Annotated in this window: 25 protein-coding genes (2 of these 25 running past the window's edge); 7 read left to right on the top strand and 18 right to left on the bottom strand. The window is 62.8% G+C overall.

Annotated elements, in window-relative coordinates:
• Together CVE23_RS07810 and CVE23_RS07805 are read left to right on the top strand one after the other, a co-directional pair.
• Positions 1–1,073 carry the 3' portion of a LutB/LldF family L-lactate oxidation iron-sulfur protein gene (locus CVE23_RS07810; protein ID WP_100849238.1) on the top strand. Its footprint begins 355 nt before the window's first position, so only the last 1,073 of its 1,428 coding nucleotides appear in the window; the start codon falls outside the window, past its left edge; its stop codon occupies positions 1,071–1,073.
• Positions 1,073–1,768 carry a LutC/YkgG family protein gene (locus CVE23_RS07805; RefSeq protein WP_100849237.1) on the top strand — a complete coding sequence of 232 codons (696 nt, stop codon included), beginning with the start codon at positions 1,073–1,075 and terminating at the stop codon, positions 1,766–1,768. Before CVE23_RS07810 ends, CVE23_RS07805 begins: the two co-directional genes overlap by 1 nt.
• 96 nt (positions 1,769–1,864) lie before the next feature.
• On the opposite strand, the gene CVE23_RS07800 is transcribed toward CVE23_RS07805, so the two are convergent.
• The 3 genes from CVE23_RS07800 to CVE23_RS07790 form a co-directional block, all read right to left on the bottom strand.
• Positions 1,865–3,589, bottom strand: a complete 1,725-nt coding sequence (locus CVE23_RS07800; protein ID WP_100849236.1) for an ABC-F family ATP-binding cassette domain-containing protein — start codon at positions 3,587–3,589, stop codon at positions 1,865–1,867.
• A gap of 289 nt (positions 3,590–3,878) precedes the next feature.
• The gene (locus tag CVE23_RS07795) at positions 3,879–4,643 is read right to left on the bottom strand and encodes a sulfite exporter TauE/SafE family protein (protein WP_038668700.1); all 765 of its coding nucleotides are present in this window, start codon (positions 4,641–4,643) and stop codon (positions 3,879–3,881) included.
• Positions 4,644–4,711: 68 nt separating this feature from the next.
• Positions 4,712–5,104, bottom strand: coding sequence for a VOC family protein (locus CVE23_RS07790; RefSeq protein WP_049855028.1), 393 nt, complete (start codon positions 5,102–5,104; stop codon positions 4,712–4,714).
• 156 nt (positions 5,105–5,260) lie between these two features.
• Here CVE23_RS07790 and CVE23_RS07785 point away from each other — a divergent pair, with 156 nt between their 5' ends.
• Positions 5,261–6,160: a LysR family transcriptional regulator gene (locus CVE23_RS07785; RefSeq protein WP_038918441.1), complete on the top strand. Its 900-nt coding sequence runs from the start codon at positions 5,261–5,263 to the stop codon at positions 6,158–6,160.
• A 13-nt stretch (positions 6,161–6,173) separates the two neighbouring features.
• Here CVE23_RS07785 and CVE23_RS22935 read toward each other — a convergent pair whose 3' ends face one another.
• The 3 genes from CVE23_RS22935 to CVE23_RS07770 are packed head-to-tail and all read right to left on the bottom strand — an operon-like array spanning position 6,174 to position 8,330.
• Positions 6,174–6,404 carry a hypothetical protein gene (locus CVE23_RS22935; protein WP_208622097.1) on the bottom strand — a complete coding sequence of 77 codons (231 nt, stop codon included), beginning with the start codon at positions 6,402–6,404 and terminating at the stop codon, positions 6,174–6,176.
• On the bottom strand, positions 6,352–7,596 hold the full coding sequence (locus CVE23_RS07775) for an ATP-binding protein (protein ID WP_225622652.1): 1,245 nt from the start codon (positions 7,594–7,596) through the stop codon (positions 6,352–6,354). The genes CVE23_RS22935 and CVE23_RS07775 overlap by 53 nt, the downstream gene beginning before the upstream one ends.
• On the bottom strand, positions 7,593–8,330 hold the full coding sequence (locus tag CVE23_RS07770) for a response regulator (RefSeq protein ID WP_049842686.1): 738 nt from the start codon (positions 8,328–8,330) through the stop codon (positions 7,593–7,595). The genes CVE23_RS07775 and CVE23_RS07770 overlap by 4 nt, the downstream gene beginning before the upstream one ends.
• 134 nt (positions 8,331–8,464) lie before the next feature.
• On the opposite strand from CVE23_RS07770, the gene CVE23_RS07765 reads away from it, so the two are divergent.
• The 4 genes from CVE23_RS07765 (at position 8,465) to CVE23_RS07755 (ending at position 14,369) form a co-directional block, all read left to right on the top strand.
• Complete coding sequence (locus CVE23_RS07765; RefSeq protein WP_100849235.1) at positions 8,465–9,727, top strand: efflux RND transporter periplasmic adaptor subunit; 1,263 nt, start codon at positions 8,465–8,467, stop codon at positions 9,725–9,727.
• Between the two features lie 20 nt (positions 9,728–9,747).
• Positions 9,748–12,891, top strand: a complete 3,144-nt coding sequence (locus CVE23_RS07760; RefSeq protein ID WP_100849234.1) for an efflux RND transporter permease subunit — start codon at positions 9,748–9,750, stop codon at positions 12,889–12,891.
• A gap of 132 nt (positions 12,892–13,023) precedes the next feature.
• A complete protein-coding gene (locus tag CVE23_RS22695; protein WP_145958412.1) occupies positions 13,024–13,215 on the top strand; it encodes a hypothetical protein in 192 nt (63 codons plus the stop codon).
• A gap of 122 nt (positions 13,216–13,337) precedes the next feature.
• Positions 13,338–14,369: an alpha/beta hydrolase family protein gene (locus tag CVE23_RS07755; RefSeq protein ID WP_100849233.1), complete on the top strand. Its 1,032-nt coding sequence runs from the start codon at positions 13,338–13,340 to the stop codon at positions 14,367–14,369.
• 96 nt (positions 14,370–14,465) lie between these two features.
• Here the strand turns inward: CVE23_RS07755 and CVE23_RS07750 are convergent, their stop codons facing one another.
• The 12 genes from CVE23_RS07750 to CVE23_RS07695 form a co-directional block, all read right to left on the bottom strand.
• Entirely contained in the window at positions 14,466–15,578 is a 1,113-nt protein-coding gene (locus CVE23_RS07750; RefSeq protein ID WP_038918437.1) for an ABC transporter permease, read from the bottom strand.
• Entirely contained in the window at positions 15,571–16,515 is a 945-nt protein-coding gene (locus CVE23_RS07745; RefSeq protein ID WP_038918436.1) for an ABC transporter ATP-binding protein, read from the bottom strand. The genes CVE23_RS07750 and CVE23_RS07745 overlap by 8 nt, the downstream gene beginning before the upstream one ends.
• Before the next feature lie 16 nt (positions 16,516–16,531).
• Positions 16,532–18,043, bottom strand: a complete 1,512-nt coding sequence (locus CVE23_RS07740) for a condensation domain-containing protein (protein WP_100849232.1) — start codon at positions 18,041–18,043, stop codon at positions 16,532–16,534.
• Positions 18,040–22,593 (bottom strand): type I polyketide synthase, encoded by a 4,554-nt coding sequence (locus CVE23_RS07735; RefSeq protein WP_100849231.1) that lies wholly within the window; start codon positions 22,591–22,593, stop codon positions 18,040–18,042. The genes CVE23_RS07740 and CVE23_RS07735 overlap by 4 nt, the downstream gene beginning before the upstream one ends.
• The gene (locus tag CVE23_RS07730; protein WP_100849230.1) at positions 22,594–29,115 is read right to left on the bottom strand and encodes a non-ribosomal peptide synthetase; all 6,522 of its coding nucleotides are present in this window, start codon (positions 29,113–29,115) and stop codon (positions 22,594–22,596) included. It lies immediately after the preceding gene.
• A gap of 23 nt (positions 29,116–29,138) precedes the next feature.
• On the bottom strand, positions 29,139–41,642 hold the full coding sequence (locus CVE23_RS07725) for a non-ribosomal peptide synthetase (RefSeq protein ID WP_100849229.1): 12,504 nt from the start codon (positions 41,640–41,642) through the stop codon (positions 29,139–29,141).
• Between the two features lie 35 nt (positions 41,643–41,677).
• Entirely contained in the window at positions 41,678–42,451 is a 774-nt protein-coding gene (locus CVE23_RS07720; RefSeq protein WP_038918432.1) for an amidohydrolase, read from the bottom strand.
• A 36-nt stretch (positions 42,452–42,487) separates the two neighbouring features.
• Complete coding sequence (locus CVE23_RS07715; RefSeq protein WP_100849228.1) at positions 42,488–43,738, bottom strand: SDR family oxidoreductase; 1,251 nt, start codon at positions 43,736–43,738, stop codon at positions 42,488–42,490.
• Positions 43,739–43,829: 91 nt separating this feature from the next.
• On the bottom strand, positions 43,830–44,597 hold the full coding sequence (locus CVE23_RS07710) for an SDR family NAD(P)-dependent oxidoreductase (protein WP_038660411.1): 768 nt from the start codon (positions 44,595–44,597) through the stop codon (positions 43,830–43,832).
• Positions 44,594–47,602: a PfaD family polyunsaturated fatty acid/polyketide biosynthesis protein gene (locus tag CVE23_RS07705; RefSeq protein ID WP_100849227.1), complete on the bottom strand. Its 3,009-nt coding sequence runs from the start codon at positions 47,600–47,602 to the stop codon at positions 44,594–44,596. The genes CVE23_RS07710 and CVE23_RS07705 overlap by 4 nt, the downstream gene beginning before the upstream one ends.
• 2 nt (positions 47,603–47,604) lie before the next feature.
• The gene (locus CVE23_RS07700) at positions 47,605–51,921 is read right to left on the bottom strand and encodes a hotdog fold thioesterase (protein ID WP_100849226.1); all 4,317 of its coding nucleotides are present in this window, start codon (positions 51,919–51,921) and stop codon (positions 47,605–47,607) included.
• Between the two features lie 145 nt (positions 51,922–52,066).
• On the bottom strand, positions 52,067–57,671 hold the 3' portion of the coding sequence (locus CVE23_RS07695; protein ID WP_225623144.1) for a type I polyketide synthase. 1,286 nt of this gene lie beyond the right edge of the window; 5,605 of the gene's 6,891 nt are visible here — the last part of the coding sequence; the start codon falls outside the window, past its right edge; it ends in the stop codon at positions 52,067–52,069.

Raw genomic sequence — 57,671 nt, 5'->3', positions numbered from 1 at the left:
AAATCGGCATGAACGCCGTGCTGCAGGACGCCGGGATCGAGGTGGTGGAAACCGATCTGGGCGAGTACATCCTGCAACTGGACAAAGACGCGCCCTCCCACGTAGTGGTGCCCGCCATCCACAAGGATCGCCATCAAATTCAGCGCGTACTGCAACAGCGGCTGGGCTACGACGGCCCGGAAACGCCGGAAGCGATGACGCGCGTTATTCGCCAGAAAATCCGTGCAGACTTCCTCAGCGCCGAGGTAGGGATCACCGGCTGCAACTTCGCCGTAGCGGAAACCGGCACCGTCAGTCTGGTGAGCAACGAAGGCAACGCCCGGCTATGCACCACCCTGCCCCGCACCCACATCGCCGTCATGGGGATGGAGCGCATTGTGCCCACCTTTGACGAGCTGGACGTGATCCTCACCATGCTGGCGCGCAGCGCGGTCGGCGCCCGGCTGACCGGCTACAACACCTGGCTGACCGGCCCCAAAGGCAGCGGCGACGTTGACGGCCCGGAGGAGTTTCATCTGGTGATCGTCGACAACGGCCGCTCGCAGGTGCTGGGCTCGCCGTTCCACGACATTCTGCGTTGCATCCGCTGCGGCGCCTGCATCAACACCTGTCCCGCCTACCGCCATATCGGCGGCCACGGCTACGGCTCTATCTATCCCGGCCCGGTCGGCGCGGTGCTGTCGCCATTGCTGGGCGGGTATGAGGATTTCAAACACCTGCCTTACGCCTGCTCGCTGTGCACCGCCTGCGACGACGTCTGCCCGGTGCGTATTCCGCTGTCCTCGCTGATCCTGCAACACCGGCGCGTACTGGCGGAACAGGGCATGACGCCCGCCGCCGAGCGCCGCACCGTTCGGTTGTTCAACTACGCCAACCGCCATCCGGGGATGTGGAAAGTCGGCATGGTGGCGGGCGCGCACGCCGCGCGCTGGCTTATTCGCGACGGCAAGATGCCGTTTAACATCGGCGCCATCAGCGAATGGACCGCCGCCCGCGACCTGCCGAACGCCGACGGCGAAAGCTTCCGCAGTTGGTTCAAACAGCATCAGCGCCAGACCAAGGAGAAACGTTAATGGAAAACCGCGACGCCTTTCTATCTACCCTGGCCCGCCGGCTCGGCCACGAGCCACGCCAAACGCCGCCGCCGTTGCCGCCGCTGGACAACGACCCGGCCCGTACCCGCCTGACCGAGCTGACGCCGCAACAACGCTGCGATGCCTTTATCGACTACGCCGGCAACGTGATGCAGGCCCATTGTGAGCTGACCCCGCAGGCAGAAGTGGCGCAGGCCGCCGGGCGGCTGTGCCAGCGTTATGGCGGCGCGCCGGTGCTGGTCAGCGGCGATGCGCGTCTGGCGGAGCTGGGCGTAACCGACCACCTGCGGCAGCTGTATCAGGCGCAGTGTTGGGACCCGACGGCCGGCGAGGAAAATCTACGGCTGGCGACGCAGGCCCGCGTCGGGGTGGTGTACGCCGAGTACGGGCTGACCGAATCCGGCGGCGTAGTGTTATTCTCCACACCGCAACAAGGGCGCGCCATCAGCCTGCTGCCGGAGTCCACGCTGTTTATTGTGCGCAAAAGCTGCCTGCTGCCACGCGTGGCGCAACTGGCGCAGCACCTGCGCCGGCGGGCGCAACAGGGCGAACCGCTGCCGTCGTGCATCAACCTGATCGCCGGCCCCAGTTCTACCGCCGATATCGAACTGATCAAGGTAGTGGGGGTACACGGGCCGCTGAATGCGGCGTACCTGATTATTGAAGACTGCTGATAACCGCGCTGCGTGACTGATCAGGCTGACCGCGAAGGCATATGCGAGATTCACCTCCCCATTATTGCCCCCTCTAACGAGGGGGCAAGGTCAGATTTACTCCAGCCCCAGCCGCGCGTTAAGCCGGTCGATCTGCTCACGCCATTGCGCCTGCAGCGCCGGTTTCTGGTGTTTTGCCTTACGCGCCAGATCCTCGGCCAGCCGGTTTTCCAACTCAACCAGTTGCGCCAGCAGCACGTCTGCCGCATCGCCATGCTCCGGCTGCGCCGCTAACGGTTGCGCCGAACGTACCGCCGCGTCTTCGGGCTGCACGCCCAGACGCTGATAGACCTGATCCAGGTCGTGCCACTCGCTCAACTCACCCTGCTCAACCAGCCAGAAACGGTTGCAACTTTGGCTAATCAGCGCCCGGTCGTGCGTCACCAGCAGCACGCCGCCGCCAAAGGTTTGCAGCGTGTCGGCCAACGCTTCTTTGCCCTCCATGTCCAGATGGTTGGTCGGCTCGTCCAGCATCAGCAACCCGTAGCGCGCCAGCGACAGCCCGACGAACAGTAGCCGGGCGCGTTCGCCGCCGCTCAGGGTCGCGACCGTTTGCTGATGGCGCGACCACGGAAAGCCGGCGCTAATCAGCGCCATCTTGCGGTCCTGCGCCAGCGGAGCGAACGGCGCCAGCGCATCAAACAGCGTATCGTCGTCACGCAGTTGATGCAGCGTCTGGTCGTAATACCCCAGCCGAACGCGCGGGTGCAGGCGAATCGCCTCGTCCGTCGTCGGCTGCTGGTACTGCCGCCACAGCAGACGCAGCAACGATGACTTACCACAACCGTTGCGGCCGATAATCGCCACCCGGTCGCCGCTTTTCACCCGCTGCAACGGCAGGGTAAACAGCGGCGGGCACGCCGCCGCCGGGCTCACCGCCAGCGCCGTCATTTCCAGCAGACGATCGGCGGCCAGCGCTTCGCCGTGTAGCGCCAGCCGCCACTGGCTGCCGGCGGTCAGCTCGGTCTGCTCATCCTTCAGCCGTTCGATGTGCTTTTCCATCTGCTTGGCTTTGCGCGCCAGATCTTCGTTATCGTAGACCTTGCCCCAGATGGCCAGCCGTTTGGCGCTGGCGGTAACACGGTCGATTTCCTTCTGTTCCGCTTTGTGGCGCAACGCATCGCTGCGATCGCGCTCCGTCAGCGCCGCCCGGGCGGCGCTACAGGGCAGCGCAAAGTAATGCAACTGCCGGTCGCGCAGGATATAGCTGCCGTTAGTGACGTTATCCAGCAGTTGGCTGTCGTGGGAAACCAGCACAAAGCTGCCGCTCCAATGTTGCAGGAACTGCTCCAGCCACAACAGCGTCGGCAAATCCAGATGGTTGCTCGGCTCGTCCAGCAATAGCAGGTCCGGCGAGGTGATCAATGCCCGCGCCAGCAGCAGCCGGGTGTGCTGGCCGCCGCTCAGGGTGCCGGCGCAAAGCAGCCAGTCCCGTTCGCCGAATCCCATCTCCGCCAGCAAGGCTTCGGCCCGCCAGCGCTCGCTGGCGCGTTCAGCCTCGGGCAGACGGGCCAGCACCGCCTCCAGCATCGTCAGCGGATGCAACGCCGCCGGCAGATGCTGCTCAACGCGCGCCAACAGGCAATGATGGGCTTGCGTTACGCTACCACGAGCCGGCGTCAACGTGCCGTCCAGCAGTTTTAGCAGCGTGCTTTTGCCGCAGCCGTTATGGCCGATAAGACCGAGACGGTCGCCTTTGTTCAGGGTAAAAGAAACGTCGTTCAGCAGAGTGCCGAAAGGAGTATCCACGCTCAGGGCGTGTACTGTCAGTAAAGTGCTCATTGCTTACTCAAGAGTTATAGGCATAAAAATGCCTCGTCAACACATCGCTGACGATAACCCGGTAAGCCCGAGGGAAGGAGAAATGCGGTTTGCTTCGCTCAAGCCACCGTTATCGCAGCACGATATCGATAACGCTTGAGCAGCGGCGATCGCCAAAAGGATGTGAAGTGTTAAACATTTCACAGCGCAGCATGATGGTCCTCCTTATGTTTATCCGTAGGTTAATCGATGACCGGATTGTAGCGGCAACGGGCGGGCTTCGCCACCCGTCAGACGCCGTTCCCGCACGTTATTTCGTCACCAGCATCACCAGCGCCACGCCCACCAGCACCAGACAGAACGCCAGCCGCAATACCGCCACCGGCAACTTATGCGCCAGCGCCACGCCCCACGACACGCTCAGAATGCCGCCTACCGCCAGCGGGATGCCGGTCGCCCAGTCGACATTGCCGGCCTGGGTGTAAGACACCAACGCCGCCAGCGCGCCGGGCACCACCAGCGCCAGCGCGATGCCCTGCGCCTGCGTTTGAGTGAAACCGAACAGCGTCACCAGCGCCGGCACCACCACCAGCCCGCCGCCGACGGTGAAAATGCCGGACATAAAGCCGCTCGCCACGCCGAGCGCCGGCAGGTAGCGTTTGGACAATACCGAGGTCGGCGTACGGCTGCGCTGGCTGTTGATCCACTGCCAGATGTAATACGCCGCCAGCACCAGCAGGAAAATGGCGAACGCCTTTTGCAAATTATCCACCTGAATGGCCGAGGCGATATGCGCGGCGAGATAGGCCGACACCGTGGCGAAGGCGCACAGCATCAGCGTCATGCGGGTATCGATCTTATTGCGCTGCCGGTAGCGCAGAAAACCGATCAGCACGTTCGGGGTAATCATGATCAGCGCCGTTCCCTGCGCCAGGTGCTGGTTCATGCCAAACAGCATCCCCAGCACCGGAATGGCGATCAGCCCGCCGCCAATTCCCAGCATCCCGCCGCACACCCCAAGTCCCATCCCCAGAATCAAACACAACACCACATTAGTCATCAGCAAACTGGTCATAAACAGCAACTACATCCTGTTACATCGTTTTTAGAAATCATGAGTTGAATAAAACGCGTCTTCTATGATCAAACCACGTCATGGCGGAGATATTCCGCCATTTCGATCAGATTCAGGTCAGGGTCGCGCAGATAAACCGAGCGGATTTTCCCGGTCGCGCCGGTGCGCTCCACCGGCCCTTCGATAATCGGCCAGTTGCAGCGCTGCAAATGCGCCATCACCTGCTCCAGCGGCTCGCTGGCGATAAAACAGAGATCCAGCGCGCCGGGCGCCGGCACATGAGCGTGCGGCGCAAACTCCGCTCCGCTGACGTGGACATTGATTTTTTGCCGCCCGAAGCAAAACGCGATGCGGCCGTTGCCGAAGGTTTCCTGCCGCAGTTGCAGCACCTGAGTATAAAAATGCTGCGTCGCCGCCAGATCCACGCAGGTCAGCACAATATGGTCAATATGACTAATCAACAACGCGTTTCCTGTAATTGAGACAATATGATGACATCCTAGGCGCAGGTGACCCTTTTGATAATTCCTCAATCGTCAATCACCCTTTCCTGACAGGAAAGGGTCGCCGGTGTGCTACGCTGTGATGCCTGTGCTTTCGAGGACCGTCGCCTTCCCATGATCAATCCCGCGCATTTTGACCTGCAGTCATTACGCCTGTTTTTGCAGGTCGCCAAAATCGGCAGCCTGACCAAGACCGCCGAAGCCTTCCACATGACGCTGTCGGCCCTGAGCAAACGCATGGCGGAGCTGGAGCGCACCGTCGATTGCACGCTGTTCATCCGGATGCCGCGCGGTCTGGCGCTGACGGCGGCGGGAAAAGAGCTGGTACACCACGCCCGTCAGGTGCTGAGCAGCGTGGAGCGCATGGCCGGCGAGATGCAGGATTACGCCGCCGGCGTGCGCGGGCATGTGCACATCTGGGCCAATACCTCGGCCATCATCGAATTTCTGCCGCAGGATCTGGCGCATTTCCTGCAGCGCCATCCGCTGGTGCGCATCAATCTGGAAGAAAAACTGAGCGAAACCGTAGTGACGGCGCTGCTCACCGGGCAGGCCGATCTCGGCATTTTCGCCGATAATGTGCCCTCCCCCGGCGTGGAAAAGATCCCGTACCGGGAAGACCAGTTAGTGGTGCTGGTGTCGCCCCGCCATCCGCTGGCCGAACAGCGGGAAATCACCTTTGCCGACACCTTGCCGTACGATTTCGTCGGTCTTAACAACGGCAGTTCGCTGCTGAAACTGTTGCAGGACACCGCCGAAGAGCACGGAAAAATGCTGCGTCTGCGCATTCAGGTCAGCAGCTTTGACGGCGTGTGCCGCATGATCGAAGCCGGGCTGGGCATCAGCATCCTGCCCGAAGGCGCGATCCGTCCGGAAATCCTCGGCGTGGGGCTGCACGCGATCCGTCTGACCGATAGCTGGGCCACCCGCAAGCTGTGGCTGGGCATCAAGTCAGGCGCCACGCTGCAGCCCGAAGCCGCCAATTTGCTGGCGCACCTGCGCCAGCCGGTTTGATCCAAACCGGCGGTCAGTCGGCTGCCACGTCGGTATAAAAATCCGCGATCGCCCGCCACATCGCCACCGGGTTGGCGTACATCGGGAAATGGCCGCACTGGGAAATTTCCGCCAGCCGCACGCCGTGGCGCGCGATGTGGTCCAGATAAGACAGCGCCGTGGCCTGGCTGAAAGCCGGCGCGTCGCTGCCGTCAGACCGTCCCTGATGGCCCGTTAACCGATTGTCCGTTAATCGATTGTCCACTAACCGATTGCCCACCGTTCGACGGTTCACCGATCGATTGCTCACCGAGCGGTTGTCCACTAATCGATGACCCACTGGTCGATGGCCCACTGGTCGATGGCCCGCCGGACGACAGTCCGCTGATGCGGCCGGCCGCCGGCCAGCGCAGCTCGAACAACGCGCCGCCGGATGGCGCGGGACAGCAGCTCGCCTGACCGCCGTGCGCCTGAGCAATCGCCTGCACCACCGCCAGCCCCAGCCCGCTGCCTTTGCTGTTGCCCGCGCGCGACTGTTCGCCGCGCTGGAACGCCTCAAAAATCTGTTCGGCTAACTGTGGGTCGATGCCGGGGCCGCCGTCTTCGACGCTCAGGAACGCCCGTCCGCCATCCACGCCCGCCCGGACGCATAACCGGCCGGGGTCGGCATGTTTCTGCGCATTCTCCAGCAACGCCAGCAGCGCCTGACGAATCCGCACCGGGTCGCACTGCACCATCTGGTCTTCCAGCGCCAGCGACAGGGTAAATCCGTCGCCCTGCAGCGCGGGTTCGAACGCGCTCACCACCGCCGTCACCTCGTCAGACAGGCGGGTTCGCGTCCAGCGCAGCTCCAGATGACCGCTTTCCGCCAGCCCCACCACCCGCAAATCCTCAATCAGCCGCCCCAGCCCTTCCACCTGCGTCAGCAAGTTGCGGAACAGCCCGATGTCAGGTTCGAACACGCCTTCGGTCAACCCCTGCAACCGGCCGCGCAAAATGGTGACCGGCGTGCGCAGTTCGTGCGCGATGGCCGCATTCCAGAACGCCCGCTCCTGCGCCATGCGCTCCAGCCGCTCCGCCATGGTATTAAAGTCACGCACCAGCAACGCCGCTTCGCCCAGCGAATAATCGTCGGTTTCAGCGCGCGCGTTCAGCTCGCCTTCGGCGATTTGGCGCAGGCTGTGCGCCACCGAATTCAACGGCACCAGAATGCGGCGCGCCAGCCGGATAGCCAGCACCACCGCGATAACCAGCGCCAGCAGCGTGGTGCCCACCATCCAGAACCATTCCATCGTCGTCGGCATCAACTGATCGTTCAGCGACAGACTTTCCGGCGAAATAGCCAGCATCAGCGAATAGAAGATGTAGGAACCAACCACCATCAGCAGGGTGACGGACAGCGCCAGCAGCGTCATGGAACGCACAATCTGGCGGCTCAGGCTGCCCATCGGCTTCATGTTGCCTCCCCCAGCCGGTAACCGACGCCGCGCACGCTGGACGGTACGCCGGTCAACCCCAGCCGCTCCAGTTTCTTACGCAATTTACTGATGTGGCTGTCCACCGTACGCTCCAGCGAATCCCCTTCCGGCAGGCAGGAAACCAGCAGTTCCTCACGGCTGAAAACCCGGCGCGGCGCGCGCGCCATATGGGCGATCAGCCGGAATTCGGTCAGCGTCAGCTCCAGCGGCTGGGCGACGCCATTGAATTCCACCACCACCTCGTGGTTTTCCAGATCGATCTGAAAGATGCCGGTGCGCAGGAAGCGCTGCGGCTGACGCTCGGCGCGCAGGCCGGCGCGGCGCAGCACCGCCTGTACCCGCGCCACCACTTCGGCGGGGTTGAACGGCTTGACCACGTAATCGTCGGCGCCAATCCGCAAGCCCGTCAGCTTGTCGATATCCTGATCCAGCGCGGTCAGCATGATCACCGGGGTATCGCCGCGAAGACGAATCCCCGCCAGCACTTGCCAGCCATCAACCTGCGGCATCTGCACATCCAGCAGCACCAGATCCGGTTTCATGGAGAGATGGAGCTCCAGCGCTTTGTGTCCATCCGCAGCATGGAGGGTGCGTAAACCACTGCGTGTCAGGTAAGCCCGGAGAATATCGGCGATTTCTGGCTCATCTTCGGCGATAAGCACCAATCCATGAGTATCGTCAGCCATCGGCATGGATTGTGTATGAACGGTCATCGGTCAGCTCATAATAAAAAAATGCAGGTCCTCCATCATATCTCCATCTTTCCCCAACGGAAACCGCACACAGCGGGCGCACACTCCCGCAGTCTGGCCTCCCTATGGCCGGTAAACAGGGATTACGAAGTGATATGAACACCAAGAAACCGTATCAATACCCGGCCGCCTGCATTTTGTCGGCCCTGCTTCTGGCAACGCCCGGTCAGGCGGAGCCGAACGGCGGAAACGCCCGTCTACCCGTTTCACTGAAACAACTGTGTCGCCACGGCGTGATACTGGCGCTGGTCGGCATGCTGCTGACCGGCTGCGATCAAGCCGACGTAGCGGTCGAACCGCCGCCGGCGCAGGTCACCGTACTGACCGCCACGCCCGCGCCCATCACCCTGACCGACGATCTGCCCGGCAGGGTCGCCGCGGTGCGAACGGCGGAAATCCGCCCGCAGGTAGGCGGCATCATCCAACGCCGGTTGTTTGAACAGGGCGCCGAGATCCGCGCCGGACAGCCGCTGTTCCAGATTAACCCCGCGCCGTTCAAAGCCGACGTCGATACCGCCGGCGCGGCGCTGCAACGCGCCCAGTCGGTGCTGAACCGGGCGCAAATTCAGGTCACCCGTCTCAAGCCGCTGCTCAGCACCGGCGCCATCAGCCAACAGACCTACGACGATGCGATAGCCCAGCGCGACCAGGCCGCCGCCGATGTGGCGCAGGCCCGCGCCACGCTGGCGCGCCGCCAATTGGACCTGACCTTCGCCACCGTCGAGTCCCCGATTGCCGGCCGCATCGATCAGGCGCTGATCACCGAAGGCGCGCTGGTCAGCACCAACGACAGCAATCCGCTGGCGCGGGTCCAGCAGATCGATCAGGTGTATGTCGATGTGCGGCAACCGGCCTCTTCGCTGGAGCGACTGCGGGAGATGCTGACCAGCCGCGACCGCGGCGGCGACGGCGTACCGGCGGTGATCCTGCGCAGCGACGGCCAGCCTTACCCGATGTCGGCGCACATTCTGTTTTCCGGCGTGAATGTGGACGCCGGCACCGGCGACGTGCTGCTGCGCATTCTGGTGGACAACCCGCAGCGGCAACTGCTGCCGGGCATGTTCGTCCGCGCCCGCGTCCCGCTCGGTCACCACGCCGACGCCCTGCTGGTGCCGCAACAGGCGGTAGCGCGCAACGCCGGCGAGGCCAAAATCTGGGTCATTGATGAGCGGAACAAGGCGCATGCCGTCGCGGTCGAGCTGGGCGAGTTGGTCAACCGGCAGTATCGCATCCGCGCCGGACTCAGCGCCGGCCAACAGGTGGTGATCGAAGGCGGGGAAAGACTGAGCGACGGCGCCTGGGTGACGACCCAGCACTGGAAAAAAGTGCCGTCCGCCACTGATGTGGCGTCACGCTAACCGCAAAGGAGCCATGCACCATGCCGCAATTTTTTATCCATCGCCCGGTATTTGCCTGGGTGATCGCCCTGTTCATCGTGTTGCTGGGAACCATCGCCATTCCCCAGTTGCCGATCGCCCGTTACCCGTCGGTGGCGCCGCCGACGGTGTCCATCACCGCCTCTTACCCCGGCGCGACGCCCCAAACCATGAATGATGCGGTGGTTGGGCTGATCGAACGTGAACTGTCCAGCGTCAAAAACCTGCTCTATTTCGAGTCGTCGGTAGACACCTCCGGCTCGGCGCAGATCAGCATCACCTTCAAACCGGGTACCGACCCGGAGCTGGCGCAGGTGGACGTGCAAAACCGCATCAAATCGGTCGAACCCCGGCTGCCGCAGACCGTCAGGCAAAACGGGTTGCAGGTGGAGTCCGCCTCATCGGGCTTTCTGCTGCTGGTCAGCCTGACCTCCGAGAACGGGCGCTTCGATCAGGTGGCGCTGAGCGACTACATGGCGCGTAACGTGGTCGAGGAACTGCGCCGGGTCGACGGCGTCGGGCGCGTCCAGCTGTTCGGCGCCGAACAGGCGATGCGCATCTGGGTCGATCCGAACAAGCTGTTGTCCTACGGCCTGACCATGAACGACCTGTCGACCGCCATCACCCAGCAGAACGCGCAAATCGCCCCCGGACGGGTCGGCGACGCGCCCTCTCTGCCGGGACAGCGGGTAACCATTCCGCTGACGGTGCAAGGGCAGTTGGAAACCCCGGAGCAATTCGCCGCCATCGTGCTGCGCGCCAGGGAAGACGGCTCGCGGGTGGTGCTGGCCGACGTGGCGCGCGTCGAACTGGGCGCGCAATCCTACGGCTTTTCCGTACGTGAAAACGGCAGAGACGCCACCGCCGCCGCCGTCCAACTGGCGCCGGGCGCGAATGCGGTGCGTACCGCCGCCGCGATCGCGCAGCGTATGGCCGAGCTGAAACCGTCCATGCCCGCCGGAATGGGCTATTCGCTGCCGTTCAACACCGCGCCGTTCGTCAAAATCTCCATCGAGCAGGTGGTCAGAACGCTGGCCGAAGCAATGGTGCTGGTGTTTCTGGTGATGTACCTGTTTCTGCAAAACGTGCGTTATACCCTGATCCCGGCGATTGTCGCGCCTATCGCCCTGCTCGGCACCTTCACGGTGATGCTGGCGGCCGGTTTCTCCATCAACGTGCTGACGATGTTCGGCATGGTGCTGGCGATCGGCATCATCGTGGATGACGCCATCGTGGTGGTGGAAAACGTTGAACGGCTGATGGCGCAGGAACGGCTGTCGCCCAAAGCGGCGACTATCCGGGCGATGAAGGAGATCACCGGCGCGATTGTTGGCATCACGCTGGTGCTGTCGGCCGTATTTATCCCGATGGCGTTCGCCAGCGGCTCGGTGGGGGTCATCTACCGGCAGTTTACCCTGTCGATGGCGGTATCGATCCTGTTCTCGGCGTTTCTGGCGCTGACGCTGACGCCCGCGCTGTGCGCCACGCTGCTGACGCCGGTTGCCGACGGTCATCATGAGAAACGCGGCTTTTTCGGCGGCTTTAACCGCCGCTTCGAACAGCTGACGCAGCATTACGCCGCCGGCACCCGCGCGCTGTTGCGCCGTTCCGGCAGCATGTTGCTGCTGTTTGCCGCGCTGACCGGCGCGCTGGCGTGGATCTTCCGGGAATTACCGTCCGACTTTCTGCCGGAAGAGGATCAGGGGTACTTCATGACCTCGATCCAGTTGCCGTCGGACGCCACCGAAGCGCGTACGCTGGAAGTGGTCAAAAGCTACGAACAGCACATCGCCTCGCGCCCCGGCATCGCGTCCAACATGTCGATTCTCGGCTTCGGCTTCTCCGGCTCCGGCCCCAACGCGGCGATGGCGTTCACCACGCTGAAAGACTGGTCGGCACGCGGCGGCGCCACCGCACAGGGCGAAGTGGCACAGGCTCAGCAGGCGATGTCGCAGATTCGTGAAGGTACCGCCATGATACTGATGCCGCCCGCGATCGATGAACTGGGCACCTCATCGGGCTTTACCCTGCGCCTGCAGGACCGCGCCGGTCAGGGTTACAACGCGCTCAAGGCGGCGGAGGCCAGGCTGCTGACGCTGGCGGCGCAGAGCCACATCGTCGCCGGCGTCTACCCGGACGGCCTGCCGCCCGGCAGCACGGTGCGGCTGAATATCGATCGCCAAAAAGCGGAAGCGCTCGGCGTGTCGTTCAGTACGCTCAGCGATACGCTGTCCGCCGCCATCGGCTCACTGTACGTGAACGACTTCCCGAACGCCGGCCGCATGCAGCAGGTGATCATTCAGGCCGACGCGCCGGCGCGTATGCAACTGGACGATGTGCTCAGGCTGTATGTGCGCAACACCGCCGGCGGCATGGTAGCGCTGAAAGAAGTGGTGACGCCGGTCTGGAGCGACACCCCGCTGCAACTGACGCGCTATCAGGGTTTCCTGGCGGCCAGAATCTCCGGCAGCGCCGCGCCGGGCGTATCCAGCGGCAAGGCGATGGCGGAGATGGAACGGCTGGCGGCGCAGCTGCCGCCCGGCTTCACCGTGGAATGGACCGGGCAGTCGCTGCAGGAACGGCAATCTGCCGCGCAGGCGCCGATGTTGCTGCTGCTGTCGATGGTGGTGGTGTTTCTGGTGCTGGCGGCGCTGTATGAAAGCTGGTCGATTCCGCTGTCGGTAATGCTGGTGGTGCCGCTGGGGCTGCTCGGCGCGGTGCTGGCGGTCATCCTGCGCGATATGCCGAACGACGTGTTCTTCAAGGTAGGGCTGATTACCGTCATCGGGCTGTCGGCCAAGAACGCCATCCTGATCGTCGAGTTCGCCAGACAGCTGCGCCAACAGGGGCATGAGCTGGTCGACGCCGCGGTGACGGCGGCGCGCCTGCGTCTGCGCCCGATCCTGATGACCTCGCTGGCGTTTGCGCTGGGGGTGGTGCCGCTGATGGTGGCGTCAGGCGCCAGCGCGGAAACCCAGCACGCCATCGGCACCGGCGTATTCGGCGGTATGGTCAGCGCCACCGTGCTGGCGGTGTTCTTCGTGCCGGTGTTCTTCGTGGCGGTCATGGGCGTGCAGGAACGCTACGACCGCTGGCGCGAAGCCCGCCGGGCCATGAAAACGCCGACGGCGTCGGACGAAGGCTAATCCACGGCGGCGACGGTGGTCTGTCGGCACAACCGGCAGGCCACCGCACTGGCAATAACGCGGAAAACGGGGCATCGGTTTTATCCCCCAACCGTATGTCCCACCGCGCTGACAAGGTGACGGAAAGAAATCATGCATAAAGAAACCATGCATAAAGAAATAACGGATAAACAACTATCAGGTAAAGCATGCACCGTTAAACATCATTTAATCTGCATAAATAATTCGGGCGGCGGGAAGGCAACAACGCGGCTTGCCGTGCCCCCATTAAAGCGCAAAACTCATGGATGGACGCGGAATAAAACCAATACGCCTGCAACTTGAAGTATGACGGGTATATATTAATTTTATAAAGGATAACAACATGTCGCATAATACACGTTCCCCGCTTCGTCGAAATCATTTACGCTGTGATTCCTTTGCCCTGACGCTGAACTGAAAAAATCATGGATAAATTTTTTCGTCTGCCACGCTGGCTGTCCATTACCTGTGCCATCGCGTTCACCCTGCTCAGTTTTCTGCTCTATCAGAACTATTACAAAATACGGGAAGAGAAAGTCACTATTCCTACCCCGATGCAACCGCTGAACGCCATTCTGGCGATGCCGGCCACGCTGCCGCCCGGCCAAAAGCCGGGGGTGGTGATTTTCGTGCACGGCGATGGGCCGATTGAAGCGACCCACGGCGGTTTTTATCGCCCGATGTGGGAAGCGATCGCCAAAGCGGGCTACGCCAGCCTGTCGTGGAACAAACCCGGCGTTGGCGGCGCGCCGGGCAACTGGCTGCTGCAAAATATGGACGACCGCGCCAATGAGGTGATGGCCGCTATTCGCTGGGTGCAAGCCAACCCGCAACTGGACGGCACGCGCATCGGTTTGTGGGGCGCCAGCCAGGGCGGCTGGGTGTTGCCCAAGGTCGCGCGCCTCGACCCGGAGGTCTGTTTCATGATTGCCGTTTCCCCCGCCATCAACTGGCTGCAGCAGGGGCAATACAACACCATCGCCAGCATGAAGGACCAGCACGCGTCCGCGCCGGCGATTGAACAGGCGGTATCGCGCAATGCGATCATTCTGCGTTATTTGCAGCAGGGAAAAACGCTGGCGCAATATCAGCAGGATATGCCGGGAAAAATTGATTTAACGCCGGACCGCTGGACGTTCATTCAGAAAAACTTTCAGGCCGACGCCACCGACGACCTGAAAAATATACACACCAACGTATTATTAATGCTGGGCGGCAAAGATATTAACGTGGACGTTAATAACACCCGTAACACTTATCAGGCGTTATTAACGCGACCGGGACAGCTGACGGTAAAATATTACCCGCCGTCAACCCATAATATGGTCGATAAATCGGTAGAGGAGTCGCTGATAAAATCCTGGACGCTGGGATTATTTTTCCCGCGCCAGATTTTCACCGCCGGTTATCTCGCCGATCAAACCCGTTTTATTGCCGATACCCGCTGCCCGCAATAATAAGAGCTGAGGCAATAAAGACTGAGGCGCAATAGCGCCTCAGATTGCTGACAACCCGCTTAAGTAAAAACGGATGACAAGGCCGGGTTGCCACTATCAATACCAGCGAAAAATACGCTTGCCGACCGCGAAGCTGACCAGCCCGATCGCCGACAGCACGGCGGCGGCCGGCAACACGGCGACCACACCCGCACCTTCGATGAACACCCGGCGCATCATGTTCGCCAGCATGGTCAGCGGCAACAGGTCGATGAGAGCGGCGCCGGGAAAATTCTTGTAGCTGAAGAAAATGCCGGATACCAGCACCTGCACCAGAATGATCACTTCCAGCAAGCCGTTGGCTGTCTGCGCTTTTTTGGCGCGCGACGCCGCCAGCACCGCAATTCCCGAGAAACAGAGATTACCGGCCAGATTCAGCAGCAGGAACGCGCCAAACTGCCCCTGAATGCTGACGTCGAAATAGATTTTGGCGAACCAGTAGATAATCAGGATCTCGATAAAATTGATAATGAAGCAGGATAGGATGTGCGCCAGCAGGAACATGGACGGACTCATCGGCGTGATGCACATCTGCCGCGTCACCCGCGTGATGCGTTTCTCCACCAGCGCCCAGCCGACGGCGATCAGACAAGTCTCCATGATGGCCATCGCCAGTAATCCCGGCACCAGAAAATCGATGTACCGCAAGCCGGGGGTATCCAGCACCGACAGATTCTGCGCCACCGCCTGACCGAACGCCTGTTCCGATTCATTCAGCAGGTAGTAGGTCAGCATCGCTTCGCTATTCTGCGGATCGAGATAATACAGACGGCGTTGCGTCTGGTCCTTATCCGTCAGCGTTTCCACGATAATCTGAATATCGCCGCGCTTGAGCGCCAGAATGATGTCGTTGTAATCCTGATAGTAATTAACGGTGTACTTGATTTTGACCGTATTCTCCCGCTTCACCTCCGCCCGGTTGACGATCGAGGCGATTTCATGCGGTTTTTCCGCCAGCGTTTGCCCCCAGGCGCGGATCTGCGCCTGTTGCCCGGCATCCTTCGGCAACAGGATGCCGATATGCCGTTCCGGAATGTCCTGCATCGAGAACGACACCCCCAGCAGCCACACCAGCAGCAGTGGAAACCCGAACGACCAGAACAGAATCTGGGGTTCGCGGAAGTACTGCCGAAACTGCGTCAGCATCAACGAAAACAGTGCATTATTCATGGAACCCCCTGCCCGCCAGCGTCATGAAAAGGTCATCCAACGTTTTTTTCCGCACCACCAGTTCGATGATGTCGGTACGCGCTTCGCTCGCTATCGCCAGTAAATCGCCGAGAAACTGGGTGGCGTTAAAGGTCAGCAAATTGATGCGATGCGTCGTGGCGTCATAGTGGTAACGCAGCACTTTGGGGTGCTGATGCAACGTCTGTAAGCGTTCCGGATGCGAGGCCCGGCATTCAATCACCTCACCCACGCAGTGTTTCCTGAGCAGTTCGTCCATAGTGCCGTGGGTGAGGATCTCCCCCTGATTCATGATGCAAATGCGGTCGCACAGGTATTCCGCTTCCTCCATGTAATGCGTGGTCAGAATCATGGTGGCGTTATTCTCTTTGTTCAGTTTGCGCAAAATATCCCAGGTATCATGGCGAATACGCGGGTCCAACCCGGTGGTCGGTTCGTCCAGGATCATGATTTCCGGTTCATTGAGGATGGCGACCCCCAGCGCCAGCCGCTGGCGCTCGCCGCCGGACAGCCCTTCCACATAGGTTTTACGTTTTGCCGTCAGTTCCACCATTTCCATCACCTCTTTCATGCGCTGGCGGGAACAACGGTAAAAACTGGCGAACAGCGACAGGGTTTCCTCCACTTTCAGCTTGTTGATGAACAGGGTTTCCTGCAGTACGCCGCTCAGGCGGTGGCGCAGCCAGTCTTTGTCCCTGCTCCAGCTCTTGCCCAAAATCCTGACCTTGCCGCTGTCCGGCTGTTTCAACCCTTCAAGAATTTCCACCAACGTGGTTTTGCCCGCGCCATTCGGCCCCAGCAGGCCGAGAAACTCGCCGCGGTAGACATCCAGCGAAACCCCCTTTAGCGCCTGATGGTCCTTGTAGGTTTTCACCACCTGATCAAACTCGATCACTTTCTCTTTCTGTTTCATATCCATTGAATGTCCGGCTCATTTAACCAAGGGAAGAGAGCTGTTGACGGAGCAACTGTAAAAAACGATCCATGCCGTCCTGATTAAAACAGCAGCACGTGATGTGCAGTTTTAACTGCCGGTCGGCCCCGCGGGTAATGTAGATATTGATGGTGTCGCTTTCCCAGCGGGTGGCGATGTCGGCGTCGGTAAAATAGTCCGATTCCCGGCAGTGGCGGATAGCCAGGGTTGCCGACTGCGCCTGCGGCGCGTCGGTCTTGAAGGCATCCTGCAACACGTTGATGTTGATCAGCGGGTCGGCCACGCCTTTGGCCCGCCACGCCGGATCGCGCGCCCACCACCAGCGGGGCGGTTTGGGCTCCATGAACAGGAAATCCGCCAGAAAGCGCGGATAGAGCCGGGCCTTGCGGGCGATGCCGCAATAAAGACGGCTCAACCATTCGATGCCGGTCACCAAAAGCCGGGGGCTGTGCGACCAGCGCTGGCGGGCCAGAATGCCGATCGGCAGGCTCCACGAGTGCATATGCTCATAGGCTTGCAGCACATTCTGCCGCACCTGCTCCAGCAGAGCGGCGAGATCCGGCTGCTGGCTAAAATCCATCGGTACCGGCATGGCGCGCAGTTGCGGCGCCATCAATGTCTCGGACCCCGGCTGATTGCGCCCTTCCAGCACCGAATTGAGGGCAAAACGCGACTCGCCGCTCAGCTGATGCACCACCTGCCCGACGATCGCCAGCAACACCATCTGCACGCTCATGCGGTGCTGGCGCGCCAGCTGCTTTATGCGTTCCATATCGCTGTCTGCCAGCGGGATATCGCACTGGTGATCGATCAATTCCCGCTGGTTGATCAACGACAGCGGGAAGTGGGCGTAGCGATAGCCCGCCAGATGCTGACGCCAGAACGCCAGCTCGGCCTGCAGCGCCTCGTCGCTTTGCACACGCTCCTGCGCCACCCACTGCTCAATCGGCGTCGCGTCCTGATTATCGTGCGGGGTGCGGCCGGCGTTCAGCGCCGAGTAAACCTGCCATAATTGCTGCTCAAACAAGTGAAAGGCGCCGCCATCGGCAATGATGTGCGGCATACTCAGCAGCAGCAGGTAGCGTTGCGGCTGCAACTGGAACAGTTGCGCCCGCAGATGGGGCGGCTTGTCCAGCGCGAACGGCTGCGCCATAAACCTTGCCGAAATGTCTGAAACACGCCGACGGCGTTCCCCTTCGCCGCACCCATCCAGCTTGATCACCGACAGGTCAAAACCGTGGAACGCCCGGCATTGTTGCACCGGCGTCCAGTGGCTGAAGGCCATACGCAAACTGCTGTGACGGTGGATCAGGCAGTTCAGCGCTTTTTCCAGCAGTTCCGGCTGCAGGTCGCCTTCAATCAGAATACCGGACTGATTGTTGGCGGTGTCCCCCAGCGTCATCGCCACAAACCAGAAGCAGTGCTGGGCATACACCAGCGGCACCGCCGCCCCTGAGGCCGCCGCGTTCACGACATGCTCCGATGACGCCGAAAACGAATTCAGGCTACTCATACGCTCGCCTCCAGCGCCGGTTGGGCCGGTTCCTGACGCAATCGCGCCTGCCCGGCCAGTTTGGCGATGGTGGGATAGTCATAGATAAAGCCCACCGGGAACGCCACCTTCAGCTGTTGCTTGATCTGGGCGATGATTTGCACCGCCATCAGCGAATGGCCGTTCAGTTCGAAGAAGTCATCGTCAACGCCAATCGGCCCCAGCCCCATTTTTTCCTGCCAGATGCGGGCGATGGTCTGCTCGATGTGGTCACGGGGCGCCAGATAGGCGTTGCTGAGCGGCGGACGCGGGTACAGGCTGGTTTCCTGCCCGGTTTCCTCCGCCGGCGCGTCGTCCTCAGCCGGGGTATCGGCGTCAGGCAGCGGCAGCCCGCGCGTCGATATCACATACTGCGGCGCCTGACGAACCAGCAGCCGGGCCAGCAGTTCGCAGCCCTCTTGCGGCCGGATGCCGTGACGGATCACGGCCTCGGTGTCGCCGCTGTTCCATTTTTTCAGGCTGTCCACCGCCATTCCGACTTCCTGCCAGGAGTCCCAGCCGATGGAAAGGTAACGGGTGTGCGTCCTGCGACGACTGCGGGCGGTGGCCCAGGCATCCTGATAGGCGTTGGCGGAACAGTAGGCGACCTGGCCCATCGGGCCGACCGCCGCCGCCAGCGACGAACACTGCACAAAGAAATCGAGCGGGCGGCGCTGGAAGTAGCGCTCCAGCACCAGCGTGCCCCACACCTTGGCCTTGAACACCGCCAGCGAATCCGCCGGGGTACGCTGCTGAATCAGGCGGCCATCCGCCACCCCGGCGCAGTGAAACACGCCATGAATCGCGCCGTGGGCATGAGTGACCGCTTTCAGCGCCTGGGTCACCTGACGGGCGTTACCCAGATCGGCGGCGATCACCGTCACCGTGCCGCCCAACTGCTGAATTTTCTGTAGCTGCCTGATTTTCAGCGATTTCTCATTACTGTCGTCGTGTTCGTCCAGCCATTGCTGCCAGCGCGACTGTGGCGGTACGTCGCCTCGCCCCAGCAGGATGACGTGCGCCCGGTAGTGCTGCGCCAGCCACTGCGCCACCGTCATACCGATGCCGCCGAAACCGCCGGTCAGCAGATAACGGCCGTGAGTCAGCACCGGCAGTTGCGCCTCGTCCGCCGGTTCGGCCACCACCTGCTCCAGACTCGGGATATAGCGGACCCCGCCTCGCAACGCGACAAACTGCTCGTCGCCCGGCGCGCCCAGCTCCGCCAGCAGCGGCGCCAGATTGCGGTCAAATGCCGGCGCAAACAGCACGCGCGACGGCGCATCGATGTCGATGCTGCGGCACACCACTTGCTCGAACTCTTTTTCCAGCACCCGGCAAGGCCCCACCAGCAGCGAACGCGCCGGGTCGCAACGATCCGTCGGCGTCACCGCATGCAGCCCATTGGACACCACATGCAGCAACAGCGGCGTCTGGCGCTCGGCGCCGGCAAACTGGCGGGCAATGCTCAGCAGGGTTTCGTAGTGACCGATGGCGGTATGCACCGGCAACGCCCGGCGCGACACCGGCCAGCACAGGATCAGGTGATCCAGCGGGAATTTCTGCTTCTCCAGCGAGGACGCCAGCGCCGCCAAATCCTGCGGCGCGTTGGGTTCGATCACCCAATTCAGCGGATTTTTACGGCTAAAGCGTTTGCCCGCCGTTACCCGGCACACCCGCGCGCCCTGCTGTTCCAGTTGCCCGGCCAGCCGTTCCGCCATCCCGGTTTTATCCATGAACAGCACGATGCCGCGACCGCGCCAGGTCACGCGCGGCGCGGCGTTGAGCGGTTTCTGATGCCAGCAAGGCTGGCTGGCCCACTGCTCCAGCGGCAGGCGCTGACCGGCCGGAGCGGCCTGCGACGACAGCGTTGTCGCCGGGGCGGCAAGCCGGGACAGATCGTACACCTGACGCTGGAAGGCATAGCCCGGCAACGGGATACGGCAACGGGACTGGTGGCGGTAGAACGCGCGCCAGTCCGGCTTGACGTCCCACTGCCACAGTTGCCCCAGCGCGCTCAGCAACTGGCGATAATCGTTCTCGCGGTGGCGAAAATCGGGCTGCATGCCCAGCACGCGACTATCCGAGCGCTCGCCGTCCAGTTGCAGCGTCGCCAGTCCGGTCAGCGCCTTGCCGGGGCCGACTTCCAGTAGCAGCGACGGACCGTAACCCAACAGGCTGGCAATCCCTTCGCTGAAGGCGACCGGTTCGCGCAGCTGGCGCACCCAGTAATCCGGGTCGGTCGCCTGCTCATCGCTCACCCAGTCGCCCGTCAGGCAGGAGATAAACGGCAGCTGCGGCGCCTGCAGGGTCACGCTGTCGAATGCGCGCCGGAATGCTTCCAGACAGCCGTCCATCATCGGGCTGTGGAAGGCGTGGGAGGTATGCAGCCGTTTGGTTTCAACCCCGCGCGCTTCCATGCGCTGCGCCATGCGGTCGATAGCCTCGGCCGGGCCGGACACCACGCAAAATTCAGGCGCATTGCTGGCCGCCAGCGTCACGCCGTCAATCAGCGCCTCACGCGCCTGCGCCGCCGGCATCGAGAGCGCCAGCATCGTGCCGGGCGGCATGGCGTTCATCAGTTCGCCGCGTCGGCTTACCAGCGTCAGCGCATCTTCCAGGCTAAACACCCCGGCCAGACACGCCGCCACGTATTCGCCGATGCTGTGCCCGATGCAGGCGGTCGGCACGATCCCCCAGTCCATCAACTGGCGACTCAGGGCGTATTCGACGACGAACAGCGCCGGTTGGGTAAAGCGGGTCTGGTACAGCGGTGAACCCTGGTCCTGCCCGTCGGCCTCAAACAACAACGGGCGAATATCCAGCCCCAGCAACGGATGCAGCAAGGCAGCGCAGCGGTCCACCGTTTCACGGAATACCGGCGCCTGCTGATAAACCCCGGCCATCATGCCGGGGTACTGCGAACCCTGCCCGCTGAACATGAACACCAACGCCTTTTTCTCTTTGGCGACCTTAGCCGTTGCCGGGCTGGCCTGCACCAGCAGCGACAGCGCCTGCTCACGGCCTTCCACCGCCAGACTGTAGCGATAAGGCAGATCGCTACGCCCCTGCTGGAGCGTATAAGCGGCATCGGCCAGCGATGCCTGCGGCGTGGAGGCGAACCAGTAATGAAAACGGGCGATGTTGTCGCGCAATGCGGTCGGCGTATGGCCGGAAAAGCATAGCAATTGCGTCTGCGGCGCGGGTCCGGACGAACCGACAAAGCGCGACTCCTCCAGAATGACGTGGGCGTTGGTGCCGCCGATGCCGAACGCGCTCACCCCGGCGCGGCGCACCTCGTCGCCGCCCCACTCTTTGCCTTCGGTCGGGATATAGAACTGGGTGCCGTCCAGCACGACTTCCGGGTTAAGACGGGTAAAGCTGATGGCGGGCGGAATATAGCCGTAGCGCAGCATCTGCGCCGCCTTGATGATCCCGGTCACGCCCGCCGCCGAATCGAGATGGCCGATATTGGCTTTCACCGACGCCACCGCGCAGCTTTGCGGCACCGGGTGGTCAATCTGGTACGCCTCCTTGAGCGCCTTGACCTCGATCGGGTCGCCCAGATGGGTGCCGGTGCCATGCGCCTCGATATAGCCGATGCTGCTGGCCGGCACGTCCGCCGCCAGCAGCGCCCGTTGCAGGGCATCCACCTGCCCGGCCACCGACGGCGCGCTGAAACCCAGCTTACGCGAACCGTCATTGCTGATGGCCGAACCTTTGATGATCGCCGTGATGGTGTCTCCGCTATCCAGCGCATCCTGCAACCGCTTGATAACCACCGTCGCCGCGCCATCGCCGCCAATCATGCCGCTGGCGTCGGCGTCGAACGGGCGGCAATGACCGTCGTGCGACAGGATTCCGCTGTCGCCGAACCGGTAGCCGCCCTTATCCGGCATGCCGATATGCACCCCTCCCGCCAGCGCCATATCGCATTCGCCCATCAGCAACGCCTGACACGCGAAGTGCAACGACACCAGTGAGCTGGCGCAGGCCGCGCCGATGGTCATCGTCGGGCCGTGCAGATTCAGCTTGTACGCCACGCGGGTGGAGACAAAATCGCGGTTGTTGCCGTTTTGCAGCTCCGACAACGACACGCGGCGCAGCACGTCAGGCCGGTCCAGCAGGCAATGGATCAGGTAACTGCTCTCGGCGCTGCTGGCATAGACGCCGATTTGCCCGTCGAACTTGTCCGGCGCGTAACCGGCGTTTTCCAGCGCATGCCAGCACACTTCCAGAAATACCCGCTGTTGCGGGTCAATCGCTTCCGCTTCCCGCGGCGAATAGCCAAAAAACGCCGCATCAAACGCGCAGGGTTGCGCCAGGTCCGCCGCCCGCGCCAGATAATCCTCCTGCTGACGCAGCGCCGCCGGAATGGCGGCGGCGTCCAGCTCTTCATCGCTCAGGGTGCGGATCGACTCCACCCCCTCCACCAGATTTCGCCAGAATTGCGCCACATCGTCAGCGCCGGGGAATACCCCGGCCATACCGATAATCGCCAGTTCATAACCGTGGGTTGATTGCACCATCTCCATTTACCCCATGCTCCTTTTGGCCTGCAACGCGGACAAACGACGCCGCCCTTCCTGAATACTGCTTTCCACCTGCTGGCGATCCCGCGTTTGCGCCGCCTTGTTGCCCCGGATGTGCTGCACCAGTTGTTCGATGGTGGTGAAGTTCAGCAGGTCCAGCACGCTCAGCTGCGGGAAGCCGATGGCTACCAGCTTGAGGTGCACCCGCGCCAGCAGCAGCGAGTCACCGCCCAGATCAAAGAAGTTCTCCTGCTGATCCGGCAGCGGGATGGACAGCACCTCCGCCCACACCGCCTGAATCGTCCCGACCAGCGGGTCGCTCTGCGGTTTCAGGGTGACGGGCGCCTGCAGGCTCTGTTTCAGGCTCGCCACGTCCAGCTTGCCGTTCATGGTCAGCGGCAGCGAATCGACAAAGCTAAACCGGCCCGGCACCATGTAACGCGGCAGACGCTCCAGCAGGAAGGTGCGCAGCGCGTGGCTGTCGGGCTGGCTGTCCGCCAGTCGAACCACACAGGCGACGATTTGCTTTTTGGGTCCATCGCTCACCACCACGGCGGCGGCGCGTTCGATGCCGGGATGCTGGCACAGCACCGACTCGATTTCCCCCAGTTCGATGCGATAACCGCGGATCTTGTTCTGATTATCCAGACGACCGAGGTATTCGATGTTGCCGTCTTCAAGCCAGCGGCCGCGATCGCCGGTTTTGTACAGGCGACGGCCGGGTTGCTGCGGATGCGCCACAAACAACCGGTCGTACAGTTCGCGCTGATTGAGGTAGTCGAGCGCCAGACCATCGCCGCCGATGTACAGTTCGCCCGGCGTGCCCACCGGCACCGGCTGCATGAAGCGGTCCAGAATCAGCACCTCGTTGCCGGGGTTGGGGCGGCCGATAGGAATGCCCTGCGCGTCGTTCACCGCGTCGGCCCGGTAGCGATAGCAGGTGGTGAAGGTGGTGTTTTCCGTCGGACCGTAGCCGTTCACCAGCTCCAGCTGCGGGTACAGCGCCTGTATACGCGCCGCGTGGCTGGCGGACATCGCCTCGCCGCCGCTGAGCAGTTGCCTGACGCCCTGCAACGCCTGCGGTTGTTCATCCACCAACAGGTTGAACAGCGACGTCGTCAGGAACAGGCATTCCACCTCGTGCTGCTGAATCAACTGCGATAACCGGGGAATGTCCACGCCGTCATGCGGGTAGATGACGATGGCGCCGCCGTTGAGCAATGGCCCCCACATCTCCAGCGTAGAGGCGTCGAAACTCACCGCCGCCAGCATCAGAAAACGCTGGTACGGCTCCAGCTCGACATAATCCACTTCCCTGACCAGCCGCAGAATGCCGCGCTGACCAATCAGCACCCCTTTCGCCTTGCCGGTGGAGCCGGAGGTGTACATCACGTAGGCAGGCAGCGCGTTATACGCCGAAACCGGCAGCGCGGTGTGCGGCATCGACAGCCAGGGACCCTGTTCCCCAAGATACAGCACCGGCACCGGCGTCTGCTGCACCTGCGCCTCGTCGCCCTGGCGGGCCAGCATCAGTACGCAGTTGGCGTCCTGCAGTTGTTCATGACGCCGGGCGAGCGGGTCTTCCTTGTTAAGCGGCACGTACACCGCCTCCAGCTTGGTCAGCGCCAGAATCGCCGCCACCAGCTCGATGCTGCGCCCCAGCCACAGCCCGACGCGATCGCCTTTTTTCACCCCCTGCCGCGCCAGCCAGTGCGCCAGCTGCGTGGTGTGGCCGTCCAGTTGGCGGTAGCTCAGCCGCCGCTCGTCCAGAATCACCGCGGTGGCATCCGGTTGACGCGCCACCTGTTCGGCGAACAGCGCCGCCAGCGTATCCGTTCCCTGATAGCCCGGTTTGCCGTGGCTGAACGCCGCCACCTGCGCCCGTTGCGCATCGGTCAGGAACGACTGACGCGTATGAATGGCCTGCTCGTCGCTCACCATCGCCCGGAACACCGCCCGGTAGCAATCCGCCATATGCCGGACCTGTTCATGGCTGAGCAGGTTTTCGTTGTAGTCCAACTGGATGGAGACCTGATTACTGACCAGCGACGAGGTGAGCGTGTAGTGCTGGAAATGCACATTGAGCGCAAAGTGGGTGCCTTCGTGCACCGCATCGCTATTGAGGTTACTGGCGACTTCAAACCCCAGCTCCGGCAACAGGCGTTCGTAGACATGGAAATCCATGTAGTTGAACAGCACTTCGTCCAGCAGCGGCTGCGGGCCGAAGTGCCGCTGGATGTCCGCCAGCGGGAAACTGCGGTACGGCATCATGCCGCTCTCGTTGGCGAAAGTCTGGCGGATCAATTCCCCCCAGCTGTTCTCGGTTAATTGCTGCCGGAACGGCAGGATGTTGAGGAACAGGCCGTAGAGTTGGTCGCCGCCTTTGGCCTCCGGACGGCCGTTGGTGGGGATACCGGTCAACACGTCGTTTTCGCCGCTGAACAGGCTCATCACCTTGAGGTGAGCGCTCAGCAACACGCTTTTCATCGGTACCGCCAGGTTGGCCATCAACCGGCGGATGCCTTTATAAACCTCCGCGTCCAGCGTCAGCGATATCGAGCGCAGGCGCGGCGGTATGTCCGCGTACCCCTGAGCGCCCGCCTTACGCGGCAGTTTCAGCAAGGTGCAGTCCGCCAGCTTCTCTTGCCACCACTGCTGTTGGAGCGGGTCGTTGATCAGCCGTTGTTCCTGAGCGATGAAATCGCGGTATTCGATGCCGGTTTTCGCGTCCGGCAGCCAGTCTTTGACGCCGGTCAGCGCCGCATAGCGGTTAAAAATCTCGACAATCAGCGAATGGTAGCTCCAGCCGTCGTACACCGGGTGACACTCGGTGAGCGTGAACTGAAAACTGGTGTCGTCGCGCAGGTAGATGAAGAAACGCAGCAGCGTGGGGTTGAGCAGGTCGAACGGCGTGACCCGCTCCGACTCCAGCAACGCCTTGATGCGGGCTTCCTGTTCGTCGGCGCTGAGGTGGCGCAAATCTTCAAACACGATCGGCAGTTCGGCATGCCGCAGCACCAGTTGCAGCGGCTGGCTGTAGTTTTCCAGATCGAACGCGGTGCGCAACACGTCATGACGCGCCACCGCTTCCTGCACCGACTGACGGAACGCCTGCTGATCGAACGGCCGCGACAGCCGCAGATGGGAGGTGCCGGTGCAGTGGTAGACGTTGGCGTCCGGCGTCAGTTGCATGTGGTAGAACATCCCCGCCTGCATACGGCTCAGCGGATAGGCATCCACCACCTCATCCGGCAACCGCGCCCGATCCTGCGCCGAAATCAGGCTGAACGGCTCGGTGCGCGCTACGCCGCCGCGCTGCCCGGACAGCGTTTGCTCAATCAGCGTCGCCAGTTCGGCGATGGTCTGATGCTGGAACAGGTCCACCAGCGACAGGTTCCAGTCCAGATCGTTGGCGCGCCCCACCAGTTGCACCCCGCGCAGCGAGTCGCCCCCCAGCGCGAAGAAATTGTCATGCACGCCGATGGCGTCGAGTTGCAGCGCCTGACGCCACAGATCGACCAACCGACGCTCCACCTCGGTGCGCGCCGCCACGAATTCGCTGGCGAGCTGCGGCCGGTCCTGTTGCAGCGCCAGCAGCGCCGCCCGGTCGATTTTACCGTTGGTGGTCAACGGCAGCGTCTCCAGGAAGTGAAACACCGACGGCAGCATGTAATCCGGCAGCGTTTCCTTCAATCCGGCGCGCAGCATTTCCGTGGTGCACGACTCGTCACTGACCACGTACGCCGCCAGCCGGGTCTGCTGCTGTTCGTCGCGCTGCGCCAGCACAATGGCCTGCTCCACCTGCGGCAGCCGTTTGAGGGTGGTTTCGATTTCGCCCAGTTCGATACGAAAACCACGAATCTTCACCTGATGGTCGCTACGACCGAGGTATTCCAGCGAGCCGTCGGCATGGAAGCGGGCCAGATCGCCGCTGCGGTAGACCCGCTCGCCGCGTTGGTGCTGTGGTAATGGATCTTGAGATAACGGGTCTGGCGGGAAAATATCCCGCAGCGGGATAAAGCGCTCCGCGGTCAGCTCCGGCCGGTGCAGATAGCCTCTGGCCACCCCGGCGCCGCCCACGTACATTTCGCCAATCGCGCCGAGCGGCACCAGGTTCCGCTGAGCGTCCAGCAGATAGATGCGCAGGTCATCCAGCGCCACGCCGATCGGGCTTTTGCCGCCCTGCTGCGCATCGGTCTGGGTAATTTTGCGCCAGGTGACGTGTACCGTGGTTTCGGTGATGCCGTACATGTTGATGATTTCAGGCTGGTCATCGCCGTATTTGTCGAACCACGCCCGCAGCGACGCCGGCTCCAGCGCCTCGCCCCCCAACACGATGTAGCGCAGGCTATCGCATCGTCCCGGCGCCTGGCTATCGGCGGCGATCAGTTGATAGAGCGCGGACGGCGTTTGGTTGAGCACCGTGACGCGCTCATCGTCCAGCCACTGGCGAAAACGCGCCGGCGTGCGGGTCACCCAATAGGGCACCACGCTCAGACGGGCGCCATACAACAGGGCGCCCCAGATTTCCCACACCGAAAAGTCGAACGCGCAGGAGTGAAATAACGTCCACACATCCGCTTCGCTGAACTGGAAATGGCGTTCGCTGGCGCTGAACAGCCGCAGCACGTTCGCGTGCGGGATCTCCACCCCTTTCGGATTGCCGGTAGAGCCGGAGGTGTAAATGATATACGCCAGGTCGTCCGGCGTGACGGCGACCTCCGGGTTGGTTTCCGGCATGGTGGCAATCAGCCCGGCTTCGTTGTCGAGGCTGATGAAATCGGCGTCGCTCCCGGCGAACAGATGGCGGAACGGCTCGCCGCCAATTACCCAGTTCAGCCCGGCGTCCTGCACGTAGTAATGAATACGCGCCTGAGCGTGGCTGCTGTCGATCGGCACGTAGGTCATGCCAGCCTTGAGGATGGCCAGAATCGCCACCAGCGTGTTGTCGTCCCTTTCCAGACAGAGGCCGACCCGCGACGGATGCTCCCCCGGCTGCGCTTTCATCTTCAGCAGATAGTGGGCCAGTTGGTTGGCGCGCTGGTTAAGTTGCCGGTAACTGACGCGCAAACCGTTTTCGCCGCTGAGCGCCACCGCCTGCGGGCGGCGCGCCGCCTGCCGTTCAAACTGCTGATGCAGCGTGGCGGTGACCGGGTGGCGCTCGCGCTCGCGCTGCCAGTCATTCAACAACAGCGCCTTTTCCTCCGGCGTCACGCACTGGTAGGCGCGCAGTGGCGCCTCGGGCTGCGCGACGATCTCCGACAGCAGGAACATGAAATTACGGCTGAGACGCGCGATGGTGTCGTCGTCAAACAGGTCGGTGCTGTACTCGAAGGCGCCCAGCAGTTCATCGCCCTGTTTTTCCATCGATAACGTCAGGTCGTATTTGGCATGCTCGCCCAGCGTTACCCGCGGCTGGCTGTCGATGCCGTCAAACCGCCACTGGCTTTGCTCGTATTCGTCAAACGAGAACATGATCTGAAACAACGGCGAATAACTGAGGTCGCGCGGCGGGTTGATCGCCTCCACCAGTCGGTCGAAGCTCACCTGCTGGTGTTCCAGCCCGGCCAGCACCGTCTCGAAAACCTGCTGCTGCAACTGGTCGAAACGCTGCTCCCGGTCAAGGTCAATGCGGTAGACCAGCGTATTGACGAAAAAGCCCACCACGCTTTCCAGCGCCAGTTGGCCGCGACCGGCCACCGGCGTACCGACAGCCAGATCGGTCTGGCCGCTGTAGCGGTGCAGCAGCAGATAAAATGCGCTGAGCAGGGTGGAATAGAGCGTGTTGTTGCGCTGCCGCGCCAGCTGCGCCAGTTTCCGGCTCAGTTCCCCGGGCAGACGAAAGCCGAGGGTTTTACCGCGGGTGCTGATGCGCGCCGGGCGGGCGTGGTCGGTGGGAAAGGCAATCGGTTCAATGCCGCGCAGCCGTTCCGTCCACCAGCGCAGCGACTGTCGATAGCTTTCCTGCGCCATCTCCTCCTGTTGCCAGGCGGTGTAATCGATGTACTGGATATCCAGCTCCGGGCGGGTCAGGGCCTCGCCGCGGCGGGCGGCGTTGTAGCCTTCCGCCAGCTCCCGGCTGATGATGCCCGCCGACCAACCGTCGGAGATGATGTGGTGCAGCACCATCAGCAACAGATAGCGCTGTTCGCCGCAATCAAACAGCGTAAAGCGCGCCAGCGGCCCCTGATGCAGGTCGATATTCTTGTCCCGCTCGGCGGCCACCCGCTGTTGCTGCTGCGCGTCATCGCAATCCGACACGTCCACCCAGTCGACCGGCAGCGCGCAGTGCTGATGGCAACGCTGCCACAAGACGTCCTGTTCAAAGGCGAAATCGGTGCGGAATGACTCATGGCGCGCCGCCAGCCAGTCGACCGACTGCTGTAGCGCCGCCCGGTCCACCGGCCCGTTCAATTCCAGCAAGGTCGGAATATGGTAGTTGGCCGATTGCGGCTCCAGTTGTTGCAGTAACCATAATCTCTTCTGCGCCAAAGATGCAGGGTGTTGAAAAAAGGTCTCTTGCATGTTTTGCCTCCGTGCTTCTTTGTTTACACCGCGGTGGATGAGGAATCTGAGCGCCGCACGCGGGCGACGCGTTTAATAGCCGAGGTCACCGTTCCCGGTGCGGTATCGGCCGCGTTAATTTTTTCAGCCAGTTGCTGAATGGTCTGGTACTGGAGCAGGTCGGTCAGCGAAACCCGCAGCGCCAGCTGTTGCTCAATACGGGCGGCAATACGCAACGCATGCAGCGAATGGCCGCCCAGCGCAAAGAAGTTCTGATCGCAACCGATCCGGTCGTGTTTCAGCACCTCGCGCCAGATATCGCGCAGCGAGTGTTCCAGCGGGGTTTGCGGCGCCGCGCCCTCGGTCTGCGTATCCCACTGCGGCGCCGGCAGCGCACGATAGTCCACCTTCCCGTTGGCGGTTTGCGGCATCGTCGCCAGCACCTGGATCGAGCCGGGCACCATGTGGGTCGGCAAGCGGCTCGCCAGGAACTGACGCAATGCCGGTTCGTCGACCTCCGCGCCCTCGCGCAACGCCACCCACGCCGCCAGCGCCTCCCGCTGCGGCAGGTACTGCACGGCGCTGAGCATCACCTGCGGGTGCAGCAACAGCTGCGCCTCGATTTCGCCCGGCTCGATGCGGTAGCCGCGCAGCTTGATCTGTCGATCGCAGCGGCCCAGATAGTGCAGCGTGCCGGCAGTATCGGCGCAGACGCGGTCGCCGGTGCGGTAAAACCGCGCCCGCCCGTTCGGCGTGGTCAGTTCCAGAAACCGCTCATCGGTCAGCGAGGCGCGATTCCAGTAGCCGCGAGCCACCCCGGCGCCGCCGATATACAGCTCCCCGGCCGCGCCCTGCGGCACCGGTTGCTGCTGCTCGTCCAGAATCAGCAGTTGGGTGTTGCCGATGGGCAAACCAATCGCCACGCTGCCGCCGTGCTGTAGCTCCCGCGCCGTGACGCGGTGTACGCAGCAGCCCACCACGGTTTCCGTCGGGCCGTACTCGTTGAAAATAGGGCTGTCGGGCGCATCATCGAGCCAACGCCGCACCGCCGCGCTGTTCAGCGCCTCGCCGCCGACCACCAGCGCCGACACGCGACGCTTGTCGTCCGCCGTCAGCTGGTTTTCCAGCAGGTTGAGATGTACCGGCGTGATTTTGAGCAGCACCCGTTCGCCGCTGGCGCGGATCGCCTGCTGTAGCGCGGCGATGTCGCCATCCTCGCGGATGATGTGGATGCAGCCGCCGGCCAGCAACGGCAGGTACAGGCTGGTGAGGGTGGCGTCAAAACTGATGGAGGAATGGAACAGACTGTCGGTGTCCGCATCAATCCGATAGCGCGCTATCGCGTCCTGCAGATAGTTGCCCAGGCTGGCATGGTCGATCATCACCCCCTTCGGCGTACCGGTAGAGCCGGAGGTGTAGATGATGTAGGCCAGCGTATCGGCCGGCGATTCGCCGGGCAGCGTCACCGCCATCTCATCGGCGCACGGGCACTGCGCCGCGTCCAGTACCGTTATCGATGCCGGCGGCGTCAGGCGTGCGCGCAGCGTGGCGTCGGTGATCAGCGCCCGGCCATCGCAATCCTGCAACAGCCAGTTGACGCGCTCGTCCGGCCACTGGCTATCCACCGGGATGTAGCACGCGCCCAGCCGGTTTACCGCCAGAATGGCGCTCAGGTAGTCGACGCTGCGCGGCAGCCAGACCACTACGCGATCGCCGGCGCGCACCCCGGCGTGATGCAGCCGCATCGCCAGCTGTTCGGCGCGTTGGCGCAACTGCCGGTAGTTCAGTTGCGTTTCGCCATCCACAACCGCGATGGCATACGGCGCGTACTGCACCTGTTCGACAAACCGCGCATAGACATTCGATGCGCCGACATGCTGGGCTGGGCCTTGCCACTGACTCAGCAACCGGGCGCGTTGCGCGTCGGTCAACGCCGACACCTCGGCAAGCGTGGCGGCGGCGTCAAGCTGCGTCAGGATACGCAGCAACCCCTCCGCCAGTTGCCGCACGGTGGTTTCTTCGTACAGACCGTCGTCATACACCAGTTGGCCGTGCAGGCGCTCATGCAGCGACGCCACCAGCGTCAGCGCATAGTTGGTGCTTTCATGCGCGTCGGCAAACCGGAACAGCCGGGCTTCCTGCTCGCCCGCGCCGGGGTAGTTTTCGAACACCAGCAGCGTATCGAACAGGGCGTCGCTGCTGTTCAGGCCGGCGGCGGACTTGATATCCGTCAGCGCCACATCGCCATGACGCTCGTTCTGACGCTGTTGCTGCTGCACGTCACGCAGCCAGTCGCTGACCGGCCGGTCGGCGGGTAAGTCAATCACGGTGGGCACGGTATTGATCAGCAATCCTGCCATCTGATCCATGCCTGCCAGTGCGGCGTGACGCCCGGAGATGGTCATGCCGAACAAGACCGTTTCACCGCCGGCGCAGGCCTGCAACAAGCGCGCCCAGGCGCCCTGCACCAGCGTGCTGACAGTAAGCTGTTCGCGCCGGGCGAAGTCCGACAGCCGCCGCGTGGTTGCTTCGTCCAGCGTGAACGGCAGCACCTGCTTGCGTTCGCTGGCCTGCCGCAGCGGCAGACCGAGCGGCAGACCGAGCGGCAGCGGCGTGCGGCTCATCCGCCGGGCTTGCGTCTCCCAGTAAGCGTCCCGTTGCGGATTGCGCTGACGGATCTGCCGCACATAGCGGCGGAATGAGGGCGGCGGCGGCAATACCGCGTCCGGATTGTCCCAGCAGCGGGCTACCGCGTCCATCACCACCCGGACTGACCAGCCATCCAGAATGGCGTGATGATGACTGACCAACAGTTGCTGACCTGCCTGTCCGACGTCGATCAGCGTCAGACGCAGCAACGGCCCCTGTTGCAGGTCGAAACGGCGAGCGCGGTCGGCGTCCAGCACCTGCCGGCGGGCATCCGCACGGTTGAGCATCACCGTGTTCCAGTCCATCGGCAGATGACGGCGCACCACCTGCAACGGCTCGCTGCCGCTGTGCAGTTCAAACGTGGTACGCAGCGCCGGGTAATGCTGTATGACCCGTTGCCAGGCCTGCCGCAGCGCGGCGATGTCCGCGCTGGCCGGCAGATCGAAACAGATCTGCTCATGGTAGGCGTCGCTGGTCAGCGAGTGGAACAGCATCCCCTCCTGCATCGGCGTCAGCGGGTAGATATCCTCAATGTCGCCGATGCGTTGCTGCAACGTATCGAGCGCGCCGGCGCTCAGCTCCGCCAGCGGGAAATCCGACGGCGTCCAGTGGGTTGAGGTTTGCTGCCGGCAGTGCTGCGACAATTGCCGCACCCAGGTCAGCATCCGCTCGGCCAGTTGCCGGATGGTCGCGTCCCGATAGCACTGGCCGTTCCACGTCCACTCCAGATGCAGCTTGCCGTCCAGCACGTAGCTGTCGACCTCCAGCGGCCAGACCCGCGGGCTGTGCGGCGCATAGCGATTCGCCAAATCGAGCCGCGCTTCCCCCTGAAACGGCGGGGCGTCAAACCCCTGGGTAAACTGACCGAGGTAGTTAAAACAGATATCCGCCGCGTCATGCACCTGCGACGCCGCCGCCAGCCGAATCCCATAGCCGGCGCCGCGATGCGGCACCTGACGAACGGCTTCTTTCACCTGACGAATCGTCCAGCCGGTATCATCCGGCCGATCCAGCTCGATATGCAGCGGATAGATGGCGGTGAACCAGCCCACGGTGCGGCTGACATCCAGCGCCTCGTGCAGCCGTTCGCGCCCATGTCCTTCGGTATCGATGCGCAGGCGAGACTGCCCGCTCCACTCATGCAACGTCAGCGCCAGCGCCGTCAGCAGCAGGTCGCCGGGATTGGTGCGATAAGCGGCATGGGTATGCTGGACCAACGCCGTGGTGGTGCTCTCCGGCAGGCTCAGCGCCAGCTTACGGGCATCTTCCCCACGGCCGGGCGTCGCCTGCGGCGCGCTATCGCACGGCAACCGCACCTCGCTCAGCGCCGGATAGCACTGCCAGAAGGCGTCTTCCTGCTGTGCCGCTTCGCTGCGCGCATACTGATGCAAATGCTGCGACCAGCGCGGCAGCGACGCGGTTTTCGCCACCGCCGCCAGCGCGTGCCCCTGCGCCAACCGCTGGTAGGCCTGGCTCAGGTCGTCGGTAATGATGCGCCAGGAAACCCCGTCCACCAGCAAATGATGCGCGACGAATAGCAACCAGACGCCCTGCGGCGCACGGTACAATAGGGTTTTGAACAACGGCCCTTGCGCGATATCCAGCCCTTCCTGCGCGGCGGCGGCGGCGGCGTCCAGTTGTCCGGCGTCATCCAGCGACACCAGCTCCAGTTCCACCTGCTCGACCGGTTCGCCTATCACCGCCTGCGCGCCGTCAAAACGCGCGCGCAGACCATCGTGTTGATTCACCAGCCAGGTGAGCGCCGTTTGCAGATGCGCCGGCGCCGCGTCATCGCGCAGCCGCCACAACATCGACTGGTTGTAGTGATGCGGACGCTCGGCGTGATGGGCAAAGAACCAGCGCTGCACCGGCAGCAGATCGTAAGCGCCGGTCACCGGCGCGGTATCGGCGACCATCGTCTGCCGGGGCATAAGGATATCCGCCAGCGCGGCGATGGTCGGCGCGTCGAACAGCATATCCACCGCCAGCGCCAGCCCGGCTTCCCGCGCCCGGAACACGATTTGCAGGCTGAGGATCGAGTCGCCGCCCAACGCAAAGAAGTCATCATGGGTGGAGATATCGTCACGCCCCAGCACCTGCTGCCAGATTGCCAGCAACTGCTGTTCCAGCGCCGACGTCGGCGCCTGATGCCGCTCACGCGCCGCCTGCTGCCACGGCAGATTTTGCAGTTGCTGACGATGAACCTTGCCGTTGCCGGTCAGCGGCAAGGACGCCAGCCATTGCCACTGGGTCGGGCGCATGAAGCGCGGCAAACGCCCGGCAACCTCGCCGCGGATGGCGGCCTGCTGCGTGCGATCGCCCACCAGCCAGGCCACCAGATGCAGCCGCCCTTCTACCTCGCGGATAGCGACGGCCGCCTGAACGACCCCGGCGCAGGCGCTCAGTTGCGCTTCCACCTCTTCCAGTTCAATGCGGTAGCCGTTCAGCTTGACCTGATTGTCGGTGCGCCCCAGAAAACAGAGGTTGCCGTCCGGCAGGTAACAGGCGCGATCGCCGGTGCGGTAGAGCCGCGCCGCCGGGTCGGCGCTGAATGGATCGGGGATAAAGCGCTGTTCGGTGAGGTCGGGCCGCTGGTAATAGCCCAGCGCCACCCCGTCGCCGCCGATGTACAATTCGCCGGGCGCGCCGAACGGCACCAGTTGGCGCTGTGCATCCAGCAGATACAGCCGGGTGTTGGCGATAGGCCGGCCTATCGGCACCGCGCCGTCACCGCCGGTCTCACCGGCGGCGAAGGTATGGATACAGCAACCCACCGTGGCCTCCGTCGGGCCGTACTCGTTGACGATCAGCACCTGCGGCGCGTGCTGCTGCCAAAAGCGCAACGCGCTGGCGGACAGGCTTTCGCCCCCCACCACCAGCATCGCGGCATGGCCTGCCGCCCCGGCGGGCAGTTGCTGGCTGAGCAGTTCCAGGTGCGCCGGGGTAATCTTGACCATCGTCAGCCCCGGCGTCCGCTGCCACAGATCGACCAGCGCGCCGATATCATCCTCGTCCGGCAGGATATGCAGCGTCTGACCGCACAGCAGCGGCAGGAATAGGCTGGTCAGGGTCGCGTCAAAAGAAATGGAGGCGTGCAGCGTGCTGCCCTGACCGCCGTGACGACCGTAGTCGCGGCAGGCATGGTCCAGATAGTGCCGCAGCCCGCGATGCGGGATCATCACCCCTTTCGGCACGCCGGTGGAGCCGGAGGTAAACAGGATATAGCACAGCTGTTCGCCGTCGATCGCCAACAGCGGGTTCGTCGCGTCGTCGTCGGGCGGCAAGGCGGCCACATCCAGCACCACCGCCTGCGGCAATGTCAGGGCGGCGATGTCCACGTCATACTGCGTCAGCACCGCCTGAACTTCCGCGGTCTGCATCATCAGACTGGCCCGATCCGCCGGATAGCGCACGTCCACCGGCACCCAGGCGGCGCCGCTTTTCATCACCCCGAGAATGGCCGCCGCCAGCGCCGGTGAGCGCGGCAGGTATACCGCCACCCGGCTGCCGACGCCGAATCCCTGTCGCAACAGCGCGTGGGCGATGCGGTTGGCCTGCTGGTTAAGCTGCTGGTAACTGATGGCGTGATCGCCGACGCGTAGCGCCACCGCCGTCGGCCGCAACGCCGCCTGCCGTTCGAACTGCTGATGCACCCAGGGCGCGTCAACGGCCTGCGCGGTATCATTGAGGGTATCGCGCAGCAGCGCCTGCTCGGAAGGCGGCAGCATCGGCAACCGGCCGATGGTGTGCGACGGCGTATCGATCAGCTGTTGCAACACGGTGAGGTAATGGTCGGCCAGCGAGCGAATACGGGCGGCGTTAAAACAGGCGACGCGATACTCCAGCACCAGGTGTAATTGCCGCTCGTCTTCCCGCACAAAACAGGTCAGGTCGAATTTCGCCTGCGGCGTGTCGATCGGCTGATTATCTATCGCCAACCCGGTCGGTTTATCCTGCGCGGCGTTATAGACAAACATGACCTGAAACAGCGGCGAAGATGGGCGCTCGCCCGCCGGCAACACGGCATCCACCACCCGGTCGAACGGCACATCCTTATTGGCCAGCGCCCGCGCGCAAACCTGTGCGCTGGCATCCATGAACTGCTCCAGCGTCTGTTCGCCGTCCACCGTCTGGCGAATCGCCACCGTGTTGAGCAACAGACCGATGGTGGACTGGAGCGACGGCCAGTCGCGCAACGTCACCGGGGTGCCGACCACCACATCCTGCTCGCCGCTGTGGCGATGCAACAGGATCTGAAACGCCGCCAGCAGCAGATTGAACAACGTGGTGTCGCGCTGTTTCGCCAGATGACGCAGCGCGCCGGCGAGTTCCGGCGGCATAGCGACGGTGACGTACCCCGCGGTACGTTGGCTATCGCCCGCCAGCGCGGCCGGCGCCAGATTGAGCGCGGGCGGCAGCACGGCGAACTGTTGCTGCCAATAGCGCAGTTGCGACTGCCAGTGCCGCTGCACGTCTTCCCGCCGCTCCCAGGCGGTGTATTGCAGGTAGTTCACCGCCGCCGGGACGGTCGGCTGCTGTTGATACAGCGCCAGCAGGCGCTCATCCAGCAGGCCCATCGACTGTTCATCCGCCAGAATATGATGCAGCACCAGCACCAGCGCGACCTCGCCCTGCGCCGACTCCACCAGCGTCAGCCGGTAAAGCGGGCCGTCCAGCATCTCGAACGGCTGGGCCAGTAGCTGTTCGGCGTACTGTTGCAGCGCATCGCGCCACGCCGACCGGTCGCCCGGCGACCAGCGTTCATGGGCGCACACCAGCGGCTCATCCGACAGATACTGCTCCGCCACGCCCTGTTGCAGCCGTAACCGGGTATTGAGTACCGGCGCCTGTATCCACAGCTGCTGCAGGCTGTGCAACAGTCGTGACGCCTCGACCGGCTGGCTGAAGGTTTTGATCTGCCCGATCAGGTAGCTGTTATCCCCCGCCACCTGCTGGGACAGGAACCACATCCGCTGCTGGGCGCTGCTCAGCGGCAGCGAGGCCGGCGCCGGTTCAGCCAGCAGCAGGCTCTCGCGCTCCTGCCGCGACGCATTGGCGGCCAACTGCATCGGGGTGCGCCAGGTGAAGATATCGCTGACCCGCAGGTTGATATGGTGTCGTTCGGCCAGCCAGGCCACCGCTTTGGCCGCCAGCAGCGAATGGCCGCCGGCAGCGAAGAACGAGGTATCGCGCCCGATGGCGTCATGCCCCAGCAGTTCGCGCCAGACGTCGATGATCGCCTGCTCGGCATCATTGGCGGCGGGCGTTACCGCCGGGGCATCGCGCTGTTCCGGCAACGGGAAGCGGTTACGGTCGATCTTGCCGTTGGGCAGATGCGGGAAGGCGGTCATCAACACGTAGCAGGACGGGCACATGAACGACGGCAGCCGCGCCGACAGCGAATCCGCCAGCGCCGACAGGTCCGGCTCCCGGCCGTCGTCGTGCAGCACATAGGCGATGATAGCGCTGGCCGCCAGATAATCCGGCCGCACCATCACCACCGCCTCTTTTACCGCCGGGTGCTGACGCAGGGCGGACTCAATCTCGCCCAGTTCGACTCTGAAACCACGAATCTTGATCTGATGGTCGATTCGCCCCAGATAATCGAGGGTGCCGTCCTCGCGGTAGCAGGCCAGATCGCCGGTACGGTACAACCTGGCGCCTGCTTTGTCGCTCAGCGGGTGGACGATGAACCGGCTGGCGGTCTGCTCAGGCTGGTTGATGTACCCGTCCGATACCCCGATACCGCCGATGCACAGCTCGCCCGCCACGCCGATCGGCATCGGCTGGTGGAATTCGTCCAGAATCCACACTTCGGTGTTCGACATCGGGCTGCCGATGTGGATGCGCCCCTCATCCGGGTACAATTCGGCGTTGGTGACGCAGACGGTGGCTTCCGTCGGACCGTAGGAATTGAGAAAGCGGCGGCCGCGGCCCCATTTGCGCAGCAGATCAACGCCGCACGCCTCGCCGGCGACAATCAGCACTTTCAACGCCGGCAACGGCGCGTATGGCAAGGCCGCCAGCGCCGACGCGGGTAATGTGACATAAGAGATGTTCAGACGGGTCAACTGCTCCAGCAGGTCCGGACCGGGCATCAACGCCAGACGCGGCGCCATCACCAGCGTCGCGCCGTGGCACAGCGCCATGCTGATCTCCCAGACCGAAGAGTCAAAGCTGGTGGAAGCAAATTGCAGCACCCGCTCGCCCGCGCCGATGTCCATCAGCACCGGGAACTCCAGCGCCAGATTGCACACGCCGTGATGGCGGATCGGCACGCCCTTGGGCTGGCCGGTCGACCCCGAGGTGTAGATGATGTAGGCGGTATTGTAGACGCCGCAACGGTTGATCAGGTTATCGACCGGCTGCTGCGGCAACACCGGTTCCAGATCGTCCAGCAACAGGCGCCGGCAGGGAACATCCTGATAATGTTCCACGAATTTTCGCTGGGTCAGCAGCAGATGCAGCCCGGCGTCTTCGATCACGTAGCGGCTGCGATTCAGCGGATAATCCGGGTCAATCGGCACATAGGCGCCCCCCGCTTTCATCACCGCCAGTATCGCCACCATCAGCCACGGCGAACGCTCCAGACTAATGCCGACCGTGACTTCCGCCCCCACGCCCTGCGCCACCAGCAGGTGAGCCAGCTGATTGGCGCGCTGATTGAGCTCCTGATAGCTTAACGTCTGCGACCCGAACTCCACCGCGATCAGCGCCGGCGTCCGCTGCGCCTGTTGTTCGATCAACTGATGCCAGCAGAGCTGATCGTCAAACGATCTGGCGGTCTGATTCCAGTGCAGCAGTTGCCGGTGGTCGGCGTCGGTCAGCAGCGGCAACGCCCCCAGCGCGCTTTCCGGCTGCTCCAGAAACGACTCGATAAAACGGCAGAAACTGGCGGCCAGCCGCGCGACCGTCGCCGGCGCCAGACGGTCGCTGGCGTATTCAAAGCTGCCGTGGATACGCTGCCCCTCCGGCCACATTTCCAGCGTCAGCTCATATTTCGCGGTCGGCATCGGATACGAATGCAGCGGGCTAACGCTGGCCGCGCCGATGCGTTGTTCCGCCTGCGCCGCCTCGCGCCAGACAAAAAACGCCTGAAACAGCGGCGATATGCCCGGCGTACGCGCTTCCTCGCGCAGCGCAGGCAGCAGGTTGAACGGCAGCGGGTGCTGTAACGCCTCGACAAAGCGGCTTCTGACCTGCTCCAGCAGCACCGCGAACGGGTGGCGTTTATCCACCTGATGGCGCATCGCCATCACGGAAAACAGCAAGCCGAACGGATTGTCCTGCGCAACCTGATGATGGCGCGACACCGGGGTGCCCAGCAGGATGTCGCTCTGACGGCAGTAACGCGACAGAAACGCGCTGTACAGCGTCATCAGACACAGATAAGGGGTGACGCGATACTGGCGGGAGACGTTCAGCAGCGCCGTACTCTGCAATGACGACAGGCTGAACGGTACGTGACCGCCGTGGTAATGCTGCACCGGCTGCGCCGGATAATCGTAAGGCAGTTGCAGCAGCGGCAACGGGCCGGTCAGTTGCTGCCGCCAGTAGTCGTGCGCCTGCTTCCCGGCGTCGCTGTGCAGCCAGCGATACTGCTGGCGGGCATACCCATACTGGCCGTCCAGCTCTGGCGCCACCGCGTCCGCCTGACCGCCGGCCATCAACCGGCGATAGTGATGCAGCACCCACTGCCACAAGCGCTGCACCGAGTCCTCATCGGCGATGATGTGGTGCATCACCACGCAGATGTGGTAGTGCTGCTCGCGCAGTTGCAGGCACCCGACCCGCAGCAGCGGCGCCTGAAACGTGGCAAACGGCCGCATCGCCGCCTCCGCCAGCCAGCGTTCGGCGGCGTCGCCGCTCTGCGCCGACAGGTCGACGAATTCCAGACGCAGTGCGGCTGACGGCTCCACCCGCGCCTGCGGTTCGCCATCCTGCGCGAAAAAGGTAGTGCGCAGCGCGTCGAACCGTTGCAGCGCCAGTTGCCACACCCGTTCCAGCACCGCCAGGTTGAGCGGCCCCTGCCACGGCGCGTGGTAGGCCATGTTGTAGACCGCACTGTCGGGCTGGCTCTGCTGGATCAACCACAATCCCTGTTGTTCGACGCTGAGCGTGGCGGATGCCTCGTGGTCGGCCTGCAGGTCCGGAGCCGGTTCACGCAGCGCGGCGGCGCACTGCGCCAGCGTAGCGCCCTGATACAGGTCCCTGAACGCCAGCTCCAGCCCCATCTCTTCGCGCACCCGGGCGATCATGCGGATAGCCTGCAGCGAGCTGCCGTTGAGTTGGAAGAAATCCTCATCCCGGCTGATGGCGTCCAGTTGCAGCACCGATTGCCAAATCGTCGCCAGCGCGCGCTCACGTTCGTCTTGCGGCGCCGCGCCGGTCAGGGTGCGGGCCGCCGCCAGCGGATACAGCGCCTGTAACGCTTTGCGGTCCACTTTGCCGTTCGGCAAACGCGGAAACAGATCGAGAATATGCAGATGGGCCGGGACCCAGGTGGCCGGCAGATAATGCGCTAACCAGTCCCGCAACGCTTCCTGGCGCAGGTCGCTTTGCGGCTGCGCCACCACAAACGCCTGTAGCCGCGCGCCCTGCGGGGTTGTCGCCACCATCACCAGCGCCTGACGCACCTGTTCGTGACGTTCCAGAACGCCTTCGATTTCACCGGTTTCCACCCGCTGGCCGTCAATCTTGATTTGCGTATCGTTGCGGCCGGCCAAAATCAGGTTGCCGTCGGCGTCGATCATGCCGAGGTCGCCGGTGCGGTAAGCGCTTTCCCCGTTGTTAAGGGTGATAAAGCTACGGTTATCCCCCTCCAGATAGCCGGCACTGAGCCAGGGGGTGACAATCAACACCTCCCCCACGACGCCTTGACTGAGCGGCTGCAACTGTTTGTTGACGATGAGCAGCCGGGTATCGTCGATAGGCTGGCCGACCGGCAGCACGGCGCGATCCACATCCGCGGGCGAGACCGGATAGCACACCTTCGCCAGCGTGGATTCGGTCGGGCCGTAGAAATTGAATAACCGGGTATCCGGCAGGCCGCAGTCGGCGAAACGCCGCACCAGCGCCCCCTTGAGCATCTCCCCGGCCAGCGCGACGCAACGCACCTGCGCCAGCGCCTGCGACGCCGCCGGGCTTTCCAGCAGCACCTGAAACAGCGACGGAATCAGATGCATCACGCTGATCCGCTGCTCGCGGATCCAGTTCAGCAGTCGCGGCGCGTCATAAATCAGCTCGGACGACGGCGGCAGACACAGGGTGGCGCCGTTGAGCAACGGCAGAAACAGATCGCGCAGGAACGGGTCGAACATCTGAGGCGTCAGTTGGCTGACGCGATCCTGCGATGTCACGGCCAGCGCCCGGCTTTCCCAGTGAATAAAGTGCAACAGGCTCTCGTCCCGCCCCAGCACCGCCTTCGGGGTGCCGGTCGAGCCGGAGGTAAAATAGACATAAGCATGAGGCTGCTCAATCGGCTGTTTCAGGTAACCGTGCGGCAACTGCTCCGGTACGCCGTCCTCATCCACCAGCACCACCCGGCGTTCCCCTCCCAGCGCCGCCACCTTGGGCAGGTGGTGGCGGCTGGTGATCAACGTGGCGTCGGGAAAGCGCCCGGCCAGCAGCGCCAGCCGTTTTTCCGGCAGTTGCGGCGACAGCGGCACAAACGTGCGCCCGGCATGACGGACAGCCAGCACCGCGGTCACCAGATTCACGTCCTGCCCCAGCAGGGTCAGGACAAACGGGTGGTCTTCGCCCTGTTCCAGAATGCCCTGACCCAGGGTGGCGACATGTTCCATCAGTTGCTGATAGGTCAACTGACGCTCCCCCTGTACCACCGCCAGATGCTGTGGAAACCGGGTAACGATATTTTCAAACTCGACAGAAATAGCCATGAGCAGCCCCTGCAACACTCACCAGATAGAAGACGTTATTGTCTGAACTCGAATTGATCCGCATCCTTCAGGAAGGGGAACCGTTCTCTGACGCCGTGCAGGTGCTCGCGCGACAGGGTGACGGTGAATACCGCTTCCTGCGGCTCCCCGTTCAACAGGGTTTCCCCCAGCGGATCCACCAGCATGGTGTTGCCGCTGTAGTTCAGTTGGTTACCGTCCTGACCGACGCGATTGACGCCGATCACGTAGCTCTGGTTTTCGATGGCGCGGGCCGGCAGCAGGGTTTGCCAGTGGTGGGAACGACCGGCCGGCCAGTTGGCGATATAAATGGCGGCGTCGTATTTGCCGTTCAGGTTGCGCGACCAGGCCGGGAAACGCAGGTCATAGCAAATGAACAGCGCAATACGCCAGCCGTTGTGGTCGACAATGCTCTGTACTTCGCCGGCGGTGTACTCCTGATGCTCGCCCGCATAGGTAAACAGATGCCGCTTGTCGTAGTACTGCACACACTCTTCGGTGACCCACAGCAGCCGGTTGTAGTAATGACCGTCGTTTTCGATGATCACGCTGCCGACTATCGCCGCCTGATATTCGGCGGCCAGTTTCTGCATCCAGTCCCGGGTCTTCCCTTCCATGCGCTCGGCAATGCTTTTGGGCTTCATGCTGAATCCGGTGGTGAACATTTCCGGCAGCACGATCACGTCGCTGCCCTGGCACTGCTTCAGCAATTTTTCCACCCGGCGACGATTAGCCGCCGCCTGCTCCCACACGATGTCCATCTGGACCAGCGACAGTGTCAAATCCTTCATATTTATCTTTCCTCCATAAAATGACTGGGCGCGCAACTAACGCAGGTCGGCATCGAACAGTTGTTCAAGGAAACTGCTCTGGCGGGTGTGCTCGACAATCGTCGCCCGCACGCGCTGCTGTTCGGGCGGCACGATAAATCCTTCCTCAATCAGGTAATTGAAATAGCGGAACAGCAATGTGTGGTCGCAGGCGGCGCAGACAATGCCGCTGCCCGCCAGCCACTGCCGGGTCAGCCGGGTGGCGTATTTGGCCTTTTCGGTGATATCGCCGCTGCTGTAAAACAGCGCCATCAGGTCGGTGAACGAAGAACGATAAGGTTTGCCGTCGCGCAACATGCGGTTTTGCGTCAGGGCTTCGAAGTAGTCTTCGTTGATGACCACGTCCAGTTGGTAACCGAATTCCCGCAGCGCAATCACGATATCGTCGTAGGTGATCGGTTCCGGGTTGGTCAGATTGAGGGTTTTGCCGTGAAAGTCATCGCTGTTCAGGCTGGCGTACAGCGCCGCCTTTGCCACATAGTCTACCGGCGTGATGTCGAAATCTTCCGAAGAACGAAAGGTCAGGCCGGTTTCCACCAGCGATTTGATCATCTCGTAATAGATGCCTTTGACGCGGGTTTCGTTAAGCGGATAACGGCCGCTGGCGCTGTCGCCCCAAATATTGCCGGGGCGCACGATAGCCCAGCGCAACCCGCGCTCTCCCGCCTGATGCACCGCCTTTTCCGCTTCGTATTTTGAACGTTCGTAGTCCATGTCGCGGTAGTTCTGCCCGAAATCGAGGTCGGTTTCCTGTAGTTCGAATCCGTCCTGATACAGCTTGTCGCCCACCACGCTGAAGCTGGAGGCGTACAGCAGCGGAATGTCGCCGCCGAGGCAAAAATCAATCACCTGCTGGGTGCCTTTTACATTGACCGGCTGCAGTTTGCCGTAGGACGCCACCAGGCTGACGTTGGCCGCACAGTGCAGCACCCGATCCGTCGTGGCCTGCAGCCGCTGATAATCCTGCGCGTTCAGCCCCAGTTGCGCCTGCGCGACATCCCCCAACACCGGAATCAGCCGCTCCAGTTGCCCGGCGCAGGTCCGCTCGACGTCATAGGAAAACAGGACGCTTTCCAACCGCGCTCTGGCCTGCGCTACCGAGTCCGCGCGCACCAGACAAAACACATTGGCTGACGTGGCGGTCAGGATTTCGAGTAATAACCGCCCGCCCAGCACACCGGTCGCCCCGGTGAGAAACAGGTTTTTTACCGCTGGCGCGACCCCTGTTGATACGCTCCCTGCTGACATAAATGACCTCCCGTTATTCCCATCAAAAAAAGCCGTCAAAACACGCGCATGACATACGCATAACTGTGGTTTGTGGTTGTATGACGCCGGCCTATAGCGTCCCGACCCGCATCCCGCCGTCCAGCGGGATCACCGTGGAGTTGAGGTAGTTGGTCTTGCAACTGGCCAGAAACCCCACCACTTCGGCGACGTCGTCCGGCGTGCCCCAACGCCCGACCGGCACAATGCTGCGGATGATCTTGTCTTCCTCCGGCGAGCCAATCATGTGCGGGTCGACAAACTTCGCCAGCATCTCGGTGCGGCAGATACCGGGAGCAATAGCGGTGACGCTGATATTCATCGGCCCCAGCTCTCGCGCCCAGGACTCGGTGGCGGAGATCAGCCCGGCTTTGGAGGCGGCATAGGCTGAACCGCCCGCCGCGCCCCAGATGCCGGCAACCGAGGCGATGTTGATGATGCGCCCGTACTTCAGGCGCGCCATGTAACGTGCGAACACTTCGGTGCAGTTGAAGGCGCCGGTCAGGTTCACCGCCATCACCTTTTCGGTATCGCGCAGACCGCGGGCCGACAGGCAGTAACTGCGCTCGATCACCCCGGCGTTGTTGACCAGCGCCGTGATGGTTGATCCCAGTTGCCCGGCGATGGTTTGCGCCGCGGCGTTGACCGAATCAAACTGCGTGACATCCATCGTGAACCGGTGCAGCCCCTCGGGCTGCCCCAGTTGTTGGTGAAGTTGCTCCAGCCGTGATGCGCTGATGTCCGTCGCCGCTACCTGATAACCGATATCCAGCAAGGTGCGGGTGATGGCCGCGCCAAAGCCGCCGGCCGCGCCGGTGATAACCGCGACCTGCTGGCTCATGCTTCCACCCCCTCTTTAAAGGTGATGTCGATGACCTTGCGGGCGTTTTCCATCGCGTCAAAAATGCGTTCCTCGAAGAAGCGCACATCGTCCTGCGACATCAGCAGGTTGGAGTACATGCGCGACAGCGGGGAGAACTGGATGCCATAGCGTTTGGAGATTTCGCGGATGATGATGTCGCAGAATTTCACCTTGTCGCTGTAGCCTTCGGAGCGGTCTACCGGCGTGGACTGCGAGTGGTAGACCAGCGCGGTCGGCATGCCCTGAATCACCAGCGGCAAATCCACGGCTTCGGCGGCTTTGACGAATGCGCCGGAGATCTGGCGCATCACGTCGGCCATGCGGTCATAGCAGCCCGGGTCCTGTTCGATCAGGTCGTAGGTGGCTTTCACCGCCGCCAGCCCCAGCGGGTAACCGTTGAAGGTACCGGCGTGGATCACCTTGCCGCGGGTGTAGAGGTTCATGATGTCGCGACGGCCCATAATCGCGGACACCGGCATGGAGCCGCCGGCCAGCGCTTTGCCGAAGGTGGCCAGGTGCGGCGTGACGCCGAGCAGTTGCTGCGCGCCGCCAAGACCGACGCGCACCCCGGTGATCACCTCGTCGAAAATCAGCACGATGTTGTACTTCTCGCACAGCGCCTTGGCTTTCTCCAGGTAGCCTTCGCGTGGGAAAATACCGCCGCCGTTGATGCACAACGGTTCCATCAGCACCGCGGCGATTTCGCCGTGATAGCGCTCGATGGTGGCGGTCAACACATCAATGTCGTTCCACGGCAGCATGAACGATTGGTCTTCAATCGCGCCGGGAGCGCGCCCCCAGGTATCCAGCAGGTCGCCCTTGAACTGCTCCGGCACCGGCCAGCTCAGGTCCTGCTTTTTGCGCCAGCCCATGATGTTGTCGGCGTTGCCGTGATAGTGGCCGTGGAAACGGATGAAGCGGGTCTTGCCGGTAAAGCCGCGCGCCAGACGCAGCGCGTTCTGCACCGCTTCGGTCCCGCTCAGACAAAAGCGCACCATATCGGCACAGGGGATGTGTTTGATCAGCGTTTCGCACACCTCCACTTCCAGATCGCAGGTATCGACCGAAGTGACCTTGTGCATGTAATTGATCAGGGCCTCGTTGTAAGCCTCGTTATGGTGACCGGTAATCAGGGCGCCAAACTTGCAGAACAGGTCCAGATGCTCGTTGCCGTCCAGGTCCCACACCCGCGAATTACGGCCGCGATTGAAGGGGATCACCAGCGGGCGTTCCGGATCGCCAAAGTTGTAGTGGGTCCCGCCCGGGATCAGCTCCCAGCATTTTTTATAGAATTCTTTGGATTGGTCTAACGTCAGTTTGGTTTCCGCATCCATTATCTTGGTACTCCCTGTTTGTGGTTGAAATGACAGCGTCGGTTGAGATTCCGCGATGGCGCTGACGCCACAGCGTTGAAGATCGTCGGGGGTGCACCGTTGCAGCGTGTCGGGCAGCGCGATGTCCAGCGCCGACAGCCCGGTCACCCGGTTGAGGTAAGCGGCGCCCTGCATCAGCAGTACCGCTATGTCGCCGACGCGGCGATGCGCCACGTCTTCCAGCGCCGAGCCGCGCAGCCATTCGTTGAGCGCGCCCATCGCCGACCCGCACCAGACCTGATAGTCCAGCTGGCGCGACGGCTCGCTGTTGATAGCCCAGCGGGACGACTGACCGAGATACCACTGGAAAATCAGCGCCATCTTTTTCTTCGGTTGTTGTTCAGCTTTGACGATCGCCTGCGGCTGGTGATTGCGCTCGAAGTAAGTCACCGTTTGCTGCCAGACCTGCGCCAGCGACTGGTGAAAGATCTGTTTTTCAATCTGCGCGACATCCTCGGCGGGGATGTCTTCCAGCCGGTCGTACTGCTTGTACAGCGCGTACAGCTTCTGGGCGCGCACCGCGTACATGCTGCCCTGCTTCATCACCTGCACTTTGGCGCCCAGCTCGAACATGTCGGCGGACGGCGCGGTAGCGACATCGCCAATCTGTACCTTGCCCAGCATCTGTTTCACCGCATCCGAGGTGCCGGCTTCGACACAGGCCTGATTGACAGACCCGGTCACCACGTAAGCCGCGCCCAGCGCAAACGCCGCCAGCACCGCGTGCGGGGTGCCGAGGCCGCCGGCCGCGCCGATGCGCACCCGCCAGCCGCTGGCGCACTGCGCCTGCATCTCATCGCGCAACGCCACCACCGAGCGGAAAATACACGCCAGCAGCCCTTGATCGGTATGACCGCCGGAATCGCCTTCCACGGTGATGTCGTCCGCCATCGGCACCTGACGCGCCAGCTCCGCCTGCTGCGCGGTAATCAGCCCGTCATCCAGCAGCTTTTTCAGCAGGTTTTCCGGCGCCGGGCGCAGGAAGTGCTGCGCCACCTCGCGGCGGGACACCTTGGCAATAATGCGGTTTCGCGGCTGGATACGGCCATCAGCCCCGCGCGTCAGCCCGGCTGCGCGGTAGTACACCAGCGCGGCGCTCAGGTTGATGTAGGCCGAAGCTTCGATCACCCGTACCTGGCGTTCGATCAGCAGCGTAACGCAGCCAATCTCCCACGCCGGGTTGCCGGGGTTATGCAGCAGGTTGACGCCAAACGGCCCGGCGGGCAGTTGGCGCTGAATCTGCTCCAGCTCGGCGGCGATGCGCTCCAGGCTTAACCCCCCGGCGCCGAACATCCCCAGAATCTGTTGTTGCCCCAGCGCCACCACCATGTCGCTGGAGTGGATGCCGTTCGCCATCGCCCCGGCGTAGTAGGAAAAACGCACGCCATAGTCGCGCTGGAACTGCCGGTCGCCCAGACGGTCGGCCCCCATCGGCGGCAGCAGGCCAATCAGTCGCCCGTCTGGCGGCGCGGCATGACCGGCTTCAATTCGCACGTCGCGGTCGTACTCCACCACCGCCAGCGGCGTTTCCAGCGCGTAAAGCGCCTCGCCGCCCAGCAAGGGCTTGCCCGCGACAGCCGACGAACTGGCCGTATTGTGTTGTGTACTCATAGTCAGCTTCCCTGGCTTATCGGTTCGGCCGCGTCAACCTGAAGCGGCGTGGTGTGAGGGTGGGTGGCGGCGGCGTCCGACGCGTCACGGCTGAATCCGGCGCCGAGGTTGTCGCACAGCCCGATGACATTGCCGCGATACAGCATTTCCACAATGAACGTCAGCGCGATGTCTTCCAGCGTGTGTCCATCCGCCGCGTAGCGGGCGTTGACGGATTTGCAGGTCAGCCGGTAGCGCAGTACGTCGCGCTCGCACTTCACTTCACCGCGGAATCGGGCGCTGTAGTGGTGGTCGCACAGCGTGCGCGGCGTCAGGTGCGGCTGCGAGTTAAGCCCCAGATAGTGCAGGAACACCTTGACCATCTGCTCGCACCCTTCCACCAGGAAGGTGCCGGGCATGACCGGGTCATTCTTGAAGTGTGCTTTGAACACAAAGTGATCCGGGTCGATATCCACCTCGCCCAGCATCTCGCCCAGCCCGAATGCGCCGCCGTCGCGTGACATCGACACCACCCGGTCCAGCATGCGGGTATGCGGGTTGCAGATGTGGCCGATTCCCGGCCGGGCGTAGGCCGCGCCGAAACAGGCGGCGACGTCGCCCTGCAACAGCGCCGACACCTCGCGGTCCGACAGCGCGGTCTTGTCGCAGCGCAGCGGCGGCGTAAACCGCGTGGACGGGATCGTCTCGCGGAAGTAGGCGGCGGTATCCAGATGCTTGGCGCGCGCCATGTCGCGGGCGCTGAAGAAACCGGAGTTGGCTACCAGCTTGAACACCAGCCGGTCATCGACGTAGCAGAAATACTCGTAACCGATCAGCACCACCCCGCCCGCTTTCACCACCGAGGTGATGTTGACGCGGCCGCGCAGGGTTTCGCCCGCGACGGGCATCTCGCTGTAGACCGTGGTCTGGCTGTCCACCGCGCGGTAGCACAGTTGCCCCTTGAACATCATGTCGCAGCCGATGACGGTAAACGCCACGATCATGGCGTGAGACGACTCCAGCGACATAAACGCCGGGGCCTTGCCGTCCACCACGTACCAGGCATCGGGGGGAATATCGTATTCCCACTCGATAAAGCCCGGCTCCAACCGGTCCTTTTGCGCCGACAGCGCGGTAATGCGCGACACGAACAGGTAAGGCGGCGACGGCATACGGGTGCGGATCGGGTAGCTGTCCGCTTCCTGATATGCATCGCCCAGCACACGGGCGATGCTGCCGTCGGTCAGTTCCAGCAGCTGTTGATAATCCAGCACCGGGCGCGGGCACACCGGCGCGGACGGCGCCAGCTCGACGCCCAACTGGCGGGCGATCAGCCGGTGAAAGGTGTTTTCCAGCGTCAGATAACGCAGTTGGGTGTAAGCGTGACGCCACTGGTGCGCGGTGTCGTGCGGCACCCGCGAGGTGACGCTCAGCGCGACGGGCGGCAGCCGGGTAACCGGCGCGTTATCCGCCAGCGCGGCAAAACGAGCGATCGCCGCCTCGCTCAGTACAATCTCTTCCACCGTCTTATCGCGGCCGGTAAAGACGCTCACATTCAGCGATACGCTGGCCGGCGACGCAATATGGCCGGCGCTGGCCCGCCGCCCCTGAGTCGGCTCCCGCAGAATCAGATGGCTATAGGCGCGATCGACGCCGATGTGGCTGATGGCCGCCCGACGCGGTCCCTGCGCCGACGTCGGCCAGTCAGCCCCCTGTCGCGGTACCTGTAACCCTGACCCAGAGGCGGCGGCGCGCAGCGGCTCGGCCAGCGTGAAGTCCGGCACCCCCGGCAGGTATGCCTGCGACAGCTGCAACGCGGCTTTGATGATCCCCAACAGCCCGCTGGCGGCGGACAAATGCCCGTAATGCGCTTTCAGCGTGCCCAGCGTCAGCGGCGTGGCACGATCTTCGGTGCGGTAAGCCTGACGCAGCGCCGCGCACTCGGCCTCCAGCTCGCCGGGACGGGCGCCGGCGTACGCTTCCACATACGCCACCTGATGCGCGTCGCATCCGGCCGCGGCCAGCGCGGCGGTCATGTTTTCCGCCAGCGTCTGTACCGCAGGCTTGAACGGCAGCGAACGGTTCGGCGCATGGGCGATCGCCAGGCCGTCCACCAGCGCGTAAATCGCGGTGTCGTCGCGCAGCGCATCCTGCTCGCGTTTGAGTACGACAACGCCGCCGCCGTCGCCCACATCCTGATTGGCCTGCAACGATTGGTGGTCCCACAGGACATTTTCCACGCCGCCGGCAAAGCTACAGCTGGCGATCAGCACCGCGTCCACCTGCTGGCGCGCCAGCATGAACTGCGCCAGTTCGATGGCTTTGAACGGCGCGCTCTCCTCGCTGTACAACGAGAAGGTCGGCCCGTTAAGCCGCAGGTGAGCGGCCAGCCGCGACGCCACGATATTGCCGATGCCGCCGGTAATCCCTTCCGGGTACGGCGCCGGAAACAGCCCGTCGCGCACGATGCTTTCCAGCGCGGCCTGATCATCGCCAGACAGCGAGATGCCGCAACGTTGCAGGCTTTGCGCCAGTTGCCAGCCGATTTCATTGCGCGCCTGATAGCGCAGACAGCCGTAGTCCACGCCGCCGGCGACAATCACCGCGATATTGCGGCGGCTGCCGTCCAGCGCATAACCGGCGTCCAGAAAGGCGCGCTCGGCCACCGGCAGCAGAAACAGATGCGACAACAGGTGCGGGCCAACCACATTCGGCGGCAGCTTGAAGTGTTTGCAGTCAAAGTCGAAACGTTCAATATAAGCGCCCTGCGGCGGCTGAGACACCCCGCGCTGCGCCAGCACGTCCGGCCGCTGTTCCATGCCGATCCAGCGGGTGCGCGGCAGGTCGGTAAAGAACTGCCGGCCCTGCTTTAGCGCCTGCGCCAGTTGTTCGCTCTGCTGGGTATGCGCCAGGTGTACGCCGATGCCGACCAACGCCAGCGGCTGCTGGACCTGCGCCGTCGGAGATGGCGCGGCATGCCGGGCGCGCAACCCGGCGTGGTCTTCGCTCACCACCAGATGGGCATTAACCCCGCCGAAGCCAAAGGCGTTGATACCGGCACGCTTCGGCCTGCCGGTGGCGGGCCACGCGCGGGTGCTGCGCACCACATGGTCCAGCGTCAGTTTGCCTTCCGGGGTGTTGACCAGCTCGGTTACGCCGGGCGTCGCGGGGATTTGACCGTGGTTAAGGGACAACACCACCTTCAGCAGGCTGCCCATGCCGGAAGCGGTCAGCATGTGGCCGTTGTTGGCCTTGTTGGCGCCGATCAGCGGAAGCGCGCCGTGGGTGGCGAAAAACCCTTCCACCGACGCCAGCTCTACCTGATCGCCGACCGGGGTGCCGGTGGCATGGCATTCCAGATAGTCAATGCGGGTATCGCCGTCCGGATAGGCGCGCGCCAGCGCGGTGCGCTGCCCCTGAATATCCGGCACCAGCATGTGCTTGGCGCCGGCGTCATTGGACAGCCCGACCGACTCGATCACCGCGTAGACGGTATCGTTATCACGCACCGCATCGCGGTAACGTTTCAGAGCGACGATACCGGCGCCCTCGCCGGCTTTCAGCCCTTCCGAGGCGCGGTCGAACGGAATCGAGATCCCCTGTTTGGGGAACGCCTGCAGCACGTTGAAGCCGTGATTGATGTAAATGTGATCGGCGTGGCACACCGCCCCGGCCAGCATCAGGTCGGCCTTGCCGCTTTCCAGATAATCCGACGCCAGTTTGATGGCGTACAGCGCCGACGAACAGGCGGCGTCGAGGGCGAAGCTCGGCCCGGCCAGCCCCAGCGCCAGCGCCGCCACGGTGGCGTTATGGCCGCCGGTGATCAGGTTGGCGTCATCATACGCGGCCGGCGGCCAGATAGCGTCAAACCGGAAATCCGGGCGATGGAGCAGCGTCTGAATATAGGGCTGCAGCAATTGATGATAAAAAGGCGTCATCAAACGTTTTACCGCATGCGTCGGCATGCCGATATTACCGATAATTAACCCGGTCTTTTTCAGGAGTGCTTCATTATGGCGATACCCGCTATGACTCAGCGCCTGTTCTGCGGCATACAGGGTCCATTTAAATAATGCATCCAGAGAATTCAATTCGTCGGGCGATAAATAATACCCCTCAGAATTAAATATAAAATCCCTGACATAACCGTTGCGATTGTAATTAATCTTATCGGCAGTGCCTGGCACCGGATGATAATAATTATCCGGCGACGTTCCCAACTCCTGTTCGGACACAGGCGAGGCGCTATCCTTCTGCCGGCATAGGTTTTCCCAGTACGCCATAGGGTTATCCGCGCCAGGAAACAGGCATCCCAGCCCAACGATGGCTATCGGTTCCATGAAAACATCACTCCTGAATATCAGCCGGGGATCCTGAATATGCTCACGCATGCCCTTCATCTTTTAAGTCGCAGCCGCTTTGGCTGCAACTCGAAATCTATTGGGCATCTATTCAGGAACCGGTTGGCTCGATTTAATTAAACGGTCATTTATTTGCGATGACGCTCTCGGCCTGCGAATAGCAGAATAATTTCCTTAATGCTGATGACGCGGTAAATTCCACCTGACTTAACCGGCTGTAAATATGCCCCTGTTCATCATGCAGGACGATATCGGTAATAAACGACGACAGCGTTTGTTTAACGATACGCATCGAGGCAAAGAACGGCACACCGGCCGGTACCGGCGCAAGATGTTCAATGCGGCCAATGGCCGACGGCAAACCCGCCTTGTCGGAACGCAGCATCAGCCACATCAACGGCAGTTGCAGGCCGACGTCATGGACGAAGAAATCGAACGCCGTGGTGGCGAATTGCCCGGTGGTCGTCGCCTCCGGCAGCCGGCAGAACAGCGTCAGGCTTTCATCGTCAATGCTTACCCGTTCGTGAATGCCGCGGAACGCTTCGCCGTGAAACAACAGGCTGCCCTGCCGCATATCGCCGTACACCGGCTGCTCCAGCCCGATTCGCTGGTTCAGATCCACCGTCACCCGCTGCTGTTGCGAAGCCGGCGCCTTGATGCCGAGCGTCAGTTTCGCCTGATAGTGTTTCTCGCCGTGATCGTTGAGAATCACCATCTCCAGCGCCAGCGCCTCATCGCCCGGCTGATAGCCGGCGGTGGGCTGCCACTGCACCTGCCAGTCCTCGCGCTGGCTACCGTCAAACACGATGCCTTTCAGTACCGAAAAGGCGTCCACCGCGGTCACCCGATAGCCGGGGAAACGTTCCGCGGCGACGTGCGACATCCAGGCAATCGCCGCCGTGGCGGGCAGTACCGGCTTATCGTTGATGACATGGTGCAGCAGGAACGGGTTATGCTGCGCCAGCAGATGCCGCTGTACCGTTTCCCCCGGCCCCAGCGCTTTGACCGTCTGCACCGCCCGGTAACTGGCGCCGCCAATGGCGACCTGCCGGGTCGCGCCATCGCAGAACTCATCCAGGAAGCGGCGATACCCTTCCGCCGCCGGAATGATGATCATGTTTTGCGCATCGTAAGCCCGCTTCAGGGTGTCGTTGACCATCCCCCCGTCCCACGGTCCCCAGTTGATGGCGCGCAATACCGGACGATGCTTCCCGGCCAGCGGCAGCCAGCTGAACTTGTTGAGGATCTCGTTTGCCAGCGCATAGTCGGTCTGCCCCGCGTTGCCGAAGAACCCCGACACCGACGAGAACAGGATTACCTGGCGCAGTTGGCTGGGTTCCACCACCTGCAACAGGTTTTCCAGCCCGCGCACCTTGACGTCGAAGACCGAACGCAAGTCGCCCAGCGTCTTCTTCTCGATGCGTTTATCAGCCAGATTGCCCGCGCCGTGAATGATGCCGGTCACGGCGCCATACTGCGCCGCGACGTCGGCGAGAATAGCGGCAAGCTGGTCCCTGTTGGTGATATCGCACTGGCGGTACACCGCCTTCGCCCCGCGCTGTTCGATAGCCAGCAGCGTTCGGCGCACCTCGTCGTTGTGCTCCAGTCCGCTCAACATGGCGCTGATTTTCACCGGCGTCGGCTGCACATGCTGCTGTTGCAGGCTGGCGATGGCCGCGGCCTTCCTGGCCTCCGGCGTCTGTGCGCCCACCGCCCATTCCGGCAGGGGCGCGTCGATGTCGGTCCGGCCCAGCAGAATGAACGTGGCGGGTACGCCCTGCGCCAGCGCCTGCACGCAGCCGGCGGTAATGCCTCTGGCGCCGCCGGTGACGACGAACACATCCTGTGCCGTCACCGCGCTTTCGCCCGCCGTCAGCGCGGCGGCGGCCGGGCGTAATGCCAGCGTCATGCGCTCGCCGCCCGCGGGCCGACCGACCTCGCCGATCGTCTGGTTGCTATCCTGCAACTCTTCGCAGACGATGCGCGCCACCGCCTCGTCGCCCAGCGACGCGGCGATATCCACCGTGCGGCAAAATACCGATTTCCATTCGATATTCAGCGCCTTAGTCAGGCCGGTAACGCCGCCGGTCACCACCGGCAGCATCTGACGCTGTGCGGTGCCCAGTTCACCGTCCCCGCGCGCCGCCACCAGAAAATACCCGTTGTCGGCCTGAGTCAGCGACGGTTGCAGGCGGCGGGCCAGCAGGAACAGCGTCTCGACGGCGCTGTAGTCCTGCGGCCGGAACACGTCCCGCAGCTGTTTGACCGCCGGGCGCGCCGCCTGCAGGTAAATCACGCCGCCAATGGCGCCATGCTGCGCCTCCAGCGTGGTGATGGCGTCGTCAAGCGCCACCTCGTCCGGCTGGACCAGAGTCAGCGCGGCGCTGCTTTTCTTGCGTTTTTTCCCTTTCGGCGCGGCCGGCAACACCGTCATCCATACGGTACGCTGACCGTGTTGCGCCAGTTGCTGCAATAACGCCGTCGGCGTTTGCCCCTCTTCGTCGACAACCAGCCAGGTTCGCGCTGTCGCAAACGCCTGCGGCAGGCGATCCGGCAACGGTAACGGCTGTTGAACGACGTCATAACGCCCGACGCCATGCGTGTCGGCAACCGGCGTTTCGACGATCGCGGCGTCAACGGTAGACGCGGCGAATTGAGCTGTGGTCGGCTGAATCACACCAGTAGCGTGTGATTCAGCTAGCGGCTTTTTTACCGTATTGTCCACCGTGGTGGTGGTGACAAAGCCCAGCGAACGCAGCGTCGCCTCAGAACCGGTATCGCGGCCGTCTTTGGCTTCCGATTCACGCAGGTTGTCTTCCACGAAGAACTCGCGCGCCGACTCGGTTTCACCCTCTGGCGTTCCGCCGCCGCGAATATCGGCGATAATTTCTGCGATCATGCCCATGAAGAAATCGGACATTTTGTTGATGTTGCTGAGGGCTTCGATATCCAGCGTTTCCAGATCTTTGTTCTTGGAAGCGTCGTGATAGACGCCCGCATCAGCGGAGAAGGCATCGAACATCGCGCCGAAGATTTCCAGACGCTTGATGGAGTCGATGCCCAGATCGGCTTCCAGATCCATCTCGCCGTCAATCATGTCCTGCGGATAACCGGTGCGGTCACTGACGATCGCAATCAGTTTGGCGGTGATCTCTGCCACCTGGATCGCCTCAAAACGGGCGACTTGCTCTTCTTCTTCCGCCGTCAGCACCTTAGCGGCTGGCGCAGCGGCAGCAGCAACAACCGGCGCGCTGTCCTGAACCGCAGCCGGTGCGGCGGCGGGTGCGGCGACCGGCGCCGGGCTAGCCGTCACCACCGGCTCGGGGATGACAGGCAGCGATGGCGCGCTGGCGACAACCGGTGCAACCGGCGTTACAACCGCCGCCGGCACCGGCGCGGCAACCGCGGGCGCCGTTACCGGAACGGCGGTGACGGACAGGACGTTGTTCCCTGATACTGGCGCGGCAATTACCGCACGACGAGGTTGCAAGACCGCATTGTGATTATCGTTTACGTCAAACAGATCCTGCTGGGTGGCGAAATAACGCTCATGATTGGCGTGGTACAGCTCCAGATTTTTGTTCAGCAACTGAACGCTCTGGCCCAGACTGGTCAGCATATGCGGCAGGTTCTGGTGATCGGGATATTTGTCCAGCAAAGTGAACTGCTTGTTCAGCAACGACTCCAGCAACGAGATGTACTCCTTCTGGTTGGTCTGGAATTGCTGATGCAGTTGACTCATCACCTGCTGGGCAGTTAGCAGGCCGTGCAAATTGCCGTTATCGTGACTGTGCGTCAAGGGAGCCTTGTTTTCCATTACAGTATCTCTCTCTGAGGTAGGTAAAGATGGTTTTCCTGTTTCCTGCGTCCTTGAAGCAGGCGCCTGGGGGGCGGGTACGGATGTTGCCGACGGGCCGATGCCGGTCGTCAACGTCTCGGTCGGTAGCACCGCTGTTTGGGGAGCCGCTGTTTTTAACGCATCTGTTTTTAGAACGTCTGCCTTTAAAACCTCGGTCTTTAACACATCGGTACTGGGACTGACATTGGCGCTGGGACGGGTATCCGCTTTCGACGGGGTAGCAACGGCGGCGCGCTGGGCGATGAACTGATCCACCACGCGGGTATCGCCATCGCGCAGGGCGTTCTGGCGACGGGCGCGGTTTTTCGCCGACAGGAAAAAGCCGCCGTTCAAGCGCACGCTGACGCTGCTGCGTTTACGCGACGGTAGCGGCGCCGGACGGGCATAGCGATCGAAAGCGGTCAGCGGCAGCCCTTCAGCCACCAGACGCGCAATCGCCCGGGACAGCTGTACGCGTTCTTCACCCTTGTCGCTGGTGTTGAGCGACACCACGCTGTGCGGCCGATCCTTGAGAATATCCGCCACCAGTTTGCCAAGAACGCCTTTCGGGCCAATCTCGATAAACAGCCGCCCGCCTTGCTGATAGAGGGCTTCGATGGTCTGGCGGAACAGCACCGGCTGAATCAGTTGGTTAGCCAGCACCTCGGTGATGGCCGCCGGCGTATCGGGATAAGCCTGCGCCAGCGCGGTGGAATACAGCGCGCCGTGCGGGGCCTGAAAACTCACCGCCGCCAGCTTCTGGCGAAACGGCGTTGCCGCGGCGGCGATGTAGCGGGTATGAAACGCGGCCGAGACCTGCAACAGGCGGCAATGGACTTTTTTCGCTTCCAACTGCTGGTGCAATTGGCGGATCTGATCGCTGGCGCCGCCAAATACCACCTGAGAAGACGAGTTGTCGTTGGCGATGACGATATCCGGATACGCGGCCAGAATGGCTTCACGCTCGGCGGCGCTGAGCGACGCGGCCAGCATCGCGCCGGCATCCTGATTATCCCCCGGCTTGCTGGCTAACGCCGCCGCTTGCCCGCGAGCCAGCGACACCCGGTAAAAATCATCGTCCGACAATGCGCCGGCGGCCCACAGCGCGGTAACCTCGCCGTAGCTATGACCGCAGAAGAAATCCGCTTTGAATCCGATGTTCTTCAGCAAATTGTAGTAACCGGCGCTGATGGCGCCGATAGCCGGCTGGGCGTTGGCGGTTTCCGTCAGGCGTTGCTGCTGCTTCTGCCGTTCAATATCGTTAAATACCGGAATCGGGTAGATAACCGGAGAGAGCGCGGGCAGGTTGTCGTCCTGCGCCAGGGTATCGAGCGTTTCCAGCGTCTGGCGCAGTTCAGGAAAATCCACGGCCACGCCGCGCCCCATGTTGACATACTGGGAGCCCTGCCCCGGAAACATCGCGACTACCGTTCCCGCCGTCGCCTTCGCGTGCGGCTGATAGTAAATACCGACCGGATGCTCCCACCCTTGTTCGCGCTGACGGGAGAGCTGTTTGATCGCCGAATCAAGGAACGACGCCACCTGTCCGGCATCCTCCACCACAAACAGCAGTCTGGCGTGTTCCGCCGGCAACGCTTCCGGATCCTGCTGTCGGAGGTGTTCGCGCAACATGATGTCCGGCGACGACGCGGCAACCTGCGCCGCAGCCGCCTGGCAGACGGTCAGCAGCGCATCGGGCGTCTCGGCCTGGAACAGCAGCGTGGCGGGCAGGTCGTTGAGACGGTAGCGCCCCTGCGGCTCGCGCTCATATTCTTCCAGCACCGCATGGAAGTTGGTGCCGCCAAATCCAAAAGCGCTCAATGCGGCGCGACGCGGGGCATTATTCGCCGGACGCAGCCAGGGGCGCGCATCGGTATTGGCATAGAAGGCC

This window comes from Dickeya fangzhongdai, assembly GCF_002812485.1.
Classification (GTDB): Bacteria; Pseudomonadota; Gammaproteobacteria; order Enterobacterales; family Enterobacteriaceae; genus Dickeya; species Dickeya fangzhongdai.
This window is presented reverse-complemented; position numbering and strand designations above follow the sequence as displayed.

Coding starts and splice junctions, on each gene's coding strand:
- CVE23_RS07800 (WP_100849236.1), bottom strand. CDS start 3,589: ATGAGCACTTTACTGACAGTACACGCCCTGAGCGTGGATACTCCTTTC.
- CVE23_RS07725 (WP_100849229.1), bottom strand. CDS start 41,642: ATGGCTATTTCTGTCGAGTTTGAAAATATCGTTACCCGGTTTCCACAG.
- CVE23_RS07760 (WP_100849234.1), top strand. CDS start 9,748: ATGCCGCAATTTTTTATCCATCGCCCGGTATTTGCCTGGGTGATCGCC.
- CVE23_RS07715 (WP_100849228.1), bottom strand. CDS start 43,738: ATGTCAGCAGGGAGCGTATCAACAGGGGTCGCGCCAGCGGTAAAAAAC.
- CVE23_RS07700 (WP_100849226.1), bottom strand. CDS start 51,921: ATGGAACCGATAGCCATCGTTGGGCTGGGATGCCTGTTTCCTGGCGCG.
- CVE23_RS07705 (WP_100849227.1), bottom strand. CDS start 47,602: ATGAGTACACAACACAATACGGCCAGTTCGTCGGCTGTCGCGGGCAAG.
- CVE23_RS07720 (WP_038918432.1), bottom strand. CDS start 42,451: ATGAAGGATTTGACACTGTCGCTGGTCCAGATGGACATCGTGTGGGAG.
- CVE23_RS07750 (WP_038918437.1), bottom strand. CDS start 15,578: ATGAATAATGCACTGTTTTCGTTGATGCTGACGCAGTTTCGGCAGTAC.
- CVE23_RS07805 (WP_100849237.1), top strand. CDS start 1,073: ATGGAAAACCGCGACGCCTTTCTATCTACCCTGGCCCGCCGGCTCGGC.
- CVE23_RS07795 (WP_038668700.1), bottom strand. CDS start 4,643: ATGACCAGTTTGCTGATGACTAATGTGGTGTTGTGTTTGATTCTGGGG.
- CVE23_RS22695 (WP_145958412.1), top strand. CDS start 13,024: ATGCATAAAGAAACCATGCATAAAGAAATAACGGATAAACAACTATCA.
- CVE23_RS07710 (WP_038660411.1), bottom strand. CDS start 44,597: ATGAGCCAGCAGGTCGCGGTTATCACCGGCGCGGCCGGCGGCTTTGGC.
- CVE23_RS07755 (WP_100849233.1), top strand. CDS start 13,338: ATGGATAAATTTTTTCGTCTGCCACGCTGGCTGTCCATTACCTGTGCC.
- CVE23_RS07735 (WP_100849231.1), bottom strand. CDS start 22,593: ATGGAGATGGTGCAATCAACCCACGGTTATGAACTGGCGATTATCGGT.
- CVE23_RS07775 (WP_225622652.1), bottom strand. CDS start 7,596: ATGAAGCCGATGGGCAGCCTGAGCCGCCAGATTGTGCGTTCCATGACG.
- CVE23_RS07745 (WP_038918436.1), bottom strand. CDS start 16,515: ATGGATATGAAACAGAAAGAGAAAGTGATCGAGTTTGATCAGGTGGTG.
- CVE23_RS07770 (WP_049842686.1), bottom strand. CDS start 8,330: ATGACCGTTCATACACAATCCATGCCGATGGCTGACGATACTCATGGA.
- CVE23_RS07785 (WP_038918441.1), top strand. CDS start 5,261: ATGATCAATCCCGCGCATTTTGACCTGCAGTCATTACGCCTGTTTTTG.
- CVE23_RS07765 (WP_100849235.1), top strand. CDS start 8,465: ATGAACACCAAGAAACCGTATCAATACCCGGCCGCCTGCATTTTGTCG.
- CVE23_RS07730 (WP_100849230.1), bottom strand. CDS start 29,115: ATGCAAGAGACCTTTTTTCAACACCCTGCATCTTTGGCGCAGAAGAGA.
- CVE23_RS07740 (WP_100849232.1), bottom strand. CDS start 18,043: ATGAGTAGCCTGAATTCGTTTTCGGCGTCATCGGAGCATGTCGTGAAC.